The 56,183-nt window shown below is 61.7% G+C and carries 58 protein-coding genes (1 of these 58 running past the window's edge); 28 read left to right on the top strand and 30 right to left on the bottom strand.

Annotated elements, in window-relative coordinates; translation table 11 throughout:
- The 4 genes in view from IU397_RS03395 to IU397_RS03380 are tightly spaced (at most 2 nt apart) and all read left to right on the top strand, a layout consistent with a single transcriptional unit that may run on beyond the window.
- Positions 1–912, top strand: partial view of an ABC transporter permease gene (locus IU397_RS03395; protein ID WP_204410730.1) — the 3' portion only. Its footprint begins 174 nt before the window's first position; 912 of the gene's 1,086 nt are visible here — the last part of the coding sequence; its start codon lies beyond the left edge, outside the window; its stop codon occupies positions 910–912.
- On the top strand, positions 912–1,838 hold the full coding sequence (locus IU397_RS03390) for an ABC transporter permease (RefSeq protein ID WP_204410727.1): 927 nt from the start codon (positions 912–914) through the stop codon (positions 1,836–1,838). The genes IU397_RS03395 and IU397_RS03390 overlap by 1 nt, the downstream gene beginning before the upstream one ends.
- A gap of 2 nt (positions 1,839–1,840) precedes the next feature.
- On the top strand, positions 1,841–2,596 hold the full coding sequence (locus tag IU397_RS03385; RefSeq protein WP_204410725.1) for an ion transporter: 756 nt from the start codon (positions 1,841–1,843) through the stop codon (positions 2,594–2,596).
- A complete protein-coding gene (locus tag IU397_RS03380; RefSeq protein WP_204410723.1) occupies positions 2,586–3,659 on the top strand; it encodes a BMP family ABC transporter substrate-binding protein in 1,074 nt (357 codons plus the stop codon). Before IU397_RS03385 ends, IU397_RS03380 begins: the two co-directional genes overlap by 11 nt.
- 571 nt (positions 3,660–4,230) lie before the next feature.
- Here IU397_RS03380 and IU397_RS03375 read toward each other — a convergent pair.
- The 3 genes from IU397_RS03375 to IU397_RS03365 all read right to left on the bottom strand — a co-directional run bounded on the left by IU397_RS03375 (position 4,231) and on the right by IU397_RS03365 (position 5,877).
- Complete coding sequence (locus tag IU397_RS03375) at positions 4,231–4,692, bottom strand: hypothetical protein (RefSeq protein WP_204410720.1); 462 nt, start codon at positions 4,690–4,692, stop codon at positions 4,231–4,233.
- Positions 4,693–4,840: 148 nt separating this feature from the next.
- On the bottom strand, positions 4,841–5,455 hold the full coding sequence (locus tag IU397_RS03370) for a DUF937 domain-containing protein (protein WP_204410718.1): 615 nt from the start codon (positions 5,453–5,455) through the stop codon (positions 4,841–4,843).
- 185 nt (positions 5,456–5,640) lie between these two features.
- The gene (locus IU397_RS03365) at positions 5,641–5,877 is read right to left on the bottom strand and encodes a hypothetical protein (RefSeq protein WP_204410717.1); all 237 of its coding nucleotides are present in this window, start codon (positions 5,875–5,877) and stop codon (positions 5,641–5,643) included.
- Between the two features lie 113 nt (positions 5,878–5,990).
- Between IU397_RS03365 and IU397_RS03360 the strand changes: the two genes are divergently transcribed.
- Positions 5,991–6,467, top strand: a complete 477-nt coding sequence (locus IU397_RS03360) for a hypothetical protein (protein ID WP_204410714.1) — start codon at positions 5,991–5,993, stop codon at positions 6,465–6,467.
- 39 nt (positions 6,468–6,506) lie between these two features.
- Here the strand turns inward: IU397_RS03360 and IU397_RS03355 are convergent, their stop codons facing one another.
- From IU397_RS03355 to IU397_RS03340, 4 genes are all read right to left on the bottom strand, one after another.
- Positions 6,507–7,577 (bottom strand): FAD-binding oxidoreductase, encoded by a 1,071-nt coding sequence (locus IU397_RS03355; RefSeq protein ID WP_204410711.1) that lies wholly within the window; start codon positions 7,575–7,577, stop codon positions 6,507–6,509.
- Positions 7,574–8,506, bottom strand: coding sequence for an aldo/keto reductase (locus tag IU397_RS03350; RefSeq protein ID WP_204410709.1), 933 nt, complete (start codon positions 8,504–8,506; stop codon positions 7,574–7,576). The genes IU397_RS03355 and IU397_RS03350 overlap by 4 nt, the downstream gene beginning before the upstream one ends.
- A 91-nt stretch (positions 8,507–8,597) precedes the next feature.
- The gene (locus tag IU397_RS03345) at positions 8,598–10,070 is read right to left on the bottom strand and encodes a cellulose binding domain-containing protein (protein ID WP_204410707.1); all 1,473 of its coding nucleotides are present in this window, start codon (positions 10,068–10,070) and stop codon (positions 8,598–8,600) included.
- An 873-nt stretch (positions 10,071–10,943) separates the two neighbouring features.
- Positions 10,944–12,500 carry a TROVE domain-containing protein gene (locus IU397_RS03340; protein WP_204410704.1) on the bottom strand — a complete coding sequence of 519 codons (1,557 nt, stop codon included), beginning with the start codon at positions 12,498–12,500 and terminating at the stop codon, positions 10,944–10,946.
- Between the two features lie 176 nt (positions 12,501–12,676).
- Here IU397_RS03340 and rtcR point away from each other — a divergent pair, with 176 nt between their 5' ends.
- Positions 12,677–14,245 carry an RNA repair transcriptional activator RtcR gene (gene rtcR, locus IU397_RS03335; RefSeq protein WP_204410702.1) on the top strand — a complete coding sequence of 523 codons (1,569 nt, stop codon included), beginning with the start codon at positions 12,677–12,679 and terminating at the stop codon, positions 14,243–14,245.
- 158 nt (positions 14,246–14,403) lie between these two features.
- On the opposite strand, the gene IU397_RS03330 is transcribed toward rtcR, so the two are convergent.
- From IU397_RS03330 to IU397_RS03310, 5 genes are all read right to left on the bottom strand, one after another.
- A complete protein-coding gene (locus IU397_RS03330; protein WP_204410699.1) occupies positions 14,404–16,137 on the bottom strand; it encodes an ABC transporter ATP-binding protein in 1,734 nt (577 codons plus the stop codon).
- Positions 16,138–16,225: 88 nt separating this feature from the next.
- Complete coding sequence (gene nagA, locus IU397_RS03325) at positions 16,226–17,368, bottom strand: N-acetylglucosamine-6-phosphate deacetylase (protein WP_204410697.1); 1,143 nt, start codon at positions 17,366–17,368, stop codon at positions 16,226–16,228.
- Positions 17,365–18,402: an SIS domain-containing protein gene (locus IU397_RS03320; RefSeq protein WP_239479576.1), complete on the bottom strand. Its 1,038-nt coding sequence runs from the start codon at positions 18,400–18,402 to the stop codon at positions 17,365–17,367. The genes nagA and IU397_RS03320 overlap by 4 nt, the downstream gene beginning before the upstream one ends.
- On the bottom strand, positions 18,403–19,173 hold the full coding sequence (locus IU397_RS03315) for a GntR family transcriptional regulator (protein ID WP_204410695.1): 771 nt from the start codon (positions 19,171–19,173) through the stop codon (positions 18,403–18,405).
- On the bottom strand, positions 19,170–20,081 hold the full coding sequence (locus IU397_RS03310) for a BadF/BadG/BcrA/BcrD ATPase family protein (RefSeq protein ID WP_239479575.1): 912 nt from the start codon (positions 20,079–20,081) through the stop codon (positions 19,170–19,172). The genes IU397_RS03315 and IU397_RS03310 overlap by 4 nt, the downstream gene beginning before the upstream one ends.
- A 98-nt stretch (positions 20,082–20,179) precedes the next feature.
- Here IU397_RS03310 and IU397_RS03305 point away from each other — a divergent pair, with 98 nt between their 5' ends.
- From IU397_RS03305 to IU397_RS03280, 6 genes are all read left to right on the top strand, one after another.
- Positions 20,180–21,079 (top strand): N-acetylmuramic acid 6-phosphate etherase, encoded by a 900-nt coding sequence (locus IU397_RS03305; RefSeq protein WP_204410693.1) that lies wholly within the window; start codon positions 20,180–20,182, stop codon positions 21,077–21,079.
- 34 nt (positions 21,080–21,113) lie between these two features.
- On the top strand, positions 21,114–22,370 hold the full coding sequence (locus IU397_RS03300; protein ID WP_204410690.1) for an ABC transporter substrate-binding protein: 1,257 nt from the start codon (positions 21,114–21,116) through the stop codon (positions 22,368–22,370).
- Between the two features lie 298 nt (positions 22,371–22,668).
- Positions 22,669–23,595 carry a carbohydrate ABC transporter permease gene (locus IU397_RS03295; RefSeq protein WP_370541606.1) on the top strand — a complete coding sequence of 309 codons (927 nt, stop codon included), beginning with the start codon at positions 22,669–22,671 and terminating at the stop codon, positions 23,593–23,595.
- 11 nt (positions 23,596–23,606) lie between these two features.
- Positions 23,607–24,446, top strand: a complete 840-nt coding sequence (locus IU397_RS03290) for a carbohydrate ABC transporter permease (RefSeq protein ID WP_204410688.1) — start codon at positions 23,607–23,609, stop codon at positions 24,444–24,446.
- Entirely contained in the window at positions 24,443–25,471 is a 1,029-nt protein-coding gene (locus IU397_RS03285) for a Gfo/Idh/MocA family protein (RefSeq protein WP_204410685.1), read from the top strand. The genes IU397_RS03290 and IU397_RS03285 overlap by 4 nt, the downstream gene beginning before the upstream one ends.
- Complete coding sequence (locus tag IU397_RS03280) at positions 25,468–26,481, top strand: ABC transporter ATP-binding protein (protein WP_204410683.1); 1,014 nt, start codon at positions 25,468–25,470, stop codon at positions 26,479–26,481. Before IU397_RS03285 ends, IU397_RS03280 begins: the two co-directional genes overlap by 4 nt.
- Positions 26,482–26,611: 130 nt before the next feature.
- On the opposite strand, the gene IU397_RS03275 is transcribed toward IU397_RS03280, so the two are convergent.
- Positions 26,612–27,373, bottom strand: coding sequence for an HpcH/HpaI aldolase/citrate lyase family protein (locus IU397_RS03275; RefSeq protein ID WP_204410681.1), 762 nt, complete (start codon positions 27,371–27,373; stop codon positions 26,612–26,614).
- Positions 27,374–27,422: 49 nt separating this feature from the next.
- Between IU397_RS03275 and IU397_RS03270 the strand changes: the two genes are divergently transcribed.
- Genes IU397_RS03270 through IU397_RS03260 form a run of 3 tightly spaced genes read left to right on the top strand, consistent with a single transcriptional unit; the run spans position 27,423 to position 30,996 of the window.
- Complete coding sequence (locus IU397_RS03270) at positions 27,423–28,505, top strand: ligase-associated DNA damage response exonuclease (RefSeq protein ID WP_239479574.1); 1,083 nt, start codon at positions 27,423–27,425, stop codon at positions 28,503–28,505.
- On the top strand, positions 28,502–29,407 hold the full coding sequence (locus IU397_RS03265; protein WP_204410679.1) for an alpha/beta hydrolase: 906 nt from the start codon (positions 28,502–28,504) through the stop codon (positions 29,405–29,407). Before IU397_RS03270 ends, IU397_RS03265 begins: the two co-directional genes overlap by 4 nt.
- Entirely contained in the window at positions 29,404–30,996 is a 1,593-nt protein-coding gene (locus IU397_RS03260) for an ATP-dependent DNA ligase (RefSeq protein ID WP_204410677.1), read from the top strand. Before IU397_RS03265 ends, IU397_RS03260 begins: the two co-directional genes overlap by 4 nt.
- An 18-nt stretch (positions 30,997–31,014) precedes the next feature.
- Here IU397_RS03260 and IU397_RS03255 read toward each other — a convergent pair whose 3' ends face one another.
- From IU397_RS03255 to hppD, 3 genes are all read right to left on the bottom strand, one after another.
- Positions 31,015–31,218 (bottom strand): hypothetical protein, encoded by a 204-nt coding sequence (locus IU397_RS03255; protein WP_204410675.1) that lies wholly within the window; start codon positions 31,216–31,218, stop codon positions 31,015–31,017.
- Entirely contained in the window at positions 31,202–31,672 is a 471-nt protein-coding gene (locus tag IU397_RS03250; protein WP_204410672.1) for a phosphotransferase, read from the bottom strand. Before IU397_RS03250 ends, IU397_RS03255 begins: the two co-directional genes overlap by 17 nt.
- 181 nt (positions 31,673–31,853) lie before the next feature.
- The gene (gene hppD / locus IU397_RS03245) at positions 31,854–32,960 is read right to left on the bottom strand and encodes a 4-hydroxyphenylpyruvate dioxygenase (RefSeq protein WP_204410670.1); all 1,107 of its coding nucleotides are present in this window, start codon (positions 32,958–32,960) and stop codon (positions 31,854–31,856) included.
- Between the two features lie 132 nt (positions 32,961–33,092).
- On the opposite strand from hppD, the gene IU397_RS03240 reads away from it, so the two are divergent.
- Both IU397_RS03240 and IU397_RS03235 read left to right on the top strand, forming a co-directional pair.
- Positions 33,093–33,551, top strand: coding sequence for an Lrp/AsnC family transcriptional regulator (locus IU397_RS03240; RefSeq protein ID WP_204410668.1), 459 nt, complete (start codon positions 33,093–33,095; stop codon positions 33,549–33,551).
- 18 nt (positions 33,552–33,569) lie between these two features.
- Positions 33,570–35,483 (top strand): cation:proton antiporter, encoded by a 1,914-nt coding sequence (locus IU397_RS03235; RefSeq protein WP_204410665.1) that lies wholly within the window; start codon positions 33,570–33,572, stop codon positions 35,481–35,483.
- Positions 35,484–35,510: 27 nt separating this feature from the next.
- Here the strand turns inward: IU397_RS03235 and IU397_RS03230 are convergent, their stop codons facing one another.
- Both IU397_RS03230 and cobT read right to left on the bottom strand, forming a co-directional pair.
- Positions 35,511–35,855 carry a hypothetical protein gene (locus tag IU397_RS03230; protein WP_204410663.1) on the bottom strand — a complete coding sequence of 115 codons (345 nt, stop codon included), beginning with the start codon at positions 35,853–35,855 and terminating at the stop codon, positions 35,511–35,513.
- Positions 35,856–36,074: 219 nt separating this feature from the next.
- Entirely contained in the window at positions 36,075–37,091 is a 1,017-nt protein-coding gene (gene cobT, locus IU397_RS03225) for a nicotinate-nucleotide--dimethylbenzimidazole phosphoribosyltransferase (protein WP_204411438.1), read from the bottom strand.
- Between the two features lie 76 nt (positions 37,092–37,167).
- On the opposite strand from cobT, the gene cobS reads away from it, so the two are divergent.
- Both cobS and IU397_RS03215 read left to right on the top strand, forming a co-directional pair.
- Positions 37,168–37,935 (top strand): adenosylcobinamide-GDP ribazoletransferase, encoded by a 768-nt coding sequence (gene cobS / locus IU397_RS03220; protein ID WP_204410661.1) that lies wholly within the window; start codon positions 37,168–37,170, stop codon positions 37,933–37,935.
- Positions 37,936–37,939: 4 nt separating this feature from the next.
- Positions 37,940–38,455, top strand: coding sequence for a DNA topology modulation protein FlaR (locus tag IU397_RS03215; RefSeq protein WP_204410659.1), 516 nt, complete (start codon positions 37,940–37,942; stop codon positions 38,453–38,455).
- A 113-nt stretch (positions 38,456–38,568) separates the two neighbouring features.
- Here IU397_RS03215 and IU397_RS03210 read toward each other — a convergent pair whose 3' ends face one another.
- The 5 genes from IU397_RS03210 to IU397_RS03190 form a co-directional block, all read right to left on the bottom strand.
- Complete coding sequence (locus IU397_RS03210; protein ID WP_204410657.1) at positions 38,569–39,084, bottom strand: CarD family transcriptional regulator; 516 nt, start codon at positions 39,082–39,084, stop codon at positions 38,569–38,571.
- 290 nt (positions 39,085–39,374) lie between these two features.
- Positions 39,375–39,713, bottom strand: a complete 339-nt coding sequence (gene fdxA / locus IU397_RS03205; RefSeq protein ID WP_204410654.1) for a ferredoxin FdxA — start codon at positions 39,711–39,713, stop codon at positions 39,375–39,377.
- 49 nt (positions 39,714–39,762) lie between these two features.
- A complete protein-coding gene (locus tag IU397_RS03200) occupies positions 39,763–40,158 on the bottom strand; it encodes an RNA-binding S4 domain-containing protein (RefSeq protein ID WP_204410651.1) in 396 nt (131 codons plus the stop codon).
- The gene (locus IU397_RS03195; protein WP_204410649.1) at positions 40,155–43,139 is read right to left on the bottom strand and encodes a DEAD/DEAH box helicase; all 2,985 of its coding nucleotides are present in this window, start codon (positions 43,137–43,139) and stop codon (positions 40,155–40,157) included. Before IU397_RS03195 ends, IU397_RS03200 begins: the two co-directional genes overlap by 4 nt.
- A 42-nt stretch (positions 43,140–43,181) precedes the next feature.
- Positions 43,182–43,826, bottom strand: coding sequence for a hypothetical protein (locus tag IU397_RS03190; protein WP_239479573.1), 645 nt, complete (start codon positions 43,824–43,826; stop codon positions 43,182–43,184).
- Between the two features lie 68 nt (positions 43,827–43,894).
- Between IU397_RS03190 and IU397_RS03185 the strand changes: the two genes are divergently transcribed.
- On the top strand, positions 43,895–44,179 hold the full coding sequence (locus IU397_RS03185; RefSeq protein ID WP_204410647.1) for an SCP2 sterol-binding domain-containing protein: 285 nt from the start codon (positions 43,895–43,897) through the stop codon (positions 44,177–44,179).
- Between the two features lie 9 nt (positions 44,180–44,188).
- On the top strand, positions 44,189–45,151 hold the full coding sequence (locus IU397_RS03180; protein ID WP_204410645.1) for an alpha/beta fold hydrolase: 963 nt from the start codon (positions 44,189–44,191) through the stop codon (positions 45,149–45,151).
- 4 nt (positions 45,152–45,155) lie between these two features.
- On the opposite strand, the gene IU397_RS03175 is transcribed toward IU397_RS03180, so the two are convergent.
- On the bottom strand, positions 45,156–45,422 hold the full coding sequence (locus IU397_RS03175) for a hypothetical protein (protein WP_204410643.1): 267 nt from the start codon (positions 45,420–45,422) through the stop codon (positions 45,156–45,158).
- A 357-nt stretch (positions 45,423–45,779) separates the two neighbouring features.
- On the opposite strand from IU397_RS03175, the gene IU397_RS03170 reads away from it, so the two are divergent.
- A complete protein-coding gene (locus IU397_RS03170) occupies positions 45,780–46,022 on the top strand; it encodes a hypothetical protein (protein ID WP_204410641.1) in 243 nt (80 codons plus the stop codon).
- Here IU397_RS03170 and IU397_RS03165 read toward each other — a convergent pair.
- The 4 genes from IU397_RS03165 to IU397_RS03150 all read right to left on the bottom strand — a co-directional run bounded on the left by IU397_RS03165 (position 46,014) and on the right by IU397_RS03150 (position 50,227).
- Positions 46,014–46,592: a sarcosine oxidase subunit gamma gene (locus IU397_RS03165; RefSeq protein ID WP_204410639.1), complete on the bottom strand. Its 579-nt coding sequence runs from the start codon at positions 46,590–46,592 to the stop codon at positions 46,014–46,016. The genes IU397_RS03170 and IU397_RS03165 overlap by 9 nt on opposite strands.
- On the bottom strand, positions 46,585–49,623 hold the full coding sequence (locus IU397_RS03160) for a sarcosine oxidase subunit alpha family protein (RefSeq protein WP_204410637.1): 3,039 nt from the start codon (positions 49,621–49,623) through the stop codon (positions 46,585–46,587). Before IU397_RS03160 ends, IU397_RS03165 begins: the two co-directional genes overlap by 8 nt.
- Positions 49,620–49,943, bottom strand: a complete 324-nt coding sequence (locus tag IU397_RS03155; protein ID WP_204410634.1) for a sarcosine oxidase subunit delta — start codon at positions 49,941–49,943, stop codon at positions 49,620–49,622. The genes IU397_RS03160 and IU397_RS03155 overlap by 4 nt, the downstream gene beginning before the upstream one ends.
- Before the next feature lie 101 nt (positions 49,944–50,044).
- A complete protein-coding gene (locus tag IU397_RS03150; protein WP_204410632.1) occupies positions 50,045–50,227 on the bottom strand; it encodes a hypothetical protein in 183 nt (60 codons plus the stop codon).
- 443 nt (positions 50,228–50,670) lie between these two features.
- On the opposite strand from IU397_RS03150, the gene IU397_RS03145 reads away from it, so the two are divergent.
- A complete protein-coding gene (locus tag IU397_RS03145; RefSeq protein WP_204410630.1) occupies positions 50,671–50,925 on the top strand; it encodes a hypothetical protein in 255 nt (84 codons plus the stop codon).
- 44 nt (positions 50,926–50,969) lie between these two features.
- Positions 50,970–51,227, top strand: coding sequence for a hypothetical protein (locus IU397_RS03140; protein WP_204410628.1), 258 nt, complete (start codon positions 50,970–50,972; stop codon positions 51,225–51,227).
- 60 nt (positions 51,228–51,287) lie between these two features.
- Here the strand turns inward: IU397_RS03140 and IU397_RS03135 are convergent, their stop codons facing one another.
- A complete protein-coding gene (locus IU397_RS03135; protein WP_204410626.1) occupies positions 51,288–51,536 on the bottom strand; it encodes a hypothetical protein in 249 nt (82 codons plus the stop codon).
- Between the two features lie 518 nt (positions 51,537–52,054).
- Between IU397_RS03135 and IU397_RS03130 the strand changes: the two genes are divergently transcribed.
- Entirely contained in the window at positions 52,055–52,471 is a 417-nt protein-coding gene (locus IU397_RS03130; RefSeq protein WP_204410624.1) for a VOC family protein, read from the top strand.
- Between the two features lie 120 nt (positions 52,472–52,591).
- On the opposite strand, the gene IU397_RS03125 is transcribed toward IU397_RS03130, so the two are convergent.
- Complete coding sequence (locus IU397_RS03125) at positions 52,592–53,836, bottom strand: sarcosine oxidase subunit beta family protein (protein ID WP_204410621.1); 1,245 nt, start codon at positions 53,834–53,836, stop codon at positions 52,592–52,594.
- A gap of 171 nt (positions 53,837–54,007) precedes the next feature.
- Here IU397_RS03125 and ccmI point away from each other — a divergent pair, with 171 nt between their 5' ends.
- From ccmI to IU397_RS03110, 3 genes are read left to right on the top strand one after another with little or no spacing between them, the layout of a single operon-like run.
- Positions 54,008–55,219, top strand: coding sequence for a c-type cytochrome biogenesis protein CcmI (ccmI, locus tag IU397_RS03120; RefSeq protein ID WP_370541602.1), 1,212 nt, complete (start codon positions 54,008–54,010; stop codon positions 55,217–55,219).
- Entirely contained in the window at positions 55,216–55,692 is a 477-nt protein-coding gene (gene ruvX / locus IU397_RS03115; protein ID WP_204410619.1) for a Holliday junction resolvase RuvX, read from the top strand. The genes ccmI and ruvX overlap by 4 nt, the downstream gene beginning before the upstream one ends.
- On the top strand, positions 55,689–55,931 hold the full coding sequence (locus IU397_RS03110) for a DUF1289 domain-containing protein (RefSeq protein ID WP_204410617.1): 243 nt from the start codon (positions 55,689–55,691) through the stop codon (positions 55,929–55,931). The genes ruvX and IU397_RS03110 overlap by 4 nt, the downstream gene beginning before the upstream one ends.
- Positions 55,932–56,183 lie beyond the last annotated feature (252 nt).

Here is a 56,183-nt window from a genome sequence, read left to right as displayed (position 1 = left end):
GCCAGCTATTCCCGGCCGCAACTCCTGGTCAAGGCTGGACCGCTGATCCTGATCGCAATCGGTCTCAGCCTCGGGTTTCGGGCGGGCATCTGGAATATCGGGGCCGAGGGGCAATACATCATCGGGGCCCTCTTTGGTGCGGGCTTGGGCCTTGCAGCTTTCCCATCCGAGAGCACAATACTCTTCCCCGCGATGGTCGCGGCCGGGGCCCTGGGCGGATGGCTTTGGGCGATGATCCCGGCGCTTTTGCGCGTCACCTTCCGCACCAACGAGATCCTGGTCTCCCTCCTCCTCGTCTATGTGGCCGAACAGATACTTGCGCGGGCCGCCGTGGGGTTCCTGCGCAACCCAGATGGCGGCGGCTTCCCCGGCTCGCGCAACCTTGCCCAGCATTCCGGCACCCAAAATCTGGAACTCTTCGCCAATTCCGGCCTCCATTGGGGTGGCGTTGCGGCCATTGCCGCCGTGATCTTTGCCTATATTGTCATGACCCGGCACCTGATGGGCTTTCAGATCCGGGTGGCCGGCGAAAGCCCCCGCGCCGCCCTATTTGCTGGCTTCGCCCCAAAACGCCTCGTCATCTTCTGCCTGGGCTTCTCCGGCGCCCTGGCCGGTCTCGCGGGCTTGTTCGAGGTCACCGGCCCCGCCGGACAAATCAGCATCGACTTCAATTCGGGCTACGGCTTCACCGCCATCATCGTGGCCTTCCTGGGCCGCCTGAACCCCTTCGGCATCTTGATGGCGGGGCTGCTGATGGCCCTCACCTATATCGGCGGAGAGCTGGCTCAGCTCACCCTCAGCCTACCCGGTGCGGCCATTCAGGCGTTCCAGGGGATGCTGCTTTTCTTCCTGCTGGGGCTCGATGTGCTGACCAATTACCGGATCCGGCTGGCCCGGCGCAGGGGGGCGTGATGGACCTGTCTTCGATCAACCTTTTCGTCCTCATCGCGTCGCTCATGGTCTCGGCCACGCCGATCCTGCTGGCCGGGATCGGTGAATTGGTGGTGGAGAAATCGGGCGTCCTGAACCTCGGCGTCGAAGGGATGATGATCACCGGCGCGGTCTGTGGCTTTGCCATCGCCGTCCAGACGGGCAGCGCGGGGTTGGGCTTTATCGCCGCGGCCCTTGGCGGGGCGGCCCTCTCCCTGATTTTTGGCTTCCTGACCCAGGTCCTGATGTCGAACCAGGTGGCGACGGGGCTCGCGCTGACCTTGTTCGGCCTCGGCCTCTCCGCCCTGTTGGGTCAGGGATTTATCGGGGTCAAAGGCATCGATGTGGGCCCGGTTCCCCTGGGTCCGCTCGCCGATATCCCCGGGCTGGGCATCGTATTGTTCCGTCATGACGGGATGGTCTATGTCAGCCTGCTGATCGTGGCGGGCGTCTGGGCTGGCCTCAGATACACGCGGGCCGGGCTGATCCTGCGCGCCGTCGGCGAAAGCCATAACGCCGCCCACGCCCTGGGATATCCGGTCATTCGCATCCGCCTGGCGGCCATCGCATTTGGCGGGGCCTGCGCGGGCCTGGGTGGCGCATATCTCAGCATCGTGCGCGTCCCGCAATGGACCGAAGGCATGACAGCAGGCGCGGGCTGGATCGCCTTGGCCCTGGTCGTCTTTGCCAGTTGGCGACCCTGGCGCGTGCTGGCGGGGGCCTATCTTTTTGGTGGCCTCACGGTCTTGCAACTCAACTTACAGGCGGCGGGGGTCAAGGTGCCGGTTGAGGTCCTGTCCATGGCACCCTACCTGCTAACCATCGTGGTCTTGGTCCTCATCTCCTCGGGCAAGGGCGCCAGCGGCGCACCGGCCAGCCTCGGCACCCGCTTCCACGATTCGGGGTGAACGTGCGGGGCCTGTCCCGTGCCCGGATCCTGGCGATCATCGACGGGACATCGCCTGAGGACGGGCCCTATATGGCGATTGCGGTCAAGACGCTGATCATCGCCTCCGCCGTCGTGATTGCCCTCGAAACCATTCCTGACCTGGCCAACCGCTACGGCAAAGTAATGCGCCAGGCCGAATATGTCTTCGTCAGTCTTTTCATACTCGAATACGGGATCCGGGTGGTCTGTGCCCCGCGCCCGGTCCGCTACATCTTCAGCTTTTGGGGACTGATTGACTTTTTGGCCTGTGTGCCCGCGCTCCTGCTGCTGATGCCGGATCTGGCCGCGGTCCGGGTCTTGCGCCTGCTGCGTCTCGTTAGGGTGTTGAAACTGCTGCGCCTGCGGACCGCCATGGCCCGCCTGGAACATGCCCTGTGGCAAGTGCGGGACGAGTTGATCCTGTTCTCGGTTCTGGCCTTGCTGATGCTCTATCTCGCGGCCGTTGGCATCTACCACCTGGAACACAACGCCCAACCCGATGTCTTCACCTCGATCCCGGCCAGCCTGTGGTGGGCCATGGCGACCCTGACAACGGTGGGATATGGCGATGCCTATCCCATAACTGTCGGCGGCAAGATCTTTACTGCCTGTGTTTTGCTCATTGGCCTCGGGATCGTGGCCGTGCCCGTGGGTCTCGTCACCTCAGCCTTGCTAAGCGCAGATCAACACCTCAGAAAGAGCGACAAGAACAGTCAGGGAGACGATGATGACATTTAAATCCATACTTGCCGGGGCCGTGCTGGGCCTGGGGCTGGCAGGCGCAGCGGTGGCCCAAGACGATCCCCTCAAGGTCGGCTTTGTCTATGTGGGCCCCATTGGTGATTTCGGCTGGTCCTATGAACATAACGAGGGGCGCCTGGCCGTTGAGGAGCATTTCGGTGACACGGTCGAGACGATCTATCAGGAAAGCGTCCCCGAAGGCGCAGATGCCGAGCGTGTACTGACCCAGATGGCGCTTTCGGGCGCGGACATGATCTTTACCACATCCTTCGGCTATATGGATGCGACCGTGAATGTCGCGGGCAAGTTTCCAGATGTGAAATTCGAGCATGCGACCGGTTACAAACAGGCCGACAACGTCTCGGTCTATTCCGCGCGGTTCTATGAAGGGCGCGCGATCATCGGCCATATCGCGGGCAAGATGACCAAGACCAACAAGGTAGGCTATATCGCGTCCTATCCGATCCCCGAAGTGATCCGGGGCATCAACGCCGCCTACCTGCATGCCAAGAAGGTGAACCCCGAGGTTGAGTTCAACGTGGTTTGGGTCTCCACCTGGTTCGACCCGGCCAAGGAGGCGGATGCCGCAACCGCGCTCATCGAACAGGGCGCCGATGTGATCATGCAGCATACGGATTCCACCGCCCCCATGACCATCGCCGAAGAGAAGGGGATCCTAGCCTTCGGGCAAGCCTCCGACATGATCAATTTTGGCCCCAATGCACAGATGACGGCGATCATCGACAATTGGGCGCCCTACTACATCGAACGGGTCCAAGCCGCCATGGATGGCACCTGGGAAAGCACCAATACCTGGGACGGGATCGAACCGGGCATGGTGGAGATGGCAGCTTTCAGCGACAAGCTGCCCGAGGACCTGCGGGCCGAAGCCGAGGCGATGAAAACCGCCATTGCCGCGGGCGAATATCATCCCTTCACCGGACCGATCAACAGGCAGGACGGATCCGCCTGGCTGGCCGAGGGCGAGGTCGCCGATGACGGCACGCTGGCTGGCATGAACTTCTATATCGAAGGGCTCACCGGCGAGGTGCCCCAGTAAACGGGCATCCCAGTCCCTGCACCGCTGCTCTGCTGGCTGGTGCAGGGGCGTGATCCAGCGGCCGCGCGTGCCGCGCGATTACTTTCTTGAGATGCCTGCGGCACGGGGTTTGCGACCAAAACAAACATCTGTCCTACGAATTGATCTATGACCCGCAGGGTTGGTGGGTAGGCGTACGCATTCCTCGATCTTCGGTGCTGTGCATTGCATCAACTGACCCGGTCCTGTGATGCCGAAATCTTGGATCAACGGTGGCCCCTTGGGACAACCCACATACCCTTCGAGACAGGCACAGGCCGTCCTCCAACCGCTTCCCCTTGAACATTCATTGAAAGCAGAGAGCGCACCTGTTGTTCCCCGGCATTTGACTGAGCACAGATCGGGGTCTGCTTACCTCCCCCTCGACATCGCAACCAATGCGGCTCGCCGTTTCAAAACGCCGTGCCCTTTCAAGGCGCGCGCAAGTGCTCCCTCACCACGGGTGCATCGTTTCGTGCGCGCCACGCCCAACGGGATCTGGCCGCGCGCGTCGCGCGATCCCGATCCCGGCGGGAGCACCACCGGCCCGCCGCTATTGACCGAAACAGGGGGCCAGCATCTCGGCATTTTCCATGATCGCCTTTGTCGTTGGATTCTCAGAAGACGCCTCGACCACGCCGCAGGCCTGCACGATCCCCTGCAATTCGGGGGAGGAGGCTTGCTCACCGGTCAACTGCAAATCCTCGACCGTGGTGATCGGCTTATCCGCCCAGTTTTCCACTTCCACCACCAGCGCCTCGGCCGCTTCAAGACCCTTCTGCTCGACATATTCATCGATCACACAGGCCGTAGCCGTATCCATCGGTGCGTCATACTGCACCGGTGGCACCTTCTCTCCGATCCCCGGTGCGCAGGTCTCGTAGAACGCCATCATGTTGCCCGCCGCCTGCAAGCTCGCTGTCTTATAGCGGTCAAACAACTTCTCCGTGTCAGCCTGCGCAGCGGCAGGCGCAGCAAGGACGGCGATCAGCAAAATCAGGGTACGGCGTGACATGGGTCAGATCCTTTTTATCCCGGGACGAGGTGACCGTTTCACGGGCCGATCCATGCCACAAGTCAGGCCGTGCCATACCGGCAGACCTTTGCCGCGCCGCCGTGCGCCCGGCCCAGGGCCATCCCGAAAAGACGGCCCCAAAGACGGATCAGCGCATGAATTTCTCCAGGATATCGTCCATGACAGAGCCGTCATTGTCGGCATCCAGCAGATTGGTCAGCAAATCCATGCCACCCCCGCTGCCGCCTGGCCGATTGCCGCCCATCAGGCCACTGACCATACCCATCAGGCCACCGCCACCACTGCGTGCACCACCCCCCTGATCGCCCATCAGGCCCTGGATGGCAGCATCGGGCATGTTGCGCTGCATGCCGCCTTGCAACAGGCCCGCCAAAGCCGGCAAAAATTCCTGCACCGTCGTCACATCGACCCCGGAACGCGACGCGGCTTCCTGGGCCAACCCTTGGGTGCCGTCGGCGCCGCCCATGATCTGCTCAAGAAACGCGGCCCCCTGGGCCCGGCCTTCGGGCGCCGCAGCCGCCGCGGGATCATCAAACAACTGCGCCTGACCCTCGCCCTGCATCTGGCCCAGAACAGCCTCCAACCCGCCAGCCTCGGCCCGGCGCTTGGTGGCCTGACCGATGGCAGGCGCTAGAAGTTGCGACAATTGCCCCACTTGCGCCTCTTCCATATTGAACTGCTGGGCCAGTTGCTGCATCGCCTGGCCGCCCCCGGCCTGCTCCAAAAGCTTTATCAACGACATATCCGCCTCCCTATCGGTGCCACTCTCCCAGGCAGCATGGCGGAAAAAACACCCCACGGCACGGGGAAAGTCAGGCCGATCGCGACAGCACATAAAAAAGGCGACCCGCAAAAACGATGCGGGCCGCCTCAGACCGGAGGGCGCGGCAGGGAAACGGCGCCATCCGAACACGAGTCCAGATGTCATCAGACAGGGGGGGAGGATGATCCTGTGGACTCGAGTGTCTCGATATACGGGCTGGCCACACCCAACGCGCATCCGGCACAGGCTGCCGGGCCCCGGCGCGCCCGCCAGAGACAATCCCGCGCCGTGTCACAGGGCGGTGCGATGGACAAAACACCATCCTGCGCGCGTTGGGCATCGTCCAGCGACGGGCGCCTGCGCCCGCCAAACGGGTTGAACTCATGAAAGTGAAAACTCATCAACCTTTCCCCCAGATCTTTGGTTTTGTTGAATTTGTTATAACTCACCTTGCGTCAGTTGGCGTGTGAATTAACTGTTCAAAAGGCGTTCACGCTGCGGAAAGAGAGCGGTCATGTCAGGCACACGAATAAGGATCATCGCGCTTTTGGCCATCATATGTGCGGCCATTGTCTGGGTGTTCTGGCCCGCCCCGCGCCCGGGCAACGTGGCGCTGATCGGCGACCATGCCCCAAAATGGCAGCAAACGTTAGGCCTGACGCAGCCGCAACCGGATGATGCCGCACTGACGGTCGTGTTGGTCGATGACTGGGTCAAGATGAACTACCTTGGATCGATCAAAACCACCTGCGGCCCCGCCTGCGGGCCCGATGCCGCAATCGTGCGCACGGTCAGGATCCAGCTCGGGGGCAGCCGGAAGCTCGTCGTGGTCAATATCGCCGCCTGGATTGCCGGGGACATCGATGATGCCTGCCTGGACCGGCTGCTGCGCAACGAGATCTCGGGCGGCGATGCCCTTCCCGATTGCGCCGCATCCATCGGCGATCCGATCACGCAATACCTGTTACCCTTCGGCCTGGGGCATGTTTAGGCGTCTTACCTCCCCAGCCTCGGGCAGGGTCCTCCGGGGTCAGGAAAACCGCGCCGGGGACAGGGCCCGCACCATATCAGGCGGTAGATCAGGGGACCGCCCGGCCACCCCATCCGCCAGGGCAGCGCCTGCCGCAACAGCGGTCTGAAACCCGTACCCGCCCTGCCCCGAGCACCACAGAAAGGACGGGTCAGCCAGGTCTGGCCCGATCACCAGCGCCCGGTCCGGGGCAAAACTGCGCAAACCCGCCCAGGTCGTCTGCACGCGGGTCACCGCCTCGGTCACGAAGCCGCCATAGCGGTCCAACCCCTCCGCGATCACCATATCATCGGCCCAGGCATCATGGGGCTCCACCGGATCCTCCTCTGAGGGGGAGACCAGCCACCCCCCGGCATCGGGCTTGGCATACCAGCTCTCGCCCACCCCATCGACAAAGGGCCAATCCTTTGTGTCATGCCCGCCCGGCGCCGGAAGCCGCGCTATGGAACGCCGATAGGGCTGCAAACCCACCGGCGCAATGCCCGCCAAACGGGCCAGGTCATCGGCCCAGGCCCCCGCCGCGTTGACCACGCGCCGCGCCTCCCACACCTCGTCCGGCGTGGTGACGCGCCAACCGCGACCGTCCCGGGCCAAAGCGGTGACCGGGGACCCGCAGATAATCCTTGCACCATGGCCGCGCGCCGTCTTGCGGAAATGCTGCATCAGCCGATCCGTATCCAGATCAAACGCCTGATCCACGGATGCGACATAGCCGCATGTCGTCTGATCCAGGATCGGGAACATGGCGGCCCCTGCGCCCACGGAAATCTGCGTGCCCGCAAAACCGGCGCGCTCGGCTTCGAACTGCGCCTCCTGATCCCCGCGCGCCAGCAACAGGAACGCCCGGGGGCGCAGCACATCGGCGGCGATCAACCCCGGCAAGCTCGCCGTGTTCAACGCGCGCACGACCGGGTTGCCATACCGCTCGATATAAATCGCGGCAGAGCGGCCAGAGGCATGCATGCCCAGCGCCGCTTCCCGCTCCAGCACCACCACGGATCCCAAAGGCGCCAGATGCGCTGCCGCCGTCAGACCGGCGACACCGCCACCAATCACCAGGAAATCGATCATGCCTCTTCCAGGCGATCCGTGGCGGGGGGCGGCGCGGGATAAAGCGCGCTCACCCGGTGATAGAGCGCCTCATCCAGGTCCAGCGCCGCGGCGGCCAGCGAAGGCTGCAACTGTTCAAGGTTGCGCGCGCTGATGATCGGCGCCGTGACGCCCGGATGCCGCTTGGCCCAGGCCACAGCCAGCGTCGCAGGGGCATGGCCAACCTCCGCGGCCAGCGTGCTCAACTCCCGCGCGGCCTTGTGCATCGCATCGGGCGCATAACGCGCGGCATACCGGCTGTCTTCAGACAACCGCCCCGTCCCGCCGCTCGCATATTTGCCGGTCAACAACCCACCGCCCAATGGCGAATAGGGCGCCACTGCGATGTCCTGATCCTGCGCCATGGGCAGCAATTCGACCTCGGCCTGCTTCTTGACCAGGTTATACATCGGCTGAAGAATATCGATGCGCGTCCCCAGGTCCGCCGCCACGGCCTGTGCTTTCATCACCTGCCAGGCCGCGAAATTCGACACGCCGATATAGCGGATCTTGCCGTCGCTCTGAAGTTGCGCCAGTGTCTCAAATGTCTCTGCCAGCGGGACAGCGCCATCCCAGCGATGCAGATACAGGATATCGATCTGATCCAGCTTCATCCGCTGGCGACTTTCCTCAAACGTGGCCAGAATATTGGCCCGCGATGACCCGCCCGTATAGCCGGCCTTTGTGGCGATGGTCAGCCCATCCCGCTCCGGCGCCACGAACTGGCCCAACAGCGTCTCTGACGCCCCGCCCGTATAGACATGGGCGGTATCGAAAAATGTGATCCCGGCGGCGCGGCACGCCTTATACATCTCGCGGGAGGCCGTGGCATCGGCACGATCTCCGAACTGCATCGCGCCAAAACAAAGGGAAGAGACGGGGGTCCCGTCAGGAGAACATAATTGTGTCATGGGCAGACCGTCGCATCTTGTCAGGCCAGAGAAAAGGGGCGCAACCCAGTTTTCCGCGCCCCGCCCGACCTACAGGGCCAGGCCCCGCAGATCAGATGAAATCAAAGGTGAAATCGGCCTGCTGGTTCAATTGATCCTCGTCCAGGCGACCGGTCATGGTGTTGAACCCGATCACCACCGCCTCCCCAGCCGGAACCCGGCCATTCGAGCCCAGATTTTCCGCCGTGTACCGCGCATTGCCGTCTCCAAAGATCTTGGCGCTCCAATATTCGGAAATGCCGACGGCCAGGTCGAAATCGATCTCCCACCCTTCGATATCGCGGCCGGTGGTATTGGTCAGCACCAGTTCGACCATGGCGCCATCCCCCCAGTCGGTGCGCACCTTGAATTCCGCAACAGGCATCTCAAACGAATTGTCCAAGGCCACCGCAGTATCATCGCGCAGGGACGACACCACCTCCACAGGGCCGTCGGCACCGCCATCAATCAACAAACGAAACGTGTCATACGCTACTCTTTCGGATCGCAGGCTAACCTTCACCTCCTGGGCGGTCTCCCCCGGGGCAAAGATCAGCGTGCCAGAGGCGGGTACGTAATCCTGCCCGGCCACGGCCGTGATATCCTCGGTCCAGTATGGCAGTTCGACAACGGTATCAAACGGCTCATCCAGTTCCACCACAAAGGTCGCAACGGGCAATTCGGCCAAATCAGGCTCAGGCGCTTGGGTCTGGGCCCCATCGTCACGCGCCAGATCTTCCAGCAGGGCCTGGAACCGGTCCCGCAGAACCGCGCTATCCTCGCGGGCCACATCACGCCGCCACAGCTGCACCAGCATCTGCAGTTCCTCGATCGCGATATTCTCGATCAGGGTCGATCCCCACATATCGACGAATTCGGGACGATCCGCCACGAAATGATCGATCCGCAGGCTCTGATCTTCGTCATCATAGCGCACCCGCAATTCGCGCCCGACCATGGTGACAAAGTTCAAGACTACGTCATCGCCATGCTCGGCCTTCAGGGCGGCATAGTCATGGCGGGTGATCGCATCCTGTTCATGGGTAAAAACAGCCATGTGATGGGCAGGCAGTTCCGCCCCCCGATCCACGGCAAAGACGGCGGTCGTCAGGTCATCCTGGAACCGATCATCGGTCGACACCCAGCTTTGCACATATTGCGGCATGTCATCTTGGATCAGGCCGCTGATCACCGCGATAGGCTCCGCCTGATCCAGCGCCATCACCTTGAGGTCCCACAACCCGTCCGTCACCTCTTCGAACAAGACCGAATGATCGTCGGCGCCCATCTCGCGCACACCATGGTCAGGATCGCGAAAGCCAAAGACCAGAATATCGTCATACGGATCATAGGCGGACAGGTCGTCCGATCCGGCGACCACGACCTTGCCCAGCCCCGGCCCACTACCCTCCGGCCAGGACGCGCCATCACCATGTGTCAGATCGCCCAGATCCGACACCAGCGGCGCGGTGTCATATGGTGTAAATGCACCCGGATCAGATCCGTCAAATCTGCTCCAGTCCATGGTCTGACGCGTGTCGTACATAACCCCTGCCCCCAAAAGCGATCGTCACCACCCTCCGAAATGGTAAACGGTTCGTTAACGGAATTCAGCGGCCAGATGAACTTTATTTGGGTCGACACGTCAAAGCCGTCAAGTTGGCATCTAACGGACTGAAATACCGGCAAATTCTGAAAAATGAGGACCGAAACCTGCGGATCATTGTCGCCAAATGCACAACAATCTATTTTTACCCCAAAGATTGCGCGTTAATCGCAGCCAATGGGATGTCGAAAAAGGGCAAGGCGGCGGCACGCCCATGGCAAACTATCCCCGTAACGAGAACTGAAACCGGATATTTCAGTGCATTGTTCGTGCTTTAGGGCCGGCCGATGCAGCAAGTGATTCTATCACCGACCCCCGACCATCAAGGATCCGGGGCCGGTGATACAGGTCCAGGGGACAAGGGTTTCATGAGAGGCCTTTCGGCGGATCGTTAACAGCGATGTACTCCCACGGGCATTCCCCCGGATCGTTCGTTGGGCCTGGCGACAAGGTTGGGGTGAAACAATCGCGCTCTACCAACTGAGCTACCTTGCCAAAGCAAGGGCGGGGATCGAACCCGCGACCACGTGATGGATAATCAATGTAGTTCCACCGGCATTCGCCAGACTGTCCTTGGCCTCGGCGACAAAAGTAAAGAAACAACCCGGGGTCCCGCCCATGCCAGACGGGCGCAGTGCAAGGTGGGGGGTCGAACCCCACGGACATATCCCGGAAACGGTGCGTGTAGTTCCTTTGGCATTCGCCGAAGTCGTCTTTCGTCACTCCGTTCAAATTGGGTCAGGCGGACAAGTCGACATGCGAGACAGCGACATATTCAGATGTAGTCCCGCAGGCATTCCGCCTGACCCGTTGTTACAGTTCCACCCGGTCGATCTCACCGACCCAGTGCTCGGGCCCCATGCGACCCGACGCGAATGCCGCGATCTGGTCAAAGACGGTGTCCGAAAACCCGCCGATGTTCAGCACATCATCACGGGTCTGCGCCTGTGTGGTGCCGTAAGGCGCGATGTCGATGCAGACCAGCTTGGCCCTCGGGTTGCGACGCTTGATCGCCTCCCAGTGTTGCATCATCGCGGTCCCCTGCCCGCCCGCCCGGGTGTTCACCCAGGACTGGTTATCGGACACGAACACCACCAGATCCGGTGCGCGACCACGCAGGTTCAGCCATTCCAGGGGTGCCGCACAATTCGTGCCACCGCCCCACAGACCGGCCAGACGCGCGGCATTGGTCACAATCGTGTCGCGCGGCTCCAACCGCGTCTCACGCACCTTCACCTCGAACGGCAACACCTTTGCATCACGGTTTACCCGCAACATCGCTGCCGTCACCAGCGCCGCCACATCGACATGGCGCACCGTGGACGTGGCCCCCGGGCGATGCCCGGTCACCGCCCCACCCATGGAGCCCGACACGTCCGGACACACCACGACCGAGCCATCGATCCGTGGCACATTGCTGACCGCGATCTCCATCGCGTCGTGCAACGCCTCACGGATCGGGCGCGGCACATGCTCAGACACGTTCTGCGCCGCCACCATCAACTGGTACGGAAAGACCCGTGCCTTGGCGATCCGCTCCGGGTCCCGCAACACGGCGGCCACGTGATCAACCATCTTGGTCACACCGAACACGCCGTGGCGGTGAAAGGTGTTCAAGTTCATCCGCAGCATCTGCCACGAGGCGGTCTTGGCGATGCGCGCCCATTGCTTGGACGACAGCGGCAGCTGCGTCAGCATCTGGAACGGCACATCCGGCACAGCACCCCGACCCGTCTTTTGAAAGACCAGCCAATCCTGCACGGCCTGCGGCAACAGCGACACGTCGCACGGGCGCCCGATGATCCAGGCAAACAGCGCCTCCCGCGCGGCCGTCTCCGGCTTTGGGTGCACCATCTTGATGACATCGGCGAGCGACGGATCATTGCCGATATTGGCCTGCAAGATCGCCCAGTCGGACGCCGTGTTCAGCCAATGGGCCACCATCGCCTTGGGCCGCGAGCCGAGCGACTTGCGCCCGGTCTGACCAGACCGGATCACCTGCACGAATGTGCGCAGCATCTTCCCGTTATCCACGACCCGCGGAAACGCCTTGGCAAACAAAGCCGGATCAAGACGCGCCAAGATCGCCAGCAACACGGCGGGCATATCCTTCATATGTCCCTCCTTACGAGCATAGATGGCGGTCTTGGCCAGGAATTCCGGCGCAACCGCCTCGGCCAGGTCCAGCGTATATTCCAGCTCCTCCATCGGATCCTGGTAGAACAGGTTCCCAAATGTGCCTGTCATCGCCACCTGCGCCAGGTAATGCGCATCCGAATAAGCATAAGCGGTGGCGCCTGCGCGGTTGGTCGCGGTGGCTTTCGGAGCCCCTGCCCCCTTGACGGAGGCAAACACAGATTTGTTCGCCATGATCTCATTTCCTTCTCGTTTCGTGCCCCCTTTGTGCAGCAAGGGACTGCACAACCCGAGAAAAAAGTGAAAATCGGCCAGCCCTTTGATTTTCTTTTATTAAATTGAGCTTCGCATCATATTCTCCGCATATTTTCTATCTGTTCAGATCGTATTTTATCTGATTAGATAAATATATGCAGAATGTGGTCATCAGCTTTCTAGGCACGCAACTCGATCGCGGCAGAAAACGCAAATGGCGCCCGTCGATCCAGATGTGCGCACATGCAGACTTCCCCATCGCCCGGCTCGAACTGCTGTATGACGATCAGTGGCTGGGCCTCGCCCAGACCGTGCAGGAGGAGATTGCCAGGATCTCGCCTGACACCGAAGTGCTGCTCAACCGCCTCGACCTGACAAACCCCTGGGACTTCGAGGAGGTCTACGGCAAGCTCTTTGATTTCGCCCGCGCCTATGGCTTTGATGAGGATCGGGAACACTACCATGTCCACCTGACCACAGGCACCCATGTGGCCCAGATCTGTTGGTTCCTGCTGACGGAATCGCGCCACATCCCCGCGCGCCTTCTCCAGACCGGTCCGCCCCGGAACGAAAGCCAACCCAGCGGCACACTCGACGTGATCGACCTGGATCTCAGCCGTTATGACGCGCTGCAACAGCGCTTTGACCTCGTTTCCCGCGACTACAACACCCTGCTCAAGGCCGGGATCGAAACCCGCAACCCCGCCTTCAACGCCCTCATTGACCGGATCGAACAGGTGGCCTCCGCCTCGGATGCACCCCTCCTGCTCCAGGGGGAAACCGGCACCGGCAAGACCCAGCTGGCCGAGCGGATCTATGAACTCAAACGCCGCCGCCGCCGCGTCAAGGGCCGCTTTGTCCAGATCAATTGCGCAACATTGCGCGGCCCCATGGCCGCGGCGACCCTCTTTGGCCAACGCCGCTCCGTGACCGGGGTCGCGGGAAGCGAACGGGCGGGCCTCCTGCGTGAAGCCGATGGCGGTGTCCTGTTTCTGGATGAGGTCGATGATCTCGGCCCCGACGAACAGGGCCTCCTTCTGGATGCGATCGAACGCGGCCGGTTTTACCCCTTGGGATCCGATCAACCGGTCAAAAGCCAATTCCACGTCATCGCAGGCGTGAACCAAGATCTTGCAGATCTTGTCGGCCAAGGCCGTTTCCGCGCCGACCTTTACGCCCGGCTCAACATGTGGACGTTCCGCCTGCCCGCCTTGCGGGACCGGCGCGAAGATATCCCGCCCAACCTCGAATATGAACTGGAACAGGCCGAGAAAACCCTGGGCACCCGCGTCGGTTTCAACGCCGATGCCGCCCAGACCTACACCCGTTTCGCCCAAGACCCGGCCAGCCCATGGCCCGGTAACTTTCGCGATCTCAGCGCCAGTATCCAGCGGCTCTGCGTGCTGTCCCCGCGGGGACGCATCACGCACGCCGCCGTGGAACACGAGATGGAAACCCTCCGGACGCAGTGGAGCCAAACCAATGCGAACCCCGATGCACAACTGGTCCAAACCACCCTCGGCCCGGACGCAGCGGCACTGGACCCGTTCGATATTCCCCAACTGGCCCATGTCATCCGCATTTGCCGAACCTCCCCATCCCTCAGCGCCGCGGGCCGCACCCTCTTCGCCGCCTCCCGCGCCCAAAAATCCAGCCGCAACGATGCCGACCGCCTGCGCAAATACCTCGCCCGCTTCGATCTCACCTGGGATCGCCTTACCTGAACCTTGGGATTATGGATTTCTTGCCTCCGGCGGGAGTATTTAAACCAATAAGAAAGCCCATTTTCTTATTGGCTCAAATACCTCCGGGGGAGCAGCCCAAGGGCTGCGGGGGCAGCGCCCCCCTGATCATGTCATATCGCGCCAGCGATGCGATCTACCTACTCGGCAGCGGAGCGTGTCCCCGCCACCTGTGCGTCATGCAATCGCCTATACGGTCCGTCCCGCGCCAACAGTTCCGCATGGTTGCCAATCTCGACGATACCGCCATCGCGCACGACGGCGATCCGGTCCGCATTACGGATCGTGGCGAGCCGGTGGGCAATGACCAATACGGTCCGCCCCTCTGCCAGTTCCTCCAAGGCGCGCTGGATCACGCGCTCCGTCTCGGTATCCAGGGCCGAGGTCGCCTCGTCCAAAATCAGCACCGGCGGATTCTTCAGGAAGATCCGCGCAATGGCCACCCGCTGTTTCTGGCCGCCCGACAACTTGACACCGCGTTCGCCGATCACCGTATCCAGACCGTCGGGCAGATCCGCGATCATCTCGTCTAGCCGGGCCCGGCTGGCCGCCGCGCGGATCTCGGTGTCACCGGCCCTCAGCCGACCATAGGCGATATTCTCCCGCAGCGTCCCAGCGAACAAAAACACATCCTGGCTGACGATCCCGATGTGGCGGCGCAGGGAGCTCATGGTGAGCCCACGAATGTCGCGCCCGTCAAGTGTGATCCGCCCGCCGGTCACATCATAAAACCGCGGCACCAGGGCCAGCAATGTTGTCTTGCCCGCACCCGACGGCCCGACAAAGGCCACGGTCTCCCCCGGCGCGATGTCCAGCGACACGGCCTGCACCACGGGGCGACCCGGCGCATATTCAAACAGGACCTCATCGAAAGAAATCGCGCCCTTGATGGTCGTCAGATCCACTGCATCGGGGGCATCGATGATATCGGGCTCGGTCGCCAGAAATTCACTGTAACGCAGAAACCCGGCAATGCCCTTGGGATAGGTCTCCACCACCGCAGCGATCTTGTCGAGCGGCTGAAAAAACACATTGATCAGCAGCAGGAATCCCACAAAACCGCCTATCGTCAGGCTCCCTTGGGTCACGAAATAAGTGCCCGCCACCAGAATGATGACCTGCACCACCCGCATACCCAGAAAGTTGATGGTCTGGGTCTGCGCCACGATCCAGTAGGCGGCATGTTTGACACGCCGGTAATGGGCATTGTCCTCGGCAAACAACCCACGCTCATGGGCCTCGTTGGCAAAGGCGCGCACGACGCGGGCGCCGCCCACATTCTCCTCGATCCGGGCATTGAACGCCCCGATCCGGTCAAACTGCGCGCGCCAGTTTAGGGTCATCTCGCCGCCATATCGGATGATCAGATACAGAACCAGCGGCGCGATCAGGGCTGCGATGGTGGCCAGTTGCGGATGTACGAAAAACATCAAGACCAGCGCCCCGACAAAGGTCATGATGGCCACGAAAAGATCCTCGGGGCCGTGATGCGCCACCTCCCCGATCTCCTCCAGATCCTTGGTCAGCCGACCGACGAGGTGCCCCGTCTTTTGTTCGTCAAAGAACCGGAATGACAGCCGTTGCAGGTGGTCAAAGGCGCGCTTGCGCATCTCTGTCTCGATCGCGATGCCCAAGACGTGCCCCCAATAGGTGACGATGAACATCAGCCCCGCATTGGCCAGATAGATCACAAATAGCCCAAAGGCGGCCAACAGGATCAGGGTCCAATCCCCGCGGGGCAACAACTCATCCACAAATGCCTTGACCGCCAGGGGAAAGCCCAGCGACAGGATGCCGGACAGCACGGCGCACCCGAAATCGGCCATGAAAAGCCGCCGGTGCGGCGCATAATAGGAGAAGAACTCTTTCAGCACGGGGGCCGACCTGAACGATGGGGATATGCATCGTTAAAACCAGACCGCGGCGCGAAGGTCCATCCCCGCCGGGGCCAGACCTGCGCGTTCAGGCGATTTTCTGACCGCCCCGCCAGACGCCCGCCAGATCCAGCCCAGGTGTGAGGTGCACGAAATCAGCCCGGCCCCCCGGTCGCAACCGCCCCAGCCCCGTTGCCCCAATGACATCCGCCGGGATCCGCGTCGCCATGGCCAGCGCCCGGTCCAGTGGCACCCCCAGCCCGACCAGGTTGCGCTGGGCCGTGGCCAGGTCCAGATCGGCCCCGGCCAGAGTGCCGTCTTGCAGCGTCAGTTGCCCACCGGCCCGGCGGATCAGCCGCCCGTTGAGGTGAAAGCTGTCCATCGTTGTCCCGGCAGGCGCCATGGCATCGCTCACCAGAAAGATCGCACCCGGCCCGGTCTTGGCCGCCAGGGCCAAACGGATGACATCGCCGTGGACATGGGTGAGATCCGCGATCAACCCGGCCGACAACCCACCCAGCGCCAGGGCAGCGCCGACCAATCCGGGTTCCCGGTGGCCCAGCCCGCTCATGGCGTTGAAGAGATGGGTCACGCAGGTGGCACCCGCCTCCGCCAGACGTTGTGCATCCGCAAACCCGCAGGCCGAATGCCCAAGCGAGATCACGACACCTGCCGCCGCCAACCGTTTGACCTGTTCCGGGGTGACACTCTCTGGCGCGACGGTCACTTTCAGCACCGGCAGACGGGCGGCGGCCCCCAGCAGGATCTGCAGATCGTCCTCTCCCATGGATCGGATAAGATCTCCGTCATGGGCGCCTTTCTTGGCAATGGACAGATGCGGCCCCTCCAGGTGCAGGCCAGCGATGCCGGGCAGATCCGAGGTGGCAATCGCCTCAATCGCGGCCCTGGTGACATCGGGCCGATCCGTGATCAAGGTGGGCAAGAGCGCGGTCACACCCAACCCGGCATGGGCAGCGGCGATGGTGCGCAGGGTCGCGGCTGAGGGCGCGTCGTTGAACATCACCCTACCCCCGCCATTGACCTGCAGGTCGACAAAACCGGGGGCCAGGATGCCACCCTCAAGCTGAACATAATCTGTCCCCGCGGGGACGGTCTGCGCCTCCACGATGTCGGCGACCCTGCCATCGCGGACCAGGATGGCCCGGTCCGGCACCAGGCGGTCCCCATCGAAAAGCTGCCCCGCGCCAAAGGCCGTCACATCGCCCGTCATGTCGTTTGGGTCACCTTTTGCAGATGGCGGGGCGTGTCGGGATCGATCCCACGCGCCAGCGCGACGCGTTCGACCATGGCATAGAACGAGGTGATCAGCGCAATCGGATCGGTCAGTGGATGGTCGGTGCGCACGGTCGGGATGGCCTGTGCCGCCTGGGCCCGGTCGGATGTGACAAAGACCCGGGCCCCCTTGGCGCTGATCCGGTCGGCGATATCGGCCACGGCCGTCTCTGCGGCATCGCCCGCGGCGAAGCACAGAACCGGAAAGCCGTCGCCGACGATAGAGACCGGGCCATGCAGCACCTCGGCCGAGGAATAGCTTTCGGCGTGGATCTGGCAGGTCTCCTTGAACTTCAACGCAGCCTCGTTCGACATGGCCCAGACCGGCCCGCGCCCCAGGGTGAACAGGCTGTCGAACCCGTCAAGCGCCTGTTCAACCGGGCTCCAATCCGCGGCAACGGCCCGGTCCAGATGGTCCGGCAGGTTTCGCAGCGCGCGGATCAGCGCCCGGTCCTGCTTCCATTCCGCCAGCAGCAGCAGGCCCGCCACGGCGGATGTCACAAATGTCTTGGTCGCCGCGACGCTGTGTTCGGGACCGGCATGGATGTCGATGGTGTGGGCGCTGTTGGCGGAAAGCGGCGCGCCCGGCGTATTGGTGACCGCAACGGTCAGGGCACCTTGGGCCCCGGCGCTGCGCGACATCTCGACAATGTCGGGGCTTTTGCCCGATTGCGACACGGCAAGGCTGAGGCTGCCCGCCACCTTCAACTGCGCCCCATAGATCGACGCGATGGAGGGCCCGATGGAGGCGACGGGCACCCCCAACAGCAGTTCCGCCGCATATTTTAGATAGGTGCAGATATGATCCGACGAGCCCCGCGCGACGGTCACGATAAAGGCCGGGTCGCGCTGTCGGATCACCCGGGCAATCGCGGCAACATCGGCACCCCCTTGTGTGAGCAGGCGGTCGACGGCCTGTGGTATCTCGGCAATCTCGGCACGCATCTGGCTGGGTGGCATGGGGTTATCCATCTATGGGGCCTCCCTGGGGAGCCGTAATTCAGCAACGAAATCATAGGCATCCCCGCGGTAGATCGATTGGGTGAACTCCACCGCGCGACCCTGGGCCAGATAGGTCGTCCGTTCGATCCGCAGGCCCGCTGTCCCCGCGGGGACATTCAGAATCTGTGCATCCGCGATCTGCAGGTTGATGGCAGAGATCTTTTGGACGGCACGGGTCGGGCGGTGCCCCCGCGCTGCCAGGGTTTGATAGAGCGAGGCACCAACGGTTTGCGGATCCGGCAGGATATCCCGGGGTAAGGCCGCGCGTTCGATGGCCATTGGCTGCCCCCCCGCTTCACGCAGGCGGGCGATGCGCGTGACAAGGGCCCCGGCGGGCAAGGCCAAGGCGACGACTTCCTGCGGCGACGGCAAGACAACCCCGCTTTCCAGCCAGATCGAGCGGGTCTCAAGGCCGCGCCGGGCCATGTCTTCGGAAAATGAGGTCAGGGTGGACAGCGATTGTTCCACCCGTGGCACAGGCTGGTTGAGGAACGACCCGGAGCCCTGACGTTGGATGATCGTCCCGTTCTCGACCAGATCCTGGATCGCCCGGCGCACGGTGACGCGGGACAGTTCGGTGACGGCTGCAATCTCCCGCTCCGATGGCAGGGGCAGGTCCGGGGCGACCAACCCTTTGGTGATCGCCTCCTCCAACCGCCGCCGCAACTGAACATAGCGCGGCCCCGACGCGGTTTCGCGCCAATGTTGCGGGCGCAGGAACTCTGTCACTGTCGCGGTCATGGCGGGGCCACTGCCATCTCTGCCGCCAGCATCAAGGCCCCATCAAGGGCCGATCCCTGCGGCGCGACACAGGCCGCGGCAACCGCGCGACTGAGATAGGGTTTGAAATGAGGGCCGACCCCACCGATCAGGCACAACCGTTCTGCCGGGTTCCAATCGAGTGTGGTCAGCGCGGTTTCCAGATAGGCCGCGCCGGCGCCCATCAGCCCCAGGGCTGTGGGATCTTCGGCCTGCGCCGCTGCGATGACCCGAGGGGCCCAGGCGGCAAACTCCGCAGGGCTGGCGGTGCGGGCAAAGGCCACAAGGCCTGCGGGGCCGTCAAACTCTTTCAACACATCATCTGTCAGCACTGTGGTTCGGCGCAGCCCGTCACAGGCATCAAGGCTGGCCGACAAAAGTCCACGTCCCAGCCATGCACCAGAGGCCTGGTCGCCCAGGATCAGGCCCCAACCGCCGACAAACCGTGCGCCATCATCTGACAGGCGCCCCAGGAACGACCCCGTTCCCACGGCCGCCACAGCCCCGTGACCATGGCCCAAGGCGCCGCGCATCGACGACAGGCGGTCATCGGCCACAATCACGCGGGAGAGCGGCAGCGCCGCGGCCAAATCCACACCATCCGCCGGGCCGACAACGCCGGCCAGGCCCAGATAGGTGGGGCAATCGCGAAGTTGCGACACAGTGATATCGGCCTGCCGGGCCACATCGTGCAACCCCTCGGTGATTGCTGCCACGGCACCCGAGGGATCCGTGGTGACATTGGCGCCGCCCATGCGCGCCTCGATCCGCTGGCCGCGCCAGATCAGGCAGATCCGACAGGCTGTACCACCGCCATCGACACCGATCAGGTTGGGTTCCAACGTCATCTCCATACCAGACCGATACAATACCTTTATTTGAAAGAACATACCTTTCGCCTGTATTTTCGATATAATCGAGGGACAATCAGATCCGGCATAGACAAATGGTATTAGATAGGTATGGTATTCTCATAAAAGGGAGTCGCATGTTGCAACCAGCCACCGAACATCGCAATCCCGCCACCGCTTGCCTGGATACCCTACCTCCGGCAGACGGTGCGCGGCACCTGTTCGACGGCCAGGTTGCCGCCTTGAATGCGGTGGAGCCGGTCCTGCCACTGCTTGCCGAAGCGGGGCTTGCCATGGCAGCCACCATCCGGTCCGGGGGGCGGCTGATCTATGCGGGTGCCGGGTCTTCGGGGTTGATGGCCGCAGCGGATGCGCTGGAATTGTCAGGGACATTCGGGATTGCGCCGTCGCAGATCGCCATCCTGATGGCCGGTGGCTTACCTGTTTCGGTTGCCATGCCAGGCGCGCCGGAAGATGATATCGCAGCGGGCCAAGACGCAGCGGGCGGGATCCACGCGACCGATTGCGTGATCGCCGTCGCCGCAAGCGGCAGCACACCCTACACCGTGGCGGTCGCCCAAACCGCTGCGGCGCGCGGTGCCACCGTGGTTGCCGTCGCCAACATACCCAACGCACCACTTTTTCAACCGGCACGTCTGTCCATCTGCCTGAAAACACCAGCGGAATGCGTGGCAGGCTCTACCCGCATGGGTGCGGGCACTGCCCAGAAAACCGCGCTGAACATCATGTCCACCGTGATGGGCATCGCCTTGGGGCATGTCCATGACGGGCTGATGGTCAATGTGCGGGCCGATAACGAAAAGCTGCACCACCGGGCGGCGCAGATCGTGGCCCGGATTGGGGGATGCGCGCCGGGCGCGGCGGCGCCGTATCTGACTGCCGCCTCCGGAGAGGTGAAGGTTGCCATCCTTTTGGCCGCCGGTGCCCCGTCAGCATCCGACGCCCACGCTCTTTTGCAAGCCGCGGACGGACATCTGCGCGAAGCCCTTGCGCACCTGCCCCGGCCTTGCCCATGATCAGACCAACACACGACCAACAGGGGAGACATTCATGACAAGCAAGACCCACGCCCTTGCGGCGATAACGGCGACACTGCTGGGAACAACCGCACTTTCCGCCCAAGACGTCACGCTGACGATTGAAAGCTGGCGCAACGACGATCTGACCCTGTGGCAGCAGCAGATAATCCCGGCATTCGAGGCCACCCATCCCGGGATCAAAGTAGAGTTCGCGCCCTCCGCGCCCGCCGAATACAACGCCGTGCTGAATTCGAAACTGGATGCCGGGTCAGCCGGCGATCTGATCACCTGCCGTCCATTCGATGCGTCACTGGCGCTCTATGATGCCGGGCATTTGACCGATCTGTCCGATCTGAGAGGCATGGCCAACTTCTCGGACGTGGCGAAATCGGCCTGGCAGACCGATGATGGCGCGGCAACGTTCTGTGTGCCGATGGCCAGCGTGATCCACGGCTTTATCTACAACAAGGATGCGTTTGCGGAACTGGGGCTGGAGGTGCCCGAGACAGAGGACGCGTTCTTTGCTGCCCTCGACGCGATCAAGGAAGATGGCAGCTATATCCCCATGGCCATGGGTACGAATGACCAATGGGAAGCGGCCACGATGGGCTACAACAATATCGGCCCCAACTATTGGGGCGGCGAGGAAGGCCGCCTGGCCCTGATTGCAGGCGAGCAAAAGCTGACGGATGAGGCCTGGGTCGCGCCCTATGCGCAGCTTGCCAAATGGGGGGCGTATCTGGGCGACGGGTTCGAGGCGCAGACCTATCCCGACAGCCAGAACCTCTTCACCCTGGGCCGCGCCGCAATCTACCCCGCCGGCAGTTGGGAGATCAGCGGCTTCAACGCCCAGGCCGATTTCGAGATGGGCGCGTTCAAGCCGCCCCTGCCTGCGGGGGCCACCGACTGCTATATCTCGGACCACACCGACATTGCCATCGGCCTCAACGCAGCATCCGCTAATGCCGAGGCCGCGCGCACATTCCTGGACTGGGTCGGGTCAGAGGAGTTCGCCACGATCTATGCCAATGCGCTGCCCGGCTTTTTCTCCCTGTCGAACTTCGATGTGGCCATGGAAGACCCGCTGGCCCAGGAATTCGTATCCTGGCGGGGGGACTGCAACTCGACCATCCGCTCCACCTACCAAATCCTGTCGCGCGGCACCCCCAACCTGGAGAACGACACCTGGAACGCCTCTGCCCAGGTCATCAAAGGGGCGGAGACACCCGAAGCCGCCGGGCAGCGCCTGCAGGACGGTTTGGCGAGCTGGTACGAACCGCAGCAGTGACTTGTTGAAAAACCAGCGCCCCATTTTGCAGTAGGGCGCTGATTGAGATTGCGGCAGCCTCCGGCGGGGATATTTGAGGACACATGATGACAGCAAGAAGCGCTCAATTATCAGACGAAGCGAGACTGCCCATCATGTGTCCTCAAATATCCCCGCCGGAGGCGTTGATCAGGTCACAAAAGCGCGCAGCATTCATGCTTTTTAAAGGCAAAGTCAGCCAAGCTGGTCATGCGGTACAGGCGGGGACGTCGATGACCGCGACACGTGATGGCACTTCGGCTCCTTGGTTGGAGTCGAAGTGTTTTTCGGCCAACTAGTCTTGCGCGGGCGGTGGCATATCGTGGTGTTCTTGGCACCTGCGGTGCTGGTTTACACCGCCGTGATGATCGTGCCGCTGTTTAACACGTTGCGGCTAGCCTTGTTTACAGAGGTCGATCAGCAGCGGATCTTTGTGGGTGTGCAGAACTTTCGCACCTTGTTCGGTGATCCGCGCTGGTCGGAGAGTTTCTGGAACGCGCTTGGCAACAATTTCTGGTTCTTCTTCATCCATATGTTGGTGCAGAACCCGATCGGTATTTTTCTGGCGGCATTACTGAGCCATCCGCGGCTCAGGTTCGCAGCCTTTTACCGCTCGGCCATCTTCATCCCTACCATCCTGTCCTTTGTGATCGTGGGTTTTGCTTGGAAGCTTGTCCTATCGCCGATCTGGGGCATCGCCCCTTCGATGTTGGATGCTGTCGGTCTGAAAAGTCTTTTTGCGCCTTGGTTGGGCAAGGAAGGGTCTGCGTTGACGACGCTCGCCCTGATCTCGGTCTGGCAGTTCGTGGGCATCCCGGTGATGCTGATCTATGCGGCCCTCCTGACCATCCCCGATGAGATCCTGGAGGCGGCCGAGACGGAGGGCATCACCGGCCTATCTGCATTCTGGAAGATCAAGCTGCCATTGATCCTGCCGTCGATCGGGATCATCTCGATCCTCACCTTCGTGGGGAATTTCAACGCCTTCGATCTGATCTATGCGGCCCAGGGCGCGCTGGCGGGGCCGGATTTCGCATCTGACATCCTGGGCACGTTCCTTTACCGCACGTTCTTTGGCTTCCAACTGCAACTGGGTGATCCGCATATGGGTTCGGCGATTGCCACGGCCATGTTTGCCATCATCCTGGTTGGCGTCTGCATTTACCTGTTTGGTATCCAGACCCGCATCCGGCGGTACCAGTTCTGATGCCTGGTCAGATGTCTCGGGCCCGCCGGAACCCGGTCACCGTGGCGGCCATGCATGGGGCCCTCATCATCTATACACTGATCGCGCTTTTTCCGGTCTTCGTGATTCTGATCAACAGCTTCAAGACCCGCAAAGCGATCTTTCGAGAACCGCTTGCCCTGCCCAATGCCGAGACGTTTTCGACCATCGGCTACCAGACGGTTTTCCAGCAAGGCGACTTTATCCTTTACCTGCAAAACTCCCTGATCGTCACCGTGGCCTCGCTGTTTTTCATCCTGCTGTTTGGTGCCATGGCGGCCTTTGCTTTGGCCGAATACCGGTTCCGCGGCAACATGTTGATGGGCCTTTACCTGGCGCTTGGCATCATGATCCCGATCCGCATCGGCACTGTGGCGATCCTTGAGATGATGGTGGCGACCGGGCTGGTGAACACGCTTTGGGCGCTGATCCTGGTCTATACTGCGCAAGGTCTTCCCCTGGCCGTGTTCATTCTCAGCGAGTTCATGCGCCAGGTCTCGGACGACTTGAAAAACGCAGGCCGCGTCGATGGGTTGAGTGAATATACAATCTTTTTCCGCCTTGTCTTGCCGCTGGTGCGACCCGCCATGGCGACGGTTGCGGTGTTCAACATGATCCCGATCTGGAACGACCTGTGGTTCCCGCTGATCCTGGCCCCCGCGGAAGAGACCAAGACCCTGACCCTGGGCAGCCAGGTCTTCATCGGGCAGTTTGTGACGGACTGGAACGCGGTCCTGTCGGCGCTGTCCATGGCGATCCTGCCGGTGATGGTGCTTTATGTCATTTTCTCGCGGCAATTGATCCGCGGCCTCACCTCGGGAGCCGTCAAATGACACGCGTTTTGATCGCAGGACTGGGCAATATGGGGTTAAGCCACGCATTGGCCCACCACAACGGCGCGGCAGAGGTCGTGGGGTTGGTCAACCGGTCCGCCGTGGATCTGCCGCCGCAACTGACAAGTTATCCGATGTTTCGCGATTTTGGCGAGGCGTTGGTCCAGACCAAACCCGACCTCGCCGTGATCGCCACCTATTCCGACAGCCATGCCGAATACGCGATTGCGGCGATGGCGGCGGGCGCCCATGTCTTTGTCGAAAAGCCCCTGGCGACCACCGTTGCGGATGCGCGCCGGATCCAGGCCAAAGCCTTGGAAACCGGGCGCAAGGTGATGGTCGGCTACATCCTGCGCCACCATCCCTCCTGGGTCCGGTTGATCGCCGAGGCGCGGGGCCTGGGCGGGCCTTACGTCTTTCGCCTGAACCTCAATCAGCAATCCAGCGGAGCGGAGTGGAAGACGCATAAGGCGCTGATGCAGACGATGTCGCCCATCGTGGATTGCGGGGTGCATTACGTGGATGTCATGTGCCAAATCACCGATGCCAAGCCCCTGCGCGTCCACGGTATGGGCGTGCGGCTGAGCGATGAAATTGCGCCGGACATGTATAATTACGGGCAGTTCCAGGTGATCTTCGACGATGGCTCCGTTGGTTGGTACGAGGCGGGATGGGGTCCGATGATGTCGGAAACCGCGTTTTTCGTGAAAGATATCGTGTCGCCCAACGGCGCTGTGTCGATCACCGATGGCAATCTGGGTGGATCGGCGGATATCGATGGCCATACCAAGGTCGGTGCGATCCGGGTGCACCGTCCGAATGGCGATACACTGATCGACATGCCCGACGAGCCCGGCCACCAGGCGTTGTGCGATGCCGAACAGGCCTACATGCTGCGCGCCATGGTTGAGGATCTGGACCTGACCCGGCATATGGAAGATGCGGTGCAAAGCCTGGCCATCTGCCTTGCCGCGGATGAGAGTATCCGGACAGGGCAAGTCGTGGCATTGGGGGCAATGGAATGACCGCGTTGAAATTGACCAACCTGTCGAAGTCCTTTGGTCAGACCGAGGTGTTGCGGGATATCAACCTGACGGTCGAGGAAGGAGAATTCGTCGTCTTCGTGGGCCCGTCGGGCTGCGGCAAATCCACATTGCTGCGGGTCATTGCCGGGCTGGAAGATGCGACATCCGGCACGGTCGAGATTGCGGGCAAGGTCGTCACCCGGGTCCCGCCGGCGAAACGGGGCATTGCCATGGTGTTCCAATCCTATGCGCTCTATCCCCACCTGACCGTTGAGGGGAATATGGGCCTGAGCCTGAAACAGGAGGGCCAGCCCAAGGCAGAGATCAGCGCCCGCATCGCCAAGGCCGCTGCAATGCTGTCCCTGGACACGTATCTGGCGCGTCGCCCTGCGGAACTGAGCGGTGGGCAGCGCCAGCGCGTGGCCATAGGGCGCGCCATTGTGCGGGAACCCGACCTGTTCCTGTTCGATGAGCCACTGTCGAACCTCGACGCGGCCTTGCGGATGAACACACGGATCGAGATTGCGAACCTGCACCGCTCGCTCAAGGCCAGCATGGTGTACGTTACCCATGACCAGACCGAGGCGATGACCCTGGCGGACAAAATCGTGGTTTTCCGGGATGGCCGGGTCGAACAGATCGGCAGCCCCATGGAGCTTTACAACAGCCCCGCCAATCAATTCGTCGCCGGTTTCCTCGGCGCGCCATCGATGAACTTTGTTCCCGCCAATATGCTGGGTGGCCCCAAAAGCCAAATCATCGGGATTCGGCCTGAGCATCTACGATTGGCTGAAACTGGCCCTTTGAGTGGCACTGTGCAGCATGTCGAGCGGTTGGGCGGCGACACCAACCTGCTGATCCAGATCGGGCAACCTGACCTTCTCACCGTTCGACTGTTTGGCCAGCACGACATGGCGGTTGATACGGCTGTCCACGTGGACTTTGACAAGAGTGAAAGCTTCGTGTTGGATGCCGAAGGCCAGCGCCTTGAAAACACGCCGCCCGAATAACTGAAAATCTCCCCCCATCATGTGTCTAAAAATATCCCCGCCGGAGGCATAACATCTGTCTGCCGCGACATTTAGATTTCATGCCTCCGGCGGGGATATTTTTAGACACATGATGGGGCCGCGTGGCGTCTTAGTCTGGAGACAGGGCCTTGATATCTGCGACGACAGTCCGGGCACCGGAGAGAACCCAGCCCAGTTCGGATGCGATGAAGAAGCAGTTGACGCCGTAGGGGTGCCAGTCCTTCATTTTCGCCACGTCGGGGGCCCAGGTGACGAAGCCTTTCCCATGGGTTTTGCAGGCTTCTCCGACGGTTTTATAGGCGGCGTGCAGTTCGGGGCTGTCGACATTGGTCTTGCCATAGGCGACGGACAGGTCGGCGGGACCGATGAACAGCGCATCAATGCCATCGACTGCGGCGATGTCATTGGCGGCGTCAACGCCTTCGGGTTCCTCGATCTGGGCCATGACGATGGTCTCTTTCCGGGACCGCTCCAGCAGGTCGGCCATGGGCGCGCCCAGCACCCCGGCCCAGCGGGTCGTGCCTGCAAAGCCGCGTCCGCCATGGCCGAACCGGGCCGCGCGCGCGACCTCTTCGGCCTTGGCCACGCTGTCCACATGGGGCACCACAATGCCGGTGGCACCGCTGTCCAACACGCCAAGGATGATTTCCGGCCGCCCGGCGGGCACGCGCACCAGGGCCGGGAAATCAAGCGCGCGCGCCATGGCTAGGCAGGCATCCATGCGCCCGCGGTCGAACGGGGAATGCTCGGCATCCAGGCAGATGAAATCGAGGCCAGAGGCGGCCAGCACCTCCACCAGCAGATGTTCTGGCGTTTTTAGGAAGGTTCCCGCAAGGGGCTCACCTTGCATCAATCGGTCTCTGAGTTGCATCACTATCCCTCCCGCAATTCTGTCGGCACCCTAGGCAGCGGCACGGTTAATGCAACCCGATGCCCTGTCAATTCCCGTGCCGTGCTCTACTGTGCTGGCCATGGGCAACGTGCTGACCTTTACGGATCGCGGGATTTACTGCGCGGCGGGTGATTTCTACATCGACCCGTGGCGGCCCGTGGAGAACGCGCTGATCACCCATGGCCATGCCGACCATGCCCGGTGGGGACACGATAAATACCTATGTGCCGAAGGCACGGCCCCGGTGATGCGCCACCGGCTGGGAGATATCCGGCTGAGCACCCTGCCCTATGGCGCGTCCCAACAGATCGGCGCTGCCAAGATCAGTTTTCACCCGGCGGGCCATGTACCGGGCTCGGCCCAGATACGGGTCGAGGTCGGCGGTGAGGTTTGGGTCGTCTCGGGCGATTACAAGGTCGTCCCGGATGGCCTGTCCGAACCGTTTGAGCCAATCCGCTGCCATGCCTTCATCACCGAATGCACGTTTGGCCTGCCGATTTTCACCTGGGACAGCCCAGCCGCTGTGGCCGATCAGATCAACGGCTGGTGGCGGGGGAATGTGGACCAGGGCAAGACCTCGGTCATTGGGGCCTATGCCTTGGGCAAGGCGCAGCGCATCCTGGCCAGCGTCGATCCCGGCATCGGCCCGATCCTGACCCATGGCGCGGTCGAAGGCACCAATGCAGTGCTGCGCGGCCAGGGCTACACGCTGCCCGACACGGTGCAGGTCACCGCGGACACCAATGCCAAGGATTATCCCGGCGCACTTGTCGTGGCCCCGCCCGCTGCCTTGGGCACGCCGTGGATGCGGCGGTTCGGGGCGAGTTCGACCGCCTTTGCCTCCGGCTGGATGCGGCTGCGGGGGGTCCGGCGCCGCCGGGCCGCTGACCGGGGGTTCGTCATGTCGGACCACGCGGATTGGCCGGGCCTGAACACCGCCATCGCCGAAACCGGGGCCGAACGCATTTTCGTCACCCATGGCTATACTTCTGTCTTTCGGCGCTGGCTTGAGGATCAGGGATATGATGCCCAAATCGTAGAGACCGAGTTCGAAGGCGAAAGCCTGGATACCACCGACGCGCCCGAATTGACTGAAGCCGAGACCGCATGACCTCACGGACACAACACATATTCAACCTGATGGCGCGCTATGTGCAAAAGCCCATGCTGCGCAACATCGCGCACCAGCCCACCCTGCGCGCGATCCTCGATAACCAGGCAGCGGTCATGTACCGCCCGCCCCCCGGTGTGCGCGAGGCGTTCCGCAACCTGCCAGGCGGGCTGAAGGCGCGGTGGATCACGCCGCGCAGCGATCATCCCTTTGCGCTGCTGTATTTGCATGGCGGGGCGTTCACCATCGGCTCCTCCCGCAGCCATCGCTGGTTGGCGGCACGGATCGGGTTGGGCTGTGCCGCGGGCGCGCTGGTGCCCGATTACCGGTTAGCCCCCGAACATCCGTTTCCGGCTGCCTTGGACGATGCGGTGACCGCCTATCGCTACCTTCTGGACCAAGGCTTTCGGGGGGATCAGATCGCTGTGTCAGGTGACAGTGCCGGTGGGAACCTGGCGCTGGCGCTGATGGGGAAATTGACGGCTGGGGATTTGCCCAAACCCGCCGCACTCGCGCTTCTCTCCCCCTTGACCGACATGACGTTCAACAGCCCGACGATCGCCGAAAACCGCCACCGCGACCTACTCGTCCCCGTTGAATGGGGGCAGCGCACGGCGCCGATGTATGCGCCCGGAATGGAGCTGAACGATCCCCGGTTGTCGCCGCTGTTTGCCGATCACACGGATACGCCGCCGACCGTGATCCATGTCGCCGATAATGAGGTGCTGTTGGCCGACAGCACCCGGCTTGCCGACAGGTTGCAAGAGGCCGGGCGCGAGGTAGAACTGGAGCTCTTTGAGAACGTCCCCCATGTCTGGCAGATCAAGGCGGGACTGTCCCCAGAGGCGGATCGATCCGTGGCGGGCATGTCGGCCTTCCTGGCCCGCCATCTGCGCCCATGAACCGCTTTGCGACCCTCTTCACCGCGCTGGATCAGACGACCAAGACCAATGCCAAGGTCGCCGCACTGTCAGCCTATTTCGCCGATGCGCCCGAAGAGGACAGGTTGTGGACCATCGCGTTGCTGTCGGGCCGACGCCCCAAGCGCACGGTGAACTCGACCCTCTTGCGCGACTGGGCCGCAGCCAAAGCGGGCCTACCGCTTTGGCTGCTGGAGGAGGCCTATTCCGTCGCCGGGGATCTGGCCGAAACCATCGCCTTGATCCTACCCGATGGGGGTGGCAGCAGCGACAAAAGCCTGACCCACTGGATCGGGGTCGTCAAAGGCTTGGGCGCGCTGGACGAGATGCAGCGCCGGGCCGCCGTGCTGGAGGCCTGGGATAGCCTGGGCCCCACCGAACGCTTTGTTTTCAACAAGTTGATCACCGGGGGCTTTCGCGTCGGCGTCAGCCAGAAACTGATGACCCGGGCCCTGTCCCAGGCGACGGGCATCGACGAGCCGGACCTGGCCCACCGCTTGATGGGCAAATGGACGCCCGACACGGTGACCTATCAAAGCCTGATCCTGGACCCGGATCCGACCGCCGATTTGTCTCGCCCCTATCCGTTTTATCTGGCCTATCAACTGGATGACGGGCCCGCGGATCTGGGGGAGCCCGCAGATTGGGCGGCAGAGCATAAGTGGGACGGGATTCGCGGCCAGTTGATCGTGCGGGAGGGGCAGCATTTTCTGTGGTCCCGCGGCGAAGAACTGATGACCGACCGGTTCCCTGAATTCGCCCAGGCGATTGATTTTGTCCCCGCGGGGACGGTACTGGATGGGGAGGTGCTGGCCTGGGCCGATGAGGCGCCCCTTCCCTTTAATGCGTTGCAAAAACGGATCGGGCGCAAGACCGTGCCCAAGAAACTGCTGGCCGAGGCCCCGGTTGTCTTGCGCGCCTATGACCTGCTGGAATGGGAGGGCGCAGACCTGCGCGACCGCCCTTTTGCCGACCGCCGTGCGTTGCTAGAAACGCTGGTCGCGGATCTGCCCCCCACGGCGCCCATCCGTTTGTCACCGCTTTTGGAGTTTGACACGTGGGACGGCTTGGCCGCACAGCGCGAAGGCTCCCGCGATATCGGGGCGGAAGGGGTGATGCTAAAACGCCGCACCTCCCCGTATCTGTCCGGCCGCAAAAAAGGCGATTGGTGGAAATGGAAGGTCGACCCCCTGGTGATTGATGCGGTCATGATCTACGCGCAGGCAGGCCACGGGCGGCGCGCGAACCTTTACACCGATTTCACATTCGCGGTCTGGCAGGGCAACGATCTGGTCCCGTTCACCAAGGCCTATTCCGGCCTGACCGACGCAGAGTTTCGCAAGATCACGGCCTGGGTGCGCAAGAACACGTTGCAGCGGTTTGGCCCCGTGCGCAGCGTGACACCCGAACATGTGTTCGAGATCGCATTCGAAGGGATCCAGGAAAGCCCCCGCCACAAATCCGGCGTTGCCCTGCGCTTTCCGCGCATGAGCCGCTGGCGCCAGGACAAACCCGTGGCTGAGGCGAATACCCTTGATGACTTGAAAAAGATGCTCGCTATCTATGGGTGATCACCGCCGCCGGGGGCGTCAGATCCCGTAGCGGTCGAACACGCGGTCAGCCCGGTCGCGTTGGCGGTCCACATCATCGGGCCGAAACCGGATCGCCGCTGCGGTACATTTCATAACCAAGAGCACCAGATAGGCCTGCAGCATGGTTGGTTCAAAGCCCGCGGCATCAACGATGTTCCAAACCGGCTGGCCATGTCCGTCCAGGTCAAAGGCGAGCGGCACAGGCCCCGTCCCAATCGATGATACCGCTGACCCGGCCATCGGCGATCAGGATGTTGTCCTTATGCAGATCAAGGTGAACCAGCCCGGTATTGGGGAACAGGGCATGGTTGGTGTGGTCCGCAACCGCAAGCACGCGGTCCAGTATTTTGGCGCTGCGTGCGCCCCAATTTCGCAGCGGCGTGTGGCTTGCAAGGTCACCCCCGCCCTCCGTCAGGATATGGTGGACGAACGTGCCCCGGCCAGTTGGACACCCCATTGGGCGTGGCCCGTCGATCCAGCAACACGGCCAAGCCGTGCAGAAGTTCCCCATGGCGACCGACCAGGCCGTGTCCGGACACCATTTTGGAACAACCCTGCCGTCGTCTGCCGTCTTGGCGGACCATGCGCCCTGCGACACGCCGCCCAGATGCGCATCAAGGGCGAACCCCAGATCCAAAAGCCGGTCGCGGTCCATCCCACCCCTATCCTTGGTTCGCGGCGCAGCGCTGGGTCATGGCACCCGGCGGCGGCAAAGATGTGCGCATCCAGATCGGTCCGCAGGCAAAAAGCCTTACGCATGCGACCGGCATCCTCCAACCAACGAATGGAGCACGTCCACGCGGAGCAATCGTGGCGACGTCCCGCGCGGCGGAGCCTCAGCCGGTACCGGCCGGCTCGTCCAGGACCCCGCGGGCAATCTGGTCAGCCTCGATGGATTCGAACAACGCTTTGAAATTGCCTTCGCCGAACCCGTCATCGCCCTTGCGCTGGATGAATTCAAAAAAGATCGGCCCGATCACGGTTTTCGAAAAGATCTGGAGCAGGATTCGCGTCTCTCCGCCATCGACCACGCCTTCGCCGTCAATCAGAATGCCGTGCTTGGCCATCCGGTCCAATGGTTCGTCATGGCCAATGACGCGTGCATGGCTTTGCGTATAATAAGTCTCGGGCGGTTTGGGCATGAAACGTATGCCACGTTCCGCAATTTCATCTGTGGCGGCATAAAGGTCCCGCGCGCCGACGGCGATATGCTGGATCCCCTCGCCATTGTAGCGTTTCAGGTATTCGACAATCTGCCCCGTCTCGCCCCGATCCTCGTTGATCGGAATGCGGATCCGCCCGCAAGGCGAGGTCAGCGCTCGGCTGAGAAGCCCGGTGAACCTACCCTCGATATCAAAGAAGCGGATCTCCTTGAAACCGAACAGATCACCGTAGAACCTGAACCAGACATCCATGTTGCCCTTGTGGACATTATGGGTCAGGTGATCGAGGTAATGGAACCCCACACCCGCGGGATGCGCCGTATGGATCCAGGTGAACTCTGCATTGTAAGGGTTTGTTTCGTAATATTGATCTATGAAGTATATGAGTGACCCACCGATGCCGATGATCGCGGGCACATCCATGGTCTTGCCCGGCCCCTCATATGGTTCAGCCCCCTTGGCGACCGCATGGTCGAAGGCGTGTTGCGCATCCACGACCCGCCAGCCCATGGCGGGCGCACAGGGCCCGTGTTGCGTGACAAAGGTGCTGCCGCGGCTGCCGTGCTCGGCATTCAGCACATAGGTGATATCACCTTGCTGCCACAGCTCAACCGCCTTGGTCTTGTGGGTGGCCGTGTGGATATAGCCCATCTTGGTAAATAGCTCGCGCAGGACCTGAGGCTCCGGATGGGCGAACTCCACAAATTCAAACCCATCGGTCCCGGCCGGATTGGCGTCGGAAATCGTGGCTTTCGGGGCATCATGCGGGAACGGACCCATGGTTTTCCTCCTTGGTGTGATCGGCACAAGCGTAACGCGAGACTTGCGCAAAAAATGCGCATTTTGTGAAAACATCCCGCATTGCGATGCAGGAAATCGGCGCTAAGCTGTCCCAACACGCGAGGACCCCGCATGAGCCTTGATGAGACCGACTGCCGCCTTCTGGACGCCCTGCAAACCGACGCGCATCTGACGGCCGAAAAACTGGGCCAGCTTTTGAACCTGTCCCCCAGCCAGGCCGGACGCCGCCGCCAGCGGCTTGAAGCCGAAGGGTATATCAACGGATACGCGGCCCGGCTGAACCCCCGCGCCGTGGGGCTGAGCGTCCAGGCCTTCATCCATGTCCACATGGCCAGCCACGCCCCCGATGCCGCCAAAAGCTTTGCCCGGATGATCGCCGCCCGGCGCGAGGTGATCAGCGCATGGACTTTGACCGGCGAGGCCGACTACCTTCTGCGTATCTTCTGCGAAGATCTGACCAACCTGAACGACCTGATCCACACCGTTCTGCTGCCCCATCCCAGCGTGGCCCGGGTACAAAGCCAGATCGTGATGGATCAACTCAAGGCTGACGCACCGCTGCCAACCTGACCTGAACCGAGGGCTGATATGGACACGTTTCTTTACCAGGCGACCATCTATCTGACAGCCGCCATCGTGGCCGTCCCGATTGCGACGCGGCTGGGCCTGGGCTCGGTCCTGGGGTACCTGATCGCGGGGATCGTGATCGGCCCGATCCTGCACCTGGTCGGCTCTGAGTCCAAGGATCTGCAACATTTCGCGGAGTTTGGCGTGGTCTTGATGCTGTTTCTCATCGGGTTGGAGTTGGAGCCCCGCCAACTGTGGGAAATGCGCGACAAACTCATCGGCCTCGGCGGATTGCAGATCGGGGTGACCATGGGCGCGGTGATGGGCTTGGCCCTGCTGTTTGGCCAGCCCTGGACCGTGTCGATTGCCATTGGCATGGTTTTCGCGCTGTCCTCCACCGCGATCGTGCTGCAGACCCTGTCGGAAAAGGGGTTGATGAAAACCGGCGGTGGCAAATCGACCTTTTCGGTCCTGCTGACCCAGGATATCGCTGTCATTCCCATGCTGGCGATCCTGCCCCTGCTGGCCCTGCCCATGCTGGCACAGGAACCCGCTGGCATGCGGATCAACGAAAGCGGTGTGCTGGAACGGCCCGAGGGGGGCCACGGGGAGGACCACCATGCCGCCATGAGCCTGGTCGAAGGACTGCCCGGATGGGGCGTCACCCTTGTGACGCTGGGGGCCGTGATCGTGGTGATCCTGGCGGGCATGTACCTGACCCGCCCGCTCTTTCGCTTCATCCACATGGCGCATCTGCGGGAGCTTTACACGGCCACGGCCCTGCTGATCGTGATCTCCATCGCCTTCTTGATGACGCTGGTGGGCCTGTCCCCCGCCCTTGGCACCTTCCTAGCTGGAATGCTGTTGGCAAATAGTGAGTTCCGTCATGAACTTGAAGCGGATATCGAGCCGTTCAAGGGTCTTTTGCTGGGCCTTTTCTTTATCACTGTTGGCGCGGGTATCGATTTTGGCACTCTCTTCGGGGCGCCGTTTACGATCATTGGCCTCACGCTTGGCATCATGCTGTTGAAGGGGCTGGTGCTTTATGGTCTGGCCCTCGTCTTCAAGATCAAGGGGCGGGACAAATGGCTCTTTACCCTGGGTCTGGCCCAAGCCGGCGAATTTGGATTTGTCTTGATCTCGTTCTCGCTCCAGCAAAACGTCTTGCCAGCGGCGATGGCGCAGATCCTGCTTCTGGTCATTGCGCTGTCGATGCTGCTCACACCGCTGTTCTTCATCGCCTATGACAAGCTCTCGCACCGCATGGGCGACGACGCGGCCCAACCCGAACATGATGAGATTGACGAAAGCGGCGCGGTGATCATTGCAGGCATCGGGCGGTTCGGACAAGTGGTCAACCGCATGGTCCAGATGGCCGGGATCAAGACGGTTGTGCTGGACCACAACCTGTCGACGATTGAGCTGATGCGGACCTTTGGCTTCAAGGGGTTCTTTGGGGATCCGACGCGCCCCGAACTGCTCCACGCCGCCGGGTTAGAGGAGGCCCGGGTGCTGGTCGTGGCCCTGGATGACAAGGATGCCGCGGTGCGGTTGGTCCAGTATGCCCGGGCGGAACGCCCTGATCTGCATATTGTCGTCCGCGCGCGCGACCGGGTCCACGTCTATGAATTGTTCAAGGCCGGGGCCGATGACATCGTGCGGGAGCTGTTCGATTCCAGCTTGCGCGCCGGGCGTTATGTGCTTGAAAACATGGATTTCAATGAATTTGAAGCAGCGGAGATGGAGAAAGCCTTCTACCGCCATGACAGGTATGCCTTGCGCGAGCTGGCCGAATTGTGGGATCCCGCCACGCCTGTGGCCAAGAACCCTAGATATGTGGCCCGCGCCAAGGAATTGAACAGCGAGTTTGAAACCGCACTCGTCACCCGCCTCAGTGACCAGGACGAGGATGTCCCTACCAAGGCCCAGGCCTGATCGGCCCAGGCCCATCGGGGCAAGATATCAGACGCAATTGGCCTTGAACTGCGCAATGGGAACCTGACTGCCATTGCCGAGGGTTGCGGTGGAACCCGACAAGCGATTGGCCAAAACCGCCTGATTGCCTTGCCCGGTCGCACGGCAAACCTGCCCGGTCCGCGCCAGCGCCACCTGTTCGGGGATCACCTGCGGCTGGTATGACGTGATAAAACCGCGGCCTGAGGCAAACACGACATGCAGGCCCACCCGGTCCGCCGGGTTGGGGAATTGGCGGACCAGTCGCTGGTCCCGCAAGTTCTGCGATTGCTGCGGAGAGGCGCAGGCCGCGACGCCAAGGAGCGCGCAAACTGCGATTGAGAAACGGATCATCTGAGTTGTCCATGGGTTGTTGTGGTCCGCGGCAGATACCCGTCGCAATCCGGCGAAATTAAGGCCTGCCCCAGATACAGGCGAAATTTCCAAACGAACCGAAGCGCCGCGCCCATGGGACGGCGGGCGGGGCGATATGCGCAGCATAAGCGTCGTCCCCGTCCCACTCCATACATACGACATATATATATGCTTTATGCGTGGGATATGCGTCCGGCTTCACCCGTCTGCGACACCCGCCTCGGCAAAGGTGGCCATCCCCGAATGGCAGGCCAAAGCGGCCTGCAAAATACCGATCGCCACCGCAGCGCCCGACCCTTCGCCCAACCGCAACCCCAGCGACAAAAGCGGTTCTTTCCCGATCCGGGCCAGCAATTCCGCATGGGCCCCTTCGGCCGATAAATGCCCGGCAACGCAATGGTCCAGCGCACCGGGTCGCGCAGCCTCCAGCATCGCCACCGCTGCGGTGCAGATAAACCCATCTAAAATAACGGGAATTCCATGTTGCCGCGCGGCCAGGACAGCCCCAGCCATTGCCGCCAATTCACGGCCTCCAAGGCACCGCAATGCCTGTAACGGATCGTTTTTTGCCGCCGGATTGGCCGCCAAACCCGCATCAATGGCCGCGGCTTTCCGGCCCAGCCCCGCATCATCAACCCCTGTGCCCCGGCCCGCCCAATCGGCTCCGGCGCCACCAAAAGCAGCCGCGGCCAAGGCAGCGGCCGCCGTCGTATTGCCAATCCCCATCTCCCCAACAACCAATAGATCTGATTTTAAATCAATGGCTTGCCACCCAGCATTAAGCGCGGCAATCACCTCATCCTCCGTCATGGCCGGACCGGATGTGAAATCTGCCGTCGGGCGCGTCAGATCCAGAGGCACCACATCCAGCGTCGCCCCGAAAAGCTTGGCCACCTGGTTGATCGCCGCCCCACCGGCGGCAAAATTTGCCACCATCTGCGCTGTCACCTCCGCCGGGAAAGCCGAAACACCTTGCGCCGTGACCCCGTGATTTCCCGCAAAAACAATGATCTGCGGGGCCGCCATGACCGGATGCGCCTCCCCACGCCACTCCGCATACCAAAACGCCAGATCCTCAAGACACCCCAACGCGCCGGGAGGTTTCGTCAACTGGCCATTGCGCGCCGTCGCCGCCCGGCGGGCCGCAGCATCGGGGCCAGGCAAATCCGCCAGAATACGGCGCATATCGGCAAGAGTGGTAAAGGGCGCTGTCATCATCACTGTCTCGCATTGCTTGTGGCCCGGCAGGCCTTTATGGCGACGTACAAACGGGAAAAACAGACTGAAAACAATGGCCAAACCCGCCACCTTGATGGATCTGCGCGATATTCCCGCAGCACTCGGCCTGCTGACCCGCCTGCCGATCCCGGTTGATCCGGATTTCGCGCAGGCCCGCGGCGCGGCGGCGGCCTGGGCCTATCCGCTGGTGGGTCTCGTCACCGCCGCATCCGCCTGGATCATGGCTATCCTGGCTCTTTGGATCGGACTGCCAACGATGGTGACAGCCGGGCTTGTCGTTGGGATATCGGTCATTCTGACCGGTGCCTTGCACGAAGACGGGCTTGCCGACACAGCAGACGGTCTTTGGGGCGGCTGGACGCCGGAGCGGCGGTTGGAGATCATGAAGGACAGCCATATCGGCACCTATGGCGTGGCAGCACTCATGATCGCGTTGGGCCTGCGCTGGCAGGTCGTCGCCGCCCTGATCGATGGGGCTGTCCTGCCCGCCGCGTTGATCGCCAGCGCCGTCCTGAGCCGCGGCGCCATGGTGGCGGTCATGGCCACCCTGCCCCATGCACGCAGGGGCGGCCTGTCGGCCATGGTTGGGCGACCAGGCATGCCAACGACTCTGATCGCCTGCACCGGCGCCGCAGCCATTGCCGCCGCGAGCGCGGGTTGGGGCGCGATCTTCATGATCCCGGTTGCGATCTTGGTCGCGGCTGGTGTCGCCAGGTTGGCCATGTCCCGGATCGGTGGCCAGACCGGGGATATCCTGGGCGCGGTGCAGATCCTGACCGAGGTTGCCTGCCTTATAACGATGCTTGCCGTGATGGCCTGAGCCGATGCAGCACCTGATCATCACAGGTGCCAACGGATCTGGCAAAAGCCACCTTGCCCAGCAACTGGGCGCAGTGCGCCCCAACATCCCGATCGTATCCTTTGACGCGGTCAAACTAATGCAGAACTGGCAACAAAGACCACGGGATGAGATTGATGACGCGCTTTGGCAAATCATCGCCCAGAAACAATGGATCCTCGAAGGCGGCCCCAGCCTGCTACCGCAAGCCCTGCTCCGGGCCGATGGCGTGATCTGGCTAGACCCGCCTGACTATCTGCGTGCCCTGCGGCTTTTGATCAGGCCCTGGCGCAACTTTGGCACGACCCGGCCGGAGCTACCGCCGGGCAATGCCGATTGGCCCCTGCAGCAATACCGGTTTGCGCAACGCAGCCTGCGCAGCGGGGCGCGGGTCCGTGCCACCATCGATGACGCATTGGCCGGCGCAGATGATGCAACGGTGTGGCGCTGCAAGACCCAAAGACAGATCGATCAGGCAGCACAAACCTGGCGGGCAGCTTGAGGCTTAGAATTGGTCAGGCGACACCAGATCAATATCGCGCCGTATGCTCCTGCCAAAACAAGAAAAAAGGCCGTGACGACAGCCACGACCCTTTCGCAGGATGTAGGTAGGTTTCAAGCCGCAGCAGCGCGGGAAACCAGAACGTCGTCAATCTGTTTTTGCGCTGCATCTTCATCCATCTCGGATGCGGCGGCGATCTCGCGGGTCAGACGCTCCAATGCGGCCTCGTAAAGCTGCCGTTCGGAATAGGACTGCTCGCGCTGATCATCGGTACGGTGCAGGTCACGCACAACCTCCGCAATGGCGATCAGGTCGCCGGAGTTGATCTTTTGCTCATATTCCTGCGCACGACGGGACCACATGGCGCGCTTAACCTTGGCCCGGCCCTTCAGCGTGCTCATGGCCTTGCTCACGACATCAGGGGCACTCAGGGCGCGCATCCCCACTTCGGTGGCCTTGTGGGTGGGCACATGCAAGGTCATCTTGTCCTTATCGAACGAGATCACAAACAGTTCCAGCTTGAAGCCAGCAACCTCTTGCTCTTCGATAGAGACGATTTTACCCACACCATGGGCGGGGTACACGACAAAGTCGTTCGGGCGAAAGTCGAGTTTCTTGGTTTTGGTCATACAGCCTTCCTCAGTCGGATCCCGATCCAGACAGCGCAAACGACACCGCCGAAAAGTTTCCTTTTCGATATCGGAGCCGTTTTGCGCTGATATATCACCTTTAAGGGCGAGTGCGCCGAGGTGAATGCTAGGTCAAGATTTCCATATCTGGGATACCATACCAGAAAAACGGCTCAAAAGAAAGAACGGCGCTCCGCGACACCCCGGCACGGTCGAATAAGCATAAAAACGCAGGTAAACCGGCTCAATAATCGCAAATATGAAAAAGTTTCACCGTGCTGGTGGACGAATCAACCACCCTCGCCCGGTGCTTCGGAAAAGTACTTTTCGAGCTTCCCGGTCTCACCATCGCGGTCTTCTGCATTGGGCAGCGGATCCTTCTTGGTGATGATGACCGGCCACATTTCCGAATATTTGCGATTGAACTCGACCCATTTTTCCATGTCGGGCTCGGTATCGGGCCTGATCGCGTCTGCCGGGCATTCGGGCTCACACACACCGCAATCAATGCATTCATCGGGATGGATGACCAACATATTCTCGCCTTCATAGAAGCAATCTACCGGGCATACCTCGACACAGTCGGTGTATTTGCAAGCGATGCAACTGTCGTTGACGATGTAGGTCATGGGCGGCCTCTTTCAGCTTCACCCAGCGTAGCTACCCCCGCCGATGGCGTCATTCAAGATGGGTGCGGCGATTAAGGTCAAGGGTGCGGCGATCGCGCTTTGTCGGGCGTCCTTTTCCCTCAAATTGCGGGGATGAAGGGGCCGCGTCCTTGGTATCCCCAGGGGTCGGAGGATCCAGGTCCTCATAAAGGCCCTGGGCCTCCGGCGCAGGGCCGCGGCGGGCGCCGATGGCGGTGATCCGGATCAGGCGAATGACCTTGCCCTGGGCAAAGGTCAGGGTGTCACCGGGGCTGACGTTACGCGCCGGTTTCGAGATCTTGGTGCCGTTGACCCGTACCTTGCCCTCAGTCACCAGTTTGGTGGCCAGGCTGCGTGTTTTAAAGAACCGCGCATGCCACAGCCACTTATCGATTCGGATGGCGGCGTCGGCAGGGCTGTCCGTCAAATCTTGTCTTTCAACCCCATCAGCGCGGCGGCAAACGGGTTATCGGGATCAATGGGCTTGTCCTTCTTGGGCGGGCGCGCTTCGGTTTTTTTCGGACCACCCCCACCCCCTTTACCACCCTGGGGCGGGCGCTTACCCTTGGGCTTGCCGCGCCCTTTGGCTGGACGGCCCTCGCTTTGCTCGTCCGAACGGCCTCGATTGCGCGGGTTTGGTGTGCGGCGTGGCGCCCAGGTGAAGGTGTAGAAAACCTCCATATCCGCCGGAGCTTCCTCTGCGGGCGTGGTTGCCGGGGCCGCATCCTCGGCCACCGGATCACTTGTAGCTAAGGTCTCACTCAATGGCGCCGCGTCGGGTGCTGTGTCCTGCACCTTCGCCGCTGGAGCGTCGGGGGCGGATGGTGCAGGCTGTTCCGCCTCGGGCAAAACCGGTTTGGCGGCCATATCTGCCACCGTCTCTTCGACAGCCGTATCGGGCGCGGGCATGTCTGCTTCGGCGATGGGTCTGTCTGGTGTGGGTGCCGCAGGCACATCGGTTGCCACATCATCCGAAGGGGCGGTTGCTTCGGCCTTGGCCTCCTCAGCCTTCTTGGCAGGCGGCGTAACGCGGATCTTGGGCCGCTCTCCCCGCTCCGCCTTGTAGCCCAGACCGCCCATGAGATCGGAAAATTGCTCCAGCGTCATACCGGTGATCGACAGCATGTCGGGCTTAGCCTCAAACCCCGCACGGCTGTTTTCACTGCGCAACTGATCGGCCAAGCGCTCCAGCATATCGATGCGGATCGCACGGCTGCCCGCCACACGGTAGCCCGCCATCGTGTCATAACCTTCGGGCGCCTCGACAGGCGTCGGGATCGTGACCAGCCCGGGCGGCGGGCTTTCGGGAAACTCGCTCAGATCCTGGTTCAGCGACCAAAGGACAAGCCGCAACCGGGTCGGCGCAGGCTTCAGCAGCAGCGGCATGAAGATCGTGAACTGACCAAACCGGATGCCATGCTTACGCAACAACCCGCGCGCGTCCTGGTCCAGTGCCTTGACGTCATCGGCAACCTTATCGCGACGGATGACGCCCAAAGCCTCGACCATCTGGAAGGCAAAGCCACGGGCCAGACCGGTCAACGCCTCATCCCGGCCCAGGGCCAGCAACGGTTCGAACAGGGTCGCGATGCGGCGGTCGATGAAATGCTGCATCCGGCGGGTGACCTTTTCGGTCACATCGCTTCCCGCCTCCTCATCGACAAAGGCTTCGACCCTGGGTTTGAGCGCCTCAGGCCCTTTGACCAGCTTGCCCACCGCATGCTCGCCCCACATCAGGCCGCCTTGTTCGGTGAAATCCAGCTCGGTATCGGGCGCGTTGTAAAACCGATCCGCACGCAGATGGAATTCGGGCGCCAACGCCTGAAGCGCAGTCTGGCGCAGCGTCTTGGCCTCATCCGCAGAGGCGCTTTTGTCCTGGGAAAACCGGAATCCCTGCAACCGGCCGATAAATTCGCCCTCGACCGTCACCTCACCCTTGTCGTTCACCTCGGCCACCAGGCTCTCCTTCTGCTTGAGCCGCCGCAACAATACCGAGGTGCGGCGATCCACAAATGCGCGTGTCAACGCACCGTGCAGCGCATCCGACAGGCGGTCTTCTACAGCGCGGGTCGCGCCGCGCCAATGGCTTTCGTCATCCAACCAGCCGCTGCGTTGTGCGACGTAGGTCCATGTGCGGATATACGCCAGACGCTTCGATAATGTGTCAATCTCACCATCGGTGCGATCAATGAACTTGATCTGCCGGGCGATCCAATCGTCGGGCACCCGGCCCACATCGCTGAGAAAGCCGAAAATCCGCTCCAGCATGCTGGCATGTTCGGCCGCCGAAATGCCGCGGAAATCCGGGATCCGGCAGACATCCCATAACAGCCGCACATCGCGGTGGTTGCGCAGGCGGCCCGAGATTTCGGGCATGGCAGACAGGGTCCGCAAGGCGGCCAGATCATCGGATTCGCGGGCGCGGGCCAGCCATTCGTCATCCGTGGGCTGTTCAAGTGCCGCAATGAGGCGGTCGACGGTGCCAAATTCAAGATCGGAATTGCGCCATTGAAGCCGCTTGATCGGTGTGAAGCGGTGGTTCGTGATCGCCTCGACCACCTGATCGTCAAGGGGGCGCGCCTCTCCGGTGACGCCAAATGTGCCGTTGGTCTTGTAGCGCCCGGCCCGGCCCGCAATCTGGGCCAGCTCGTTCGGAGCCAGATCGCGCATCCGCCGCCCGTCGAATTTACGCAAGCCGGAAAAGGCGACATGGTTCACGTCCAGGTTCAATCCCATCCCGATGGCATCCGTCGCCACCAGGAAATCCACATCGCCGTTCTGATAAAGATCGACCTGGGCATTGCGCGTCCGCGGGCTGAGCGCCCCCATGACAACGGCACAGCCCCCGCGCAACCGCCGTAAAACCTCGGCAATCGCATAGACGTTTTCGACCGAGAACCCGACGATAGCCGACCGTGCGGGCATCCGGCTGAGCTTTTTGGAGCCGGTATAGGTGAGAGTCGAGAATCGCTCACGCCGCAGAAATTGCGCCTTGGGTTCAATGGCCGCGATGGCGCTGCGCATCGTGTCGGCGCCCAGAAACAGCGTTTCGTGCAGGCCGCGCGCATGGAGCAGCCGCTCGGTAAACACGTGCCCCCGCTCCGGATCGGCGCAGAGCTGGATTTCGTCCACTGCAACGAAATCGGCACCAATTTCCAGCGGCATCGCCTCGACCGTGCAGACCCAGTATTGCGTGCGTTCGGGCACGATCCGCTCTTCCCCGGTGACCAGACCCACCACATTGGGTCCGCGCTTGGCCACAACGCGGTCATAAACCTCACGCGCCAACAAACGCAGCGGCAAGCCGATGACGCCGGTCCGGTGTGCCAGCATCCGTTCGATCGCATAGTGGGTTTTGCCGGTATTGGTGGGCCCAAGGACGGCCGTCACAGTCGCATTCTGGCGCATGGCCGCGTCCTTGTAGATCAGGTTGGGCAGATCAGGCTTGGCCTAGATCCTCTGCCCTTCCAACTTTTTTTCCAAACGTTCTATGGCATCTTTTACGTTTGGACGGTGGGGATGTATAGCCTCCACCGCGCGGTAGGCCTCAAGCGCCTTTTGCTCCAGCTGCAGTTCTTCCATCATGATGGCGAGGCCCGACAACGCGCCGAAATGGCGAGGGTTGAGGGCGAGGGCCCGCCGAATATCCTCAATCGATGGTCCATAGAGACCAGCATGAAAATAGGCCGTAGCGCGTGCATTCCAGCCCTCGGCAAAGCCGGGGGCATGGTCGGTCAGGGCCGTGAAATGTTCAATGGCGCCCGCCAGATCGTCGCCTTCCAACGCTTTGCGGCCCCGTCGCAGCAGCAGGTCCATGGAAGGTGAGCCGGATTTCGACCATTCGATCCAGATCGTCTCCTCGATCTGTTTCCAACCTGCCTGTTCGGGTTTGGCCAGTTCTGCAAACAGGCGGTCAAGTTCGGACGGCTCCGCCGGTGCTGTCGATTCCACTTCAAGTTGCGGATCGGGCTGGATCGGTTCGGGCGTTTCCTCCAGCCCCTGCGCCGTAGCAAAGGTCGCACCAAGCATGGAAATCATGACTGCCGCAATTTGTGCCGTCACGATACTGTTGAGGGATATGCGTTTGCGCTTCATACCGTAACAGTAGTGCAAATCGTGTCGGGTGAAAGAACTTCCTGCCACGGAATCAAAAGGATTTACGCATGAGTGATGTACTGAACGAGGCCGTGGCCGCCCTGAGCGCAAAGATGGACGGATCGTTCGATGGCACCGCCAAATTTGTGATCGAAGGTGAAGGGTCGATCATGATCAAAGGTGATACTGTTGCGATCGGTGATGAACCGGCGGATCTGACGCTCGAGGCCGATACCGAGACGTTCAAGTCAATCCTGGATGGCAGCCTGGATCCGACGACAGCCTTCATGACCGGTAAATTGAGTGTCGATAACGTTGCCATGGCCATGCAATTGGCCCCGATCCTGAGCTGAGGCAAACCATTGGAACGCGCGCCCTATTATGACGATATCGCCAGCGGCCCGGCCGCCACGGCCCATTGGCTGACCGCGGACGATGGCGCGCGGATCCGCGTCGCGGCCTTTGCGGGCGGCACCGAAGGGACGGTGCTGCTTTTTACAGGGCGAACGGAATACATCGAGAAATATGCCCGCGTCGCCCAGGATTTTCTGGATCGCGGGTTGACGACGCTGGTTGTGGACTGGCGTGGTCAGGGCCTGTCAGACCGGCTGACAGGCGACGCTTCCTTGGGCCATGTCGCGCACTTTTCGGATTACCAGTTAGATGTTGGGGCGGTGACCACGGCGGCGGCAGAGTTGGAGCTGCCAAAGCCGTGGTATCTGCTGGGACATTCCATGGGCGGTGCGATTGGCTTGCGCGCCTTGCATAATGGCCTGCCCGTTGAAGCGGCGGCCTGTACCGGTCCGATGTGGGGGATTTCGCTGAACCCTATTCTGCGCCCGGTCGCCTGGGCCGTCAGCGGAGTTAGCCGTCATCTGGGTCTGGGTGCGGTTTACGCACCGGGAACAAAGCCCACCAATTACGTGATCAGCGCCGCCTTTCAAGACAATCTGCTGACGACGGATGCAGAATCCTATGAATTGCTGCGTCATCAGTTGCAGACCCACCCCGAGCTTGCCATCGGCGGCCCCAGTCTGGCCTGGCTGAACGAGGCATTGTGGGAAATCCGCGATCTGCGCCGCCGCCCGGCCCCGGATGTGCCCGCTATCACCTTCATCGGCGATAACGAGCGCATCGTTGATATGCAGGCGGTCCGCGACCGGATGCAAAGCTGGCCCGGTGGTGAAATCGTGGTGCTGCCCGGCGGTGAGCACGAGATCCTGATGGAGGCGCGCCAGACCCGCCATACGGTCATCGACCGCATGGTGGGCTTCTTCAAGACCACAGGCAGCCACAGCGCAACCCAAGCCAAGGCAGCGTCATAGCGTTTTAGGGTGTCGTCGGCAGGGGGCGCGGCTCTGTCTCGGGCGGTATGCAGGTCGTATCGCGCCCGACAACCACGCAGTTTCCGCCAATCGCCTCAAAGAAGGTCTGAAACGACTCGCAGGCATCGCCGAAAGCACAGGTCAGGATCAACCCGACAGCGCGGTCGCCTCGACCGCGAACTTGCAGTACGACATCAAACATCATGCCTTCATCCAAGACGGATTGCGCCATCCTGTCGAGAGAGAAGACCGCGGATTGCAGGCTTGGCACAACTCCGGCCTCATATTGGTCGCGGGTCTGCTCAGCAGGGGTCTAGGATTCGGTCTGTGCATCTGCGCCATTGGGTCCAAGACAGCACAGCAGGCAAAGTGCGAACGCACGCATGGTCAATCTCCTAAATCAAAAATTCTACTTCAATATTTTAATATTACCCCAGTTTTCGCATTTTTTCAATCCCAGGGTTAGGGGGTATGATCTTGTCAGGCCCCGGCTAAAGTGTTGCGCTGCCCCAGGCCATTGCCAGACGATGCAGCTCAACCAGGATACGAGGTCCGCTATGGTCCTTGTCCTCAACGGCCACCCCGGCACCGGCAAGTTGACGATCGGGCGCATCCTGGCGGACGGTTGGTGGACATTCGTGCGGTCTATAATCTGGCATTCGCGCTGACCACGTTCAAATCAGATCGGTTCTACGACGCGATCCGCGCGGTGGAGGCCCTGGCCGATGACCTGATCATGGAACTTCCGCCAGAAGCATCGGTCATCTTTACCGAAATCCTGACCCATGGCAGCGCCTGGGGGGATGAATGTTACGCCCGCCTCATGCGGCTGGCACAAGCCCGTTGGATCGGCGCTCAAGGGCTAGGCTGACGGATCAAAGACACCGACCCGGGCCGCGGGATGGGCTGCCCCCTTGAGCAGATCAAACAGATAACCGGCGACAGAGCGGAAACAGATCAGCCGAAACGCGTGCGGCCCGGATTGCCAGAAGGCCACGGCGATCTGGGCCGCACGCGTCCGGCGCATCTCTCCGGGGCCGAACACGGCCGGGTCCAGGTCAACGGGACAAAGCTTGGCCAACACCTCCCGTGCCGCGGGGCCTTCGACCTCGAACACCGCGCGGGCGTCGGACATGTCCAAGGCAAGGGCATGCTCACCCGCCAGTACTGCGTCCATCCGCGCCAAGGCATCCTGCACCGTGCCATGGGGCAGCAGGATCAAAAGCTCATCGGGCGACATCCACGCAATCGCACTGTCACCCGCACCCTCGACCCCGCGTGGGCCTGGCATGGCGGCGCCGGTCACCTCAGTCGCCGCATTTTGCACCGGGGCAGAGGCAAGGTCACCGCGCAGGGAGATCATACCCTGGACCGGCAATTCACGCACCTGCGCCAGCCCATCAAAGGCGGCGCCGTTCCACGCCATACGCGCCTCAGGCATTCTGCTTCTCCCCCGCGGGATCGTAAAAGACCGGATCGACGATGCGCGCCCGGGTGGTTTTGCCATCGGTGCCGGGAAACTCCAGCACCTCCCCCATCCGGTCCGATCCGTGCAGAACCAGCCCCATGGCGATCCCTTTGTCCAATGTCGGCGAATGGTAGGTCGAGGTCACGCGCCCCACCATGTTGCGCTGGCCGTTGGCATTGGTGCCGGCTCCAACTGCATAGGCACCATCGGGCAGAACGCTGCCATCCATCGTCTCTAACCCGACCAGCTTCCACCGCTCGGGGTCGGTCATGTGGCTACGCTCCTGCGCACGCTTGCCCAGATAGTCATCCTTTTTCTTTGAGATCGCCCAGTCGAGGCCAAGGTCCTGGGGAATGACCGTGCCGTCGGTTTCATCCCCGATCATGATGAATCCCTTTTCGGCCCGCATCACATGCAGCGCCTCGGTGCCGTAGGGCATGGCGCCGAACTCTTCGCCCGCCTCGATCAGCAGGTCCCAAAACTCCGCACCTGTGGCTGCGGGTACCGAAATCTCATAGCTCAACTCACCCGAAAAACTGATCCGGTACGCTCGCGCATCAAAACCTGCCAGTCGCCCGGCGGCCCAACCCATGAACGGCAGCGCCTCCCGGCTGACATCCAGGGAACCGCCCAGCTTTTCCAGGACCTTGCGGGCGTTGGGGCCAACAACTGCAATCTGCGCATATTGCTCTGTCAGGTTGGCGGTATAGACCTGCCAATCCCACCATTCGCATTGCAGCCAATCCTCCATCCAGGCATGGATCCGGTCGGCCCCGCCGCTGGTCGTGTGACACAGGAAGGTCTGCGCATCGATGCGCGCCACCACCCCATCGTCGCTCAGAAATCCGTTTTCGCTGCACATCAGGCCATAGCGGCAGCGCCCCGGCTTCAGGGTCGACATTTTGTTGGTGTAAAGCATGTCGACAAATCGACAAGCATCCGGGCCCTTGACCACGATCTTGCCAAGGGTGGAGGCATCCAGCAGCCCCAGATTGGCCCGCGTGTTGCGCACCTCCCGTGCAACGGCCTGCTCGGGCGTCTCGGACCCGTGCAAATAGCAGTATGGCCGCCGCCAATGGCCCACGGGCTCCCAATGGGCGCCGTTTGCGGCGTGCCAGTCATGCATGGGCGTCCGGCGCAGGGGCTGGAACGTTTTACCCCGCGCCTCGCCCGCAATGGCAGCCATCGAGATAGGCGTGTAGGGCGGGCGGAATGTGGTAGTGCCTACCTGCGGGATCTCTGCATCCAATGCCTTAGAAAGGACCGCAAGCCCGTTGATATTACTCAACTTACCCTGATCCGTCGCCATGCCCAGTGTCGTATAGCGCTTGGTGTGTTCGACGCTTTCAAACCCCTCCTGTGCGGCCAATTGCACGTCCGAAACCTTCACGTCGTTCTGGAAATCCAGCCACATCTTTTCGCGCAACCTGATGTCAGCGCCGTCCGGCATGATCCAGACCGGCGCCAGGGGGGCCGTCTCGACCTCCCGCACGGCGGGCATGGCCGCATCGCCAACAGAGCGACCCAACCGCACGCAGACCGATTGCGCGGCCTCCGTCGCACTGCGGAGTGTCTGGAAGTTTGACAGCCCCTCCCCTGCCCGCTCAATCGGCACGCCGGCAGCGACCCCGGCAGCAGTGACAAAGCCCTGTCCATCCGCACCGGTCGGTGGGCGCTCCGGGTCGGGCTGGAACATCGCGAGCGGCGCGTTCCAGGTAAGTTTGCCGCCGCAATGGCTCCACAGATGCACCACCGGCGACCAGCCCCCTGACATGGCGACGCAATCGCAGGCAATCTCGGTCGGGTCGGTCCCCGTACCGGTCTGGGCCGTGATCTTTACCCCCTCCACCCGGGACCGGCCCGTGACACCTGCGATGGCCGCGCCCAGATGGACCTCAACCCCGTGATTGGCCACCTCCTGCGCCAATTCTCCCCCACCTGCGGGCCGGGCATCGACGATCGCGGGCACCGTTTGCCCCACATCGACCAGGGCAAGGGCCGTCAGATACGCGTCATCGTTGTTGGTCACCACGACCGTCCGTTGGCCGGGACTGACCGCGAAATTCACCGCATAATCACGCACGGCGGAGGCCAGCATGACCCCCGGCAGGTCATTGCCTGGAAAGCTGAGGGGACGTTCAATCGCGCCGGTGGCCGTAATCACTTGGCGCGCGCGGATCTTCCACAGCCGGTGGCGCGGTTGGTCATCGGCAGGTGAATGATCCGAGACACGCTCATATCCCAGCACATAACCATGGTCATAGACCCCCGCCCCCATCAGACGCGTGCGAAGGGTAACATTCGGCATGGTTTCAAGGGCTTGAACAGCACCTTGCACCCATTCATCGGCCCATTCGCCGTCGATCTCAGCCCCATCTACCGGTGCACGCCCACCCCAATGTGCGGTCTGTTCGATCAGGGTCACGCGCAGACCCGAGGTTGCCGCTGTCAGCGCGGCCTGCAAGCCAGCAATCCCGCCCCCCACGATCAAGATATCTGTGAACCAGTAGAAATGCTCGTACCGGTCCGCATCACCGTCCTTGGGGGCCTTACCCAGACCGGCAGAATTGCGAATGACAGGCTCAAACACATGCTTCCAGGCCGGACGCGGATGAATGAAGGTCTTATAGTAGAACCCTGCTGGCAACAGGCGGCTGGCCAATTGATTGATCGCACCCACATCGTATTCCAGACTCGGCCAGTGATTCTGGCTTTCCGCCTCCAACCCGTCGAACAATTCGGTCGTCGTCGCGCGCTGGTTCGGCTCAAACCGCGGACCACGGCCCATATTCAACAGCGCATTGGGCTCTTCTGGGCCCGCGGCGACAATCCCGCGGGGTCGGTGATATTTGAACGACCGGCCCACCATTACACGGTCATTGGCCAGTAGCGCCGAGGCGACGGTATCACCCGCAAAACCCGGCATCTTCTTTCCGTTAAAGCGAAACGTGACTGGCCGGTCGCGGTCAATCAGGCGACCTCCATGGTCCAAGCGTGTGCTCATACTGGGGCCTCCCAATTGGGGCGGCGCGCTTTGATGGCGGCAACAATCTCTGGCGGTGGCGCCGTCGTCTGCGCCGCATAGGTCCCAAAAACCTCTAGCGTCGTGGTGCAGCGCGCTGCCAAAAACCACTTTCCGCAACCATAGGCGTGACGCCAGCGCTCAAAATGCACGCCTTTGGGATTACCACGCAGGAACAAATACCGCTCAAAATCATCATCGCTGGCGCCGGGACCAAACCGGGTCAGATGCGCTTCCCCGCCCCCTTCAAGCTCCGTTTCATCCGCCGCGCGCCCACAACAGGGACAATCCAAGATCAGCATCGTATCACCCTACAACCGGTTGAACCAAGCATAGGGGCGGTCTGGACCAGCATCCAAACCACAAACGGCATTCTATGTCAGAAAACGGCCCCGATGACCGATCAGAACGAGGTATAAACCTGCGGTGGGGTGCGTGTCCCCTCCCCAAAGCCAACGCCTGTGAATGCGACAGAAACAAAGCCCCCCGCAGCCAGCAAAACGGCGACACCAAAAACAAATCCAGCAAGTTTTGGTCCAAGGCGGGTCATAATGTCAGTCCGGGCTTCAGTCGCGTCAAAAGGCATGCTCTTCTCCTGTAATATGAGGCAGATATGACCCAGATCCCGCGCGTCAAGCATCACCCTCATATCTTTCGTAAAACTCCTATCTGTCGCCCAGACGGCAACCGTTTGGCAAAACCATGCCCACAGCCGCCGCCGATTGGCAATTGTCACGGAAACTTGAACAGGCAAGGATCAATCCCCATATCTAAGTCATGAAAAACTTTATCGGACTGGTTCCTTTACTTGTTTTGATGATCGGCGCAGCCGTCGTGGTTTTCCGCGGATTGGGCGCTCCGAAACACAACGTGCAAAGCGGCGGCGACTATGCCGACCCACCCGCGCCCAGACGCGGGGAGAGCGGCGGATCTAACGCCGAGGATTAGCACGTTCTCAAAACTCAATGAAAACGATCTCCGGCCATTTGGCTGGCCGGTTCTCCTTTGCCCAATGACAAGAGGACAAAAATGAGCGAATTTGCCTTGTTTATCTGGATCATCGTCGCGCTGGCTGTGACGTTTCTTTGGCTCACCAAACGGCGCCAGACGACAGACAAAAAACGCAAGCGCCGCAACAGCGGTGGCGGCGACACAGGCACACCGAATTACGGATCCGACAGCCCACCGCAACGGTCACGCCGGGACGATCCCGATAACAAAACTTGGTGGGATAAGTTCACCGATGGTGATTTCGGCGGCGATGGTGGGGGCGGCGGCGAATAACGCGCGCTGCGACCCGTGTCTTTATTCCAGAAAGGATAGTGAAAATGCTTCAGGCAATTTTTGAAAACGACTTGCTGAGCTGGATCGTGGTGGCTTTGGTCGTGTTGGCGACACTCATCATGGTCATCCGACCATTCCTCCGCCCCAATTCGAAAAACGGGTTTATTCAGCTTCTGGCGAGCGGCTTTCTCCCCAAGAAAAAATCGCACCGCGGCGGGGGCACCAGTGGCAGCTACAGCAGCAACATCGGTGATTTTGGAAGAGGAGGAGATGGCAGCGGGGGCGGCGATGGCGGTTGTTGATTTGTTCGTACCCTGGGGCAAGGGCGGCGGGATGGTCCCGCCGCCTCGGCCGATTTAAGTTTAGTTTCCGTCAGTGGCCGGAGCTGCGGGATCTGCCGCAGGGGCCGTCGCACCCGGGTCAGCCGGGGCAATGCTGGTTTCTCCGCCGACAGCCGCGCCGCCAGCACCGGTCTCAGCGCCGCTCGGGGCTTCGCCGCCGCCCGAGAAAAGAAGGGCCAGCAGAACAACGGCGATGACGACCGCGCCAGCGGTGAACCAAAGCGCGCCGCCACTGCCGCTCGAGGTATTCGTGGTGTGGTGATCAGACATTATCTGCTCCTGTGGTTTCGTGTCATACACATTGGGGCAGATATGACACTTCCCAACCCGCACCAGGCTTTGTCCGATTTCTGCGCATGGGGTTGCCGGTTACCTTGGGGTATCCGCGCACAGAACCGCTCATTGCGTAGGCATAACGCTTGACCAGCAACATTCGGCACGGCCCGCAGATCGATTTGCGCGGTAAATCGTTGCTGCAGCCCACTTTCCGATGAAAAGCGGCCATGACGACTTAAGCGCGCGTCATCAAGTTGAAGCAGTCCGGCGGGACAATCACGGCTTCAACCAATCCCCAAGACACCCCAAAACCGGCAATTTGCCAAATCATCCAACCCGCCATTATTCGGTACCGGATGGTTGTTGTTTCAGCGTTCAAATGACGTCAGGCGCATCGCTGTCATACGCCCATATGCCAGATCATGGGGGAGTGCGTCGCGCAGTTATTGAGCTGAGGTTTGTCCTCGTTTACTGTCGCATAACCCTCACATATCCGAAAAGGAGCACGCCGCATGATTGCCTATGTGACCGTTGGAGCAGACGACATCACGCGCGCAAAACGGTTTTATTCCGCATTCCTGCCCGCGCTTAACTATGGACTTGAAGAGGGACCCGAGGGCCTGAGTTATGCGCTGCCTGAACAACCCGGTCAGTCTGCCGCTTTACCTGAATTCTATGTCAAGCCCACCTTTGACGGGCATCCGGCAACGGCCGGAAACGGTGCCATGGTCGCATTTGAAGCCGGTAATCAAAGCCAGGTTCGTGACCTTCACGCGGCAGCCCTTGCCGCAGGTGGTTCTGACGAAGGCCAACCGGGTTTTCGCACCTCCTACGGCCCTCGGTTCTATGTCGGCTATCTTCGCGATCCTCAGGGCAACAAGATCGCATTATTTTCCGAAAATCCTGATGAACCGGGACGGGAAGGATAGGGCCGGTCACGCATGCGGGGCCTAACCATCCGATAACAAACGTTTTTCACCGGTGTATTATGGGGTCGCCCTGTGTCTCGGCACCACAATCCGTTTACAAACCAACGCGGTCGTCGCAGGTCAGTGTGCAACGCCCGCTGCCACACTCTCATCGATGAACCGCCCCTCGCGGAACCGGTCCAGCGAGAATGCATCGGCCAGGGTTGAGCCGCCTTTGGCCATCAGTTCCGCCATCGCCCAACCGGAACCCGGGATCGCCTTGAACCCGCCCGTGCCCCAGCCACAATTGATGAAACAATTGCCCAACGGCGTTTTCGAGATGATGGGCGAGCGGTCACCCGTCACATCCACGATCCCACCCCATTGGCGCAGCATCTTTAAGCGGCTGATCATCGGGAAGGTCTCGATCAGGGCGCGCACGGTTTCCTCGACATGGTGAAATGATCCACGCTGGGTGTAGTTGTTGTAGCCATCCGTGCCACCGCCGATGACCATCTCCCCCTTGTCGGATTGGCTCATATACCCGTGGACCGTGTTTGCCATCACGACCACATCCATGCAGGGCTTGATCGGCTCACTCACCAGCGCCTGCAACGATACGCTTTCGATGGGCAGACGAAAGCCGGCCATCTCGGCCAGCACCCCGGAATGACCAGCCACAACGACGCCCAGTTTATCGCAATCAATCGGGCCTTTCGTGGTCTCGACCCCCATCACCTGACCGTTTGAAGAACGCACGCCAGTGACTTCACATTGCTGGATAATATCCATTCCCATGGCCGAACAGGCGCGGGCATAGCCCCAGGCCACCGCATCATGGCGGGCGGTCCCGCCTCGCGCTTGCCACAGCCCGCCCAACACCGGATAGCGTGGCCCGTCAAGATTGATGATCGGGCACAGCTCTTTCACCCGTTCCGGCCCGATCCATTCGGTCTGCACCCCCTGCAACGCATTTGCATGGGCCGTCCGTTGGTAGCCGCGCACCTCATGGTGGGTCTGGGCCAGCATGATCACACCGCGGGGGCTGAACATGACATTGTAATTCAGGTCCTGGCTGATCGTCTCATACAGGCTGCGCGCTTTCTCATAGATCGCCGCCGACGGGTCCTGCAGGTAGTTCGAGCGGATGATCGTCGTGTTCCGCCCGGTATTGCCGCCGCCCAGCCAGCCTTTTTCGATGATCGCCACATTCTTTAGCCCGTGGTTCTTGCCCAGGAAATATGCGGTGGCCAATCCATGCCCGCCAGCGCCCACGATGATCGCATCATAGCGCGGCCGGGGTTCGGGCGACCGCCAGGCCCGCTCCCACCCTTTATGGTGGCGCAGGGCTTCGCGGGCGATGGCAAAGGCAGAATAACGGCGCATGGGACGCTCCCGATCAGTCACAGATCTTAGGATAAGCCTAATGCGCCATCTGCCAAAGAACCGATTGATCCATGGCGGCATCTTTCACGCCAGTTGCGACAGGTTGCACCGGGGGGCTTCATCCCGGCGCGGCACTGGCCTAGATACAGCGGGGATTAAGGGAGGAACGCGGTGTTCTGGGCAATCGCAGGGGTCATGGTGGCCATCGTGGCCTTGGCGATGATCGCGGCATTCGTGCGCGGCCAACACGGCAATAGCGGGCGGGTCAGCGATATCGCGGTCTACAAGGACCAGCTGGCCGCGGTGGATCGCGATCTGGCCCGCGATGTCGTCACGGAGGAGGAGGCAGACCGGCTCCGGACCGAGATCAAGCGCCGCATCCTGGATGCCGACCGGGCCGGAACGCAGGAGGTGACAACCACTGCCCCAAAAACTCCAAGCCTCATTGCCGCCGCCTTGAGCGTGGTGGTCCTGGCAGGTGGCAGCTACGGCCTTTATCAACGCCTGGGCGCACCGGGCTATCCTGACCTGCCCCTGGCCAAGCGGATCGAACTGGCACAGATCGCCCGCGCAAATCGCCCGGATCAAGCCGCGGCGGAGGCGCAGCAACCCGAACGCCCTCCGGCCGAGATTTCGGAAGAATTTTCCGCACTTATGACCCAGTTGCGCAACGCGGTCGCCGAACGCCCCAATGACCTGCGCGGCCACGAATTGCTTGTCCGGAACGAGGCCGGGCTGGGCAATCTGACCGCCGCCTGGCAGGCCCAAGACCGCGTGATCGGGATCAAAGGCGACAATGCCACGGCTGAAGATTTCGTGGGTCTGGCGGAATTGCTGATCCAGGCGGCAGGCGGCTATGTTTCCCCCGAAGCCGAAGGCGCGCTGGCTCAGGCCCTGGGCCGCGACAGATCCCACCCGGTTGGTCGCTTTTACACTGGGCTGATGCACAGCCAGACCGGGCGACCGGACCTGGCTTTTGGCTTTTGGGAGCCGCTCTTGCGCCAAAGCCAGGCCACGGATCCTTGGGTGAACCCGATCCGGGCCCAGATCGAGGAAGCCGCGTTTCTGGCCGGTATCGAATATTCGCTGCCGCCACTTTCCGCACTGCGCGGCCCAACCGATGACGATATCGCAGCGGCCGAGGATCTGTCCCCCGCGCAGCGGATGGAGATGATCCGCGGCATGGTCGGCGGGCTCAGCGACCGTCTGTCCACCGATGGCGGCCCGCCGGAGGATTGGGCCCGGCTCATCCGCTCCTTGGGCATTCTGGGCGAACAGGGCCGCGCCGCCGCCATTTGGCAGGAAGCGCAAAAGGTCTTCCCCGACCCGGTAACTCGCCTGCCCATCCTGCAGGCGGCGCGCGATGCAGGTGTCGCACAGTGATCTATGACAGCCTGGATGATCTGGCCCCCGCCCTGCCTCACGGCCCCTTGATGGGTCTCGATCTGGGCACCGCGACCATCGGCGTGGCCATTTCTGATGGGTTGCGCAGCGTCGCCACACCAGTGGAAACCATCAAGCGCAAGAAGTTCGGTCTGGATGCCGCTCATCTGCTGGACCTGCTGACCAAACGTGGGATTGCCGCCATCATCCTGGGCCTGCCCCGCAATATGGACGGATCCGAAGGGCCGCGCTGCCAATCCACCCGCGCCTTCGCCCGCAACCTTGAAAAGCTGACGGAAACGCCGATCACTTTTTGGGATGAGCGCCTGTCCACCGTCGCCGCCGAACGCGCGCTGCTGGAGGCGGACACATCACGAAAACGTCGCGCCGAGGTCATTGATCATGTCGCCGCAAGCTATATCCTGCAGGGTGCCCTCGACAGGCTGGGCCACATAAAACGAGCAGATCCATGAGTGACAAAAACGACGGCGTCCCGGTCTGGACCCGCGATGAAATCGAAAGCCCCTGCATCAAGGTCTGCGTGATCCATCCGGCGGAACGCATCTGTACAGGATGTCTGCGCACCATGGACGAGATCGGCGCCTGGTCCCGCATGACGCCAGAAGCGCGCCGTGCCATCATGGATGAATTGCCCAGCCGCGCGCCCCGCCTGCAGAAACGCCGCGGCGGCCGCAAGGCGAGGGTCAGCTAGCACGCTCCATCCCCACATATTGCAGGGCGTAATACATCCAGACACCCATGGTAGGCGCGCTGGATCATAGACGCCCTGATGCGAAGGCCCGGGCCACTCGCCTGCCAGAGAACCTGCAAAACCATCCTGTGACCTGCTCCCCTGAAATGTCCGGTGTTTTTGGTTAGCCTGTTCTCCAAGAAGGAGACAGATGATGAAGAGAAGCCGTTTCAGTGAAGAACAGATAATCGGGATATTGAAAGAACATCAGGC

The sequence above is a fragment of the Actibacterium sp. 188UL27-1 genome (genome assembly GCF_016901225.1).
Taxonomy (GTDB): Bacteria; Pseudomonadota; Alphaproteobacteria; order Rhodobacterales; family Rhodobacteraceae; genus 188UL27-1.
The sequence above is the reverse complement of the archived record's forward strand: the minus strand, read 5'-3'. Positions and strand labels throughout refer to the sequence as shown.

Bases quoted from the DNA above. Each gene is read 5' to 3' on its own strand.
- IU397_RS03380 (WP_204410723.1), top strand. From the start codon at position 2,586: ATGACATTTAAATCCATACTTGCCGGGGCCGTGCTGGGCCTGGGGCTG.
- IU397_RS03280 (WP_204410683.1), top strand. From the start codon at position 25,468: ATGACCGCGTTGAAATTGACCAACCTGTCGAAGTCCTTTGGTCAGACC.
- IU397_RS03265 (WP_204410679.1), top strand. From the start codon at position 28,502: ATGACCTCACGGACACAACACATATTCAACCTGATGGCGCGCTATGTG.
- IU397_RS03230 (WP_204410663.1), bottom strand. From the start codon at position 35,855: ATGATCCGTTTCTCAATCGCAGTTTGCGCGCTCCTTGGCGTCGCGGCC.
- IU397_RS03110 (WP_204410617.1), top strand. From the start codon at position 55,689: ATGAGTGACAAAAACGACGGCGTCCCGGTCTGGACCCGCGATGAAATC.
- IU397_RS03360 (WP_204410714.1), top strand. From the start codon at position 5,991: ATGTCAGGCACACGAATAAGGATCATCGCGCTTTTGGCCATCATATGT.
- IU397_RS03145 (WP_204410630.1), top strand. From the start codon at position 50,671: ATGAGCGAATTTGCCTTGTTTATCTGGATCATCGTCGCGCTGGCTGTG.
- IU397_RS03350 (WP_204410709.1), bottom strand. From the start codon at position 8,506: ATGACACAATTATGTTCTCCTGACGGGACCCCCGTCTCTTCCCTTTGT.
- cobS (WP_204410661.1), top strand. From the start codon at position 37,168: ATGGCCAAACCCGCCACCTTGATGGATCTGCGCGATATTCCCGCAGCA.
- IU397_RS03210 (WP_204410657.1), bottom strand. From the start codon at position 39,084: ATGACCAAAACCAAGAAACTCGACTTTCGCCCGAACGACTTTGTCGTG.
- IU397_RS03165 (WP_204410639.1), bottom strand. From the start codon at position 46,592: ATGCCTGAGGCGCGTATGGCGTGGAACGGCGCCGCCTTTGATGGGCTG.
- IU397_RS03140 (WP_204410628.1), top strand. From the start codon at position 50,970: ATGCTTCAGGCAATTTTTGAAAACGACTTGCTGAGCTGGATCGTGGTG.
- IU397_RS03185 (WP_204410647.1), top strand. From the start codon at position 43,895: ATGAGTGATGTACTGAACGAGGCCGTGGCCGCCCTGAGCGCAAAGATG.
- IU397_RS03340 (WP_204410704.1), bottom strand. From the start codon at position 12,500: ATGGCGAACAAATCTGTGTTTGCCTCCGTCAAGGGGGCAGGGGCTCCG.
- IU397_RS03190 (WP_239479573.1), bottom strand. From the start codon at position 43,826: ATGAAGCGCAAACGCATATCCCTCAACAGTATCGTGACGGCACAAATT.
- IU397_RS03390 (WP_204410727.1), top strand. From the start codon at position 912: ATGGACCTGTCTTCGATCAACCTTTTCGTCCTCATCGCGTCGCTCATG.
- IU397_RS03235 (WP_204410665.1), top strand. From the start codon at position 33,570: ATGGACACGTTTCTTTACCAGGCGACCATCTATCTGACAGCCGCCATC.
- IU397_RS03275 (WP_204410681.1), bottom strand. From the start codon at position 27,373: ATGCAACTCAGAGACCGATTGATGCAAGGTGAGCCCCTTGCGGGAACC.
- IU397_RS03155 (WP_204410634.1), bottom strand. From the start codon at position 49,943: ATGCTGATCTTGGATTGTCCCTGTTGTGGGCGCGCGGCGGATGAAACG.
- nagA (WP_204410697.1), bottom strand. From the start codon at position 17,368: ATGACGGGCGATGTGACGGCCTTTGGCGCGGGGCAGCTTTTCGATGGG.
- IU397_RS03345 (WP_204410707.1), bottom strand. From the start codon at position 10,070: ATGTACGACACGCGTCAGACCATGGACTGGAGCAGATTTGACGGATCT.
- IU397_RS03290 (WP_204410688.1), top strand. From the start codon at position 23,607: ATGTCTCGGGCCCGCCGGAACCCGGTCACCGTGGCGGCCATGCATGGG.
- IU397_RS03160 (WP_204410637.1), bottom strand. From the start codon at position 49,623: ATGAGCACACGCTTGGACCATGGAGGTCGCCTGATTGACCGCGACCGG.
- IU397_RS03150 (WP_204410632.1), bottom strand. From the start codon at position 50,227: ATGCCTTTTGACGCGACTGAAGCCCGGACTGACATTATGACCCGCCTT.
- IU397_RS03320 (WP_239479576.1), bottom strand. From the start codon at position 18,402: ATGGATAACCCCATGCCACCCAGCCAGATGCGTGCCGAGATTGCCGAG.
- IU397_RS03195 (WP_204410649.1), bottom strand. From the start codon at position 43,139: ATGCGCCAGAATGCGACTGTGACGGCCGTCCTTGGGCCCACCAATACC.
- IU397_RS03215 (WP_204410659.1), top strand. From the start codon at position 37,940: ATGCAGCACCTGATCATCACAGGTGCCAACGGATCTGGCAAAAGCCAC.
- IU397_RS03130 (WP_204410624.1), top strand. From the start codon at position 52,055: ATGATTGCCTATGTGACCGTTGGAGCAGACGACATCACGCGCGCAAAA.
- IU397_RS03250 (WP_204410672.1), bottom strand. From the start codon at position 31,672: ATGGACCGCGACCGGCTTTTGGATCTGGGGTTCGCCCTTGATGCGCAT.
- IU397_RS03135 (WP_204410626.1), bottom strand. From the start codon at position 51,536: ATGTCTGATCACCACACCACGAATACCTCGAGCGGCAGTGGCGGCGCG.
- cobT (WP_204411438.1), bottom strand. From the start codon at position 37,091: ATGACAGCGCCCTTTACCACTCTTGCCGATATGCGCCGTATTCTGGCG.
- fdxA (WP_204410654.1), bottom strand. From the start codon at position 39,713: ATGACCTACATCGTCAACGACAGTTGCATCGCTTGCAAATACACCGAC.
- IU397_RS03300 (WP_204410690.1), top strand. From the start codon at position 21,114: ATGACAAGCAAGACCCACGCCCTTGCGGCGATAACGGCGACACTGCTG.
- IU397_RS03370 (WP_204410718.1), bottom strand. From the start codon at position 5,455: ATGTCGTTGATAAAGCTTTTGGAGCAGGCCGGGGGCGGCCAGGCGATG.
- IU397_RS03240 (WP_204410668.1), top strand. From the start codon at position 33,093: ATGAGCCTTGATGAGACCGACTGCCGCCTTCTGGACGCCCTGCAAACC.
- rtcR (WP_204410702.1), top strand. From the start codon at position 12,677: ATGCAGAATGTGGTCATCAGCTTTCTAGGCACGCAACTCGATCGCGGC.
- IU397_RS03310 (WP_239479575.1), bottom strand. From the start codon at position 20,081: ATGTTCTTTCAAATAAAGGTATTGTATCGGTCTGGTATGGAGATGACG.
- hppD (WP_204410670.1), bottom strand. From the start codon at position 32,960: ATGGGTCCGTTCCCGCATGATGCCCCGAAAGCCACGATTTCCGACGCC.
- IU397_RS03365 (WP_204410717.1), bottom strand. From the start codon at position 5,877: ATGAGTTTTCACTTTCATGAGTTCAACCCGTTTGGCGGGCGCAGGCGC.
- IU397_RS03315 (WP_204410695.1), bottom strand. From the start codon at position 19,173: ATGACCGCGACAGTGACAGAGTTCCTGCGCCCGCAACATTGGCGCGAA.
- IU397_RS03260 (WP_204410677.1), top strand. From the start codon at position 29,404: ATGAACCGCTTTGCGACCCTCTTCACCGCGCTGGATCAGACGACCAAG.
- IU397_RS03285 (WP_204410685.1), top strand. From the start codon at position 24,443: ATGACACGCGTTTTGATCGCAGGACTGGGCAATATGGGGTTAAGCCAC.
- IU397_RS03305 (WP_204410693.1), top strand. From the start codon at position 20,180: ATGTTGCAACCAGCCACCGAACATCGCAATCCCGCCACCGCTTGCCTG.
- IU397_RS03125 (WP_204410621.1), bottom strand. From the start codon at position 53,836: ATGCGCCGTTATTCTGCCTTTGCCATCGCCCGCGAAGCCCTGCGCCAC.
- IU397_RS03375 (WP_204410720.1), bottom strand. From the start codon at position 4,692: ATGTCACGCCGTACCCTGATTTTGCTGATCGCCGTCCTTGCTGCGCCT.
- IU397_RS03355 (WP_204410711.1), bottom strand. From the start codon at position 7,577: ATGATCGATTTCCTGGTGATTGGTGGCGGTGTCGCCGGTCTGACGGCG.
- IU397_RS03270 (WP_239479574.1), top strand. From the start codon at position 27,423: ATGCAACCCGATGCCCTGTCAATTCCCGTGCCGTGCTCTACTGTGCTG.